At 42.2% G+C, this 57,671-nt stretch carries 45 protein-coding genes (1 of these 45 running past the window's edge); 18 read left to right on the top strand and 27 right to left on the bottom strand.

Features of this window, described 5'->3' with window-relative positions; genetic code table 11:
- Positions 1-119: 119 nt before the first annotated feature.
- The gene (locus RMY27_RS20795; protein WP_322666348.1) at positions 120-695 is read right to left on the bottom strand and encodes a TIGR04376 family protein; all 576 of its coding nucleotides are present in this window, start codon (positions 693-695) and stop codon (positions 120-122) included.
- 176 nt (positions 696-871) lie between these two features.
- Here RMY27_RS20795 and RMY27_RS20800 point away from each other — a divergent pair, with 176 nt between their 5' ends.
- Entirely contained in the window at positions 872-2,377 is a 1,506-nt protein-coding gene (locus RMY27_RS20800; RefSeq protein WP_322666350.1) for a DUF3131 domain-containing protein, read from the top strand.
- Positions 2,378-2,614: 237 nt separating this feature from the next.
- Here RMY27_RS20800 and RMY27_RS20805 read toward each other — a convergent pair whose 3' ends face one another.
- A complete protein-coding gene (locus tag RMY27_RS20805) occupies positions 2,615-5,068 on the bottom strand; it encodes an ATP-dependent Clp protease ATP-binding subunit (protein ID WP_322666464.1) in 2,454 nt (817 codons plus the stop codon).
- A gap of 307 nt (positions 5,069-5,375) precedes the next feature.
- Between RMY27_RS20805 and RMY27_RS20810 the strand changes: the two genes are divergently transcribed.
- A complete protein-coding gene (locus RMY27_RS20810) occupies positions 5,376-5,672 on the top strand; it encodes a DUF3288 family protein (protein WP_322666353.1) in 297 nt (98 codons plus the stop codon).
- A 39-nt stretch (positions 5,673-5,711) separates the two neighbouring features.
- Positions 5,712-5,870 (top strand): hypothetical protein, encoded by a 159-nt coding sequence (locus RMY27_RS20815; protein ID WP_322666355.1) that lies wholly within the window; start codon positions 5,712-5,714, stop codon positions 5,868-5,870.
- 96 nt (positions 5,871-5,966) lie between these two features.
- On the opposite strand, the gene RMY27_RS20820 is transcribed toward RMY27_RS20815, so the two are convergent.
- Together RMY27_RS20820 and RMY27_RS20825 are read right to left on the bottom strand one after the other, a co-directional pair.
- Positions 5,967-6,092: a hypothetical protein gene (locus RMY27_RS20820; protein WP_322666357.1), complete on the bottom strand. Its 126-nt coding sequence runs from the start codon at positions 6,090-6,092 to the stop codon at positions 5,967-5,969.
- Entirely contained in the window at positions 6,073-6,930 is an 858-nt protein-coding gene (locus RMY27_RS20825) for a neutral zinc metallopeptidase (protein WP_322666359.1), read from the bottom strand. Before RMY27_RS20825 ends, RMY27_RS20820 begins: the two co-directional genes overlap by 20 nt.
- Before the next feature lie 721 nt (positions 6,931-7,651).
- Here RMY27_RS20825 and RMY27_RS20830 point away from each other — a divergent pair.
- A complete protein-coding gene (locus tag RMY27_RS20830; RefSeq protein ID WP_322666361.1) occupies positions 7,652-8,614 on the top strand; it encodes a general stress protein in 963 nt (320 codons plus the stop codon).
- Positions 8,615-8,867: 253 nt separating this feature from the next.
- Here the strand turns inward: RMY27_RS20830 and RMY27_RS20835 are convergent, their stop codons facing one another.
- A complete protein-coding gene (locus RMY27_RS20835; RefSeq protein WP_322666363.1) occupies positions 8,868-10,382 on the bottom strand; it encodes an MlaD family protein in 1,515 nt (504 codons plus the stop codon).
- 94 nt (positions 10,383-10,476) lie between these two features.
- Entirely contained in the window at positions 10,477-11,259 is a 783-nt protein-coding gene (locus tag RMY27_RS20840) for an ABC transporter ATP-binding protein (RefSeq protein WP_322666365.1), read from the bottom strand.
- 676 nt (positions 11,260-11,935) lie between these two features.
- Between RMY27_RS20840 and RMY27_RS20845 the strand changes: the two genes are divergently transcribed.
- Positions 11,936-12,979 (top strand): low specificity L-threonine aldolase, encoded by a 1,044-nt coding sequence (locus tag RMY27_RS20845; protein ID WP_322666367.1) that lies wholly within the window; start codon positions 11,936-11,938, stop codon positions 12,977-12,979.
- 375 nt (positions 12,980-13,354) lie between these two features.
- Here the strand turns inward: RMY27_RS20845 and RMY27_RS20850 are convergent, their stop codons facing one another.
- The gene (locus RMY27_RS20850) at positions 13,355-13,795 is read right to left on the bottom strand and encodes a thermonuclease family protein (RefSeq protein WP_322666369.1); all 441 of its coding nucleotides are present in this window, start codon (positions 13,793-13,795) and stop codon (positions 13,355-13,357) included.
- A 327-nt stretch (positions 13,796-14,122) separates the two neighbouring features.
- On the opposite strand from RMY27_RS20850, the gene RMY27_RS20855 reads away from it, so the two are divergent.
- Positions 14,123-16,579, top strand: a complete 2,457-nt coding sequence (locus RMY27_RS20855; protein ID WP_322666465.1) for a single-stranded-DNA-specific exonuclease RecJ — start codon at positions 14,123-14,125, stop codon at positions 16,577-16,579.
- A 155-nt stretch (positions 16,580-16,734) separates the two neighbouring features.
- On the opposite strand, the gene RMY27_RS20860 is transcribed toward RMY27_RS20855, so the two are convergent.
- The 8 genes from RMY27_RS20860 to RMY27_RS20895 all read right to left on the bottom strand — a co-directional run bounded on the left by RMY27_RS20860 (position 16,735) and on the right by RMY27_RS20895 (position 25,680).
- Positions 16,735-18,081 carry an NAD(P)/FAD-dependent oxidoreductase gene (locus RMY27_RS20860; RefSeq protein WP_322666371.1) on the bottom strand — a complete coding sequence of 449 codons (1,347 nt, stop codon included), beginning with the start codon at positions 18,079-18,081 and terminating at the stop codon, positions 16,735-16,737.
- Positions 18,082-18,331: 250 nt separating this feature from the next.
- The gene (locus RMY27_RS20865) at positions 18,332-19,120 is read right to left on the bottom strand and encodes an SDR family oxidoreductase (protein ID WP_322666373.1); all 789 of its coding nucleotides are present in this window, start codon (positions 19,118-19,120) and stop codon (positions 18,332-18,334) included.
- Positions 19,121-19,138: 18 nt separating this feature from the next.
- Positions 19,139-19,960, bottom strand: coding sequence for an NADPH-dependent oxidoreductase (locus tag RMY27_RS20870; RefSeq protein ID WP_322666375.1), 822 nt, complete (start codon positions 19,958-19,960; stop codon positions 19,139-19,141).
- Between the two features lie 101 nt (positions 19,961-20,061).
- Positions 20,062-21,180: a sulfonate ABC transporter substrate-binding protein gene (locus tag RMY27_RS20875; RefSeq protein WP_322666376.1), complete on the bottom strand. Its 1,119-nt coding sequence runs from the start codon at positions 21,178-21,180 to the stop codon at positions 20,062-20,064.
- Positions 21,181-21,450: 270 nt separating this feature from the next.
- Entirely contained in the window at positions 21,451-22,212 is a 762-nt protein-coding gene (locus tag RMY27_RS20880; protein ID WP_322666378.1) for a class II aldolase/adducin family protein, read from the bottom strand.
- Positions 22,196-22,870: a hypothetical protein gene (locus tag RMY27_RS20885; protein ID WP_322666380.1), complete on the bottom strand. Its 675-nt coding sequence runs from the start codon at positions 22,868-22,870 to the stop codon at positions 22,196-22,198. Before RMY27_RS20885 ends, RMY27_RS20880 begins: the two co-directional genes overlap by 17 nt.
- Positions 22,871-22,962: 92 nt before the next feature.
- Entirely contained in the window at positions 22,963-23,169 is a 207-nt protein-coding gene (locus tag RMY27_RS20890; RefSeq protein ID WP_322666382.1) for an RRXRR domain-containing protein, read from the bottom strand.
- A gap of 561 nt (positions 23,170-23,730) precedes the next feature.
- Positions 23,731-25,680: an RluA family pseudouridine synthase gene (locus tag RMY27_RS20895; protein ID WP_322666384.1), complete on the bottom strand. Its 1,950-nt coding sequence runs from the start codon at positions 25,678-25,680 to the stop codon at positions 23,731-23,733.
- A 706-nt stretch (positions 25,681-26,386) separates the two neighbouring features.
- Between RMY27_RS20895 and RMY27_RS20900 the strand changes: the two genes are divergently transcribed.
- The 11 genes from RMY27_RS20900 to RMY27_RS20950 all read left to right on the top strand — a co-directional run bounded on the left by RMY27_RS20900 (position 26,387) and on the right by RMY27_RS20950 (position 42,349).
- Complete coding sequence (locus RMY27_RS20900) at positions 26,387-28,240, top strand: response regulator (RefSeq protein WP_322666386.1); 1,854 nt, start codon at positions 26,387-26,389, stop codon at positions 28,238-28,240.
- Positions 28,237-31,113, top strand: coding sequence for a PAS domain-containing protein (locus tag RMY27_RS20905; protein WP_322666387.1), 2,877 nt, complete (start codon positions 28,237-28,239; stop codon positions 31,111-31,113). Before RMY27_RS20900 ends, RMY27_RS20905 begins: the two co-directional genes overlap by 4 nt.
- 136 nt (positions 31,114-31,249) lie before the next feature.
- On the top strand, positions 31,250-31,627 hold the full coding sequence (locus RMY27_RS20910; protein ID WP_322666389.1) for a response regulator: 378 nt from the start codon (positions 31,250-31,252) through the stop codon (positions 31,625-31,627).
- A 118-nt stretch (positions 31,628-31,745) separates the two neighbouring features.
- The gene (locus RMY27_RS20915) at positions 31,746-32,153 is read left to right on the top strand and encodes a response regulator (RefSeq protein WP_322666390.1); all 408 of its coding nucleotides are present in this window, start codon (positions 31,746-31,748) and stop codon (positions 32,151-32,153) included.
- A 567-nt stretch (positions 32,154-32,720) separates the two neighbouring features.
- The gene (locus RMY27_RS20920; RefSeq protein WP_322666392.1) at positions 32,721-36,437 is read left to right on the top strand and encodes a diguanylate cyclase domain-containing protein; all 3,717 of its coding nucleotides are present in this window, start codon (positions 32,721-32,723) and stop codon (positions 36,435-36,437) included.
- 398 nt (positions 36,438-36,835) lie between these two features.
- Positions 36,836-37,024, top strand: coding sequence for a hypothetical protein (locus tag RMY27_RS20925; protein WP_322666395.1), 189 nt, complete (start codon positions 36,836-36,838; stop codon positions 37,022-37,024).
- Between the two features lie 454 nt (positions 37,025-37,478).
- Positions 37,479-38,201: a carbonic anhydrase gene (locus RMY27_RS20930; protein WP_322666397.1), complete on the top strand. Its 723-nt coding sequence runs from the start codon at positions 37,479-37,481 to the stop codon at positions 38,199-38,201.
- 467 nt (positions 38,202-38,668) lie between these two features.
- Entirely contained in the window at positions 38,669-40,177 is a 1,509-nt protein-coding gene (locus RMY27_RS20935) for a UbiD family decarboxylase (RefSeq protein WP_322666399.1), read from the top strand.
- 144 nt (positions 40,178-40,321) lie between these two features.
- Positions 40,322-40,861 (top strand): SH3 domain-containing protein, encoded by a 540-nt coding sequence (locus tag RMY27_RS20940; RefSeq protein WP_322666467.1) that lies wholly within the window; start codon positions 40,322-40,324, stop codon positions 40,859-40,861.
- Between the two features lie 163 nt (positions 40,862-41,024).
- Complete coding sequence (locus RMY27_RS20945) at positions 41,025-41,399, top strand: IS1595 family transposase (RefSeq protein WP_322666401.1); 375 nt, start codon at positions 41,025-41,027, stop codon at positions 41,397-41,399.
- A 143-nt stretch (positions 41,400-41,542) separates the two neighbouring features.
- Complete coding sequence (locus tag RMY27_RS20950; protein WP_322666402.1) at positions 41,543-42,349, top strand: hypothetical protein; 807 nt, start codon at positions 41,543-41,545, stop codon at positions 42,347-42,349.
- A 57-nt stretch (positions 42,350-42,406) separates the two neighbouring features.
- Here RMY27_RS20950 and RMY27_RS20955 read toward each other — a convergent pair whose 3' ends face one another.
- Both RMY27_RS20955 and RMY27_RS20960 read right to left on the bottom strand, forming a co-directional pair.
- Positions 42,407-42,706, bottom strand: a complete 300-nt coding sequence (locus tag RMY27_RS20955) for a hypothetical protein (RefSeq protein WP_322666404.1) — start codon at positions 42,704-42,706, stop codon at positions 42,407-42,409.
- A 434-nt stretch (positions 42,707-43,140) separates the two neighbouring features.
- Entirely contained in the window at positions 43,141-43,593 is a 453-nt protein-coding gene (locus RMY27_RS20960) for an endonuclease domain-containing protein (RefSeq protein WP_322666406.1), read from the bottom strand.
- Between the two features lie 214 nt (positions 43,594-43,807).
- On the opposite strand from RMY27_RS20960, the gene RMY27_RS20965 reads away from it, so the two are divergent.
- Positions 43,808-45,427: a tetratricopeptide repeat protein gene (locus RMY27_RS20965; protein WP_322666408.1), complete on the top strand. Its 1,620-nt coding sequence runs from the start codon at positions 43,808-43,810 to the stop codon at positions 45,425-45,427.
- A 154-nt stretch (positions 45,428-45,581) separates the two neighbouring features.
- Here RMY27_RS20965 and RMY27_RS20970 read toward each other — a convergent pair whose 3' ends face one another.
- From RMY27_RS20970 to RMY27_RS21015, 10 genes are all read right to left on the bottom strand, one after another.
- Positions 45,582-46,088 (bottom strand): hypothetical protein, encoded by a 507-nt coding sequence (locus RMY27_RS20970; RefSeq protein ID WP_322666410.1) that lies wholly within the window; start codon positions 46,086-46,088, stop codon positions 45,582-45,584.
- An 85-nt stretch (positions 46,089-46,173) separates the two neighbouring features.
- Positions 46,174-47,880, bottom strand: coding sequence for a multicopper oxidase family protein (locus RMY27_RS20975; protein WP_322666412.1), 1,707 nt, complete (start codon positions 47,878-47,880; stop codon positions 46,174-46,176).
- Positions 47,881-48,087: 207 nt separating this feature from the next.
- Positions 48,088-49,227 carry a bifunctional chorismate mutase/prephenate dehydrogenase gene (gene tyrA / locus RMY27_RS20980; RefSeq protein ID WP_322666414.1) on the bottom strand — a complete coding sequence of 380 codons (1,140 nt, stop codon included), beginning with the start codon at positions 49,225-49,227 and terminating at the stop codon, positions 48,088-48,090.
- A gap of 68 nt (positions 49,228-49,295) precedes the next feature.
- Positions 49,296-49,688: a chorismate mutase gene (gene aroH / locus RMY27_RS20985; protein WP_322666469.1), complete on the bottom strand. Its 393-nt coding sequence runs from the start codon at positions 49,686-49,688 to the stop codon at positions 49,296-49,298.
- Between the two features lie 58 nt (positions 49,689-49,746).
- Positions 49,747-50,364, bottom strand: a complete 618-nt coding sequence (locus tag RMY27_RS20990; RefSeq protein ID WP_322666416.1) for a PEP-CTERM sorting domain-containing protein — start codon at positions 50,362-50,364, stop codon at positions 49,747-49,749.
- Between the two features lie 223 nt (positions 50,365-50,587).
- Positions 50,588-51,247, bottom strand: a complete 660-nt coding sequence (locus RMY27_RS20995; RefSeq protein ID WP_322666418.1) for a PEP-CTERM sorting domain-containing protein — start codon at positions 51,245-51,247, stop codon at positions 50,588-50,590.
- 186 nt (positions 51,248-51,433) lie between these two features.
- Complete coding sequence (locus RMY27_RS21000; protein WP_322666421.1) at positions 51,434-52,579, bottom strand: 3-oxoacyl-ACP synthase III family protein; 1,146 nt, start codon at positions 52,577-52,579, stop codon at positions 51,434-51,436.
- 281 nt (positions 52,580-52,860) lie between these two features.
- On the bottom strand, positions 52,861-54,717 hold the full coding sequence (locus RMY27_RS21005) for a ScyA-related TPP-binding enzyme (RefSeq protein WP_322666423.1): 1,857 nt from the start codon (positions 54,715-54,717) through the stop codon (positions 52,861-52,863).
- 60 nt (positions 54,718-54,777) lie between these two features.
- Positions 54,778-56,298, bottom strand: a complete 1,521-nt coding sequence (locus RMY27_RS21010) for a long-chain fatty acid--CoA ligase (RefSeq protein WP_322666425.1) — start codon at positions 56,296-56,298, stop codon at positions 54,778-54,780.
- A gap of 47 nt (positions 56,299-56,345) precedes the next feature.
- On the bottom strand, positions 56,346-57,671 hold the 3' portion of the coding sequence (locus RMY27_RS21015; RefSeq protein WP_322666427.1) for a cytochrome P450. The gene runs 111 nt beyond the window's last position; 1,326 of the gene's 1,437 nt are visible here — the last part of the coding sequence; its start codon lies beyond the right edge, outside the window; it ends in the stop codon at positions 56,346-56,348.

The raw sequence follows: 57,671 nt of genomic DNA on the forward strand, positions 1-57,671 counted from the left end.
CATTTGTTACTTTAGCGATCGCATTTGTTACTTTAGCGATCGCATTTGTTACTTTTGCATTCACATTTGTTACTTTTGCGTTCGCATTTGTTACTTCGGCGTATTTTAGCCAATAGGCGCTACTTCTGCATATTCCGCTTCATTTGTTCTAATTCATCCTGAGTTTCCCAGCTACGGAACTTCTCTTCTAAGTCATCAAACCCACTAGAAAAAGTGCTAGTTTGATTCGACCAGCCAATGGTTTCCGAACGCTGCTGGGTTTGCGCTTTCGCACGGGCTGTCTGTGCTTCGGCGGCTTTAGCTTGCACTTCTTGTCGCCGTTGCTGAATTTTTTTCAGTAATTCTTGAGATTGGTTGATGCGTTCTTTCAACCCTTGCATGTGTCCCCAGCGCTGATTTCCTTCGCGCAACAGGGCTGCTTCTCGCTCACCCGCCGCCGCCGCCAAATCCTCTCTATTGGCGTTTTTGGCTTTTTGAATGCGGATATGCCAACGCTGAATTTCTTGAGCAGTGGAGAGAATTTCTTCTTGCGATCGCTTCTCTTGTAATTTTAAATCTGCGATTAACTTTAATGTGTCTTCTTCTTGCTCACGCAGCTGTTCTAGCAGCGCCTCTAACTCCAAATGTGGATTGTTACGCAAGAATTCTTCTAAACGGTTTTCTAGAAACCGACTCAAATCATCAAATAATCCCACTGCTAGAACTCCAGAGATCGGGTGCGTGACTATTTTATTGTAGTGGGCGGAATGTAAATTTTAATCTTTCCCATTAGGTAAACTTCTGGCTGTTAGTTAGATTTCAAAGTTGGGAAGAATGTATTTGGTGAAACTACGCAAATAACCCTGACTTACAACATAAGGCTTTAATCAGTATGAGTTCTGACTTTCAACCACCACCTAAGAGCTTGTCCATACTAGCTACTGTAGGAGGAGTCGTTACCGCTGCGATCGCGATCGCACTTTTAAATGGTTGGTCTAAGCAACTTTCTAACACTTCTATAAAAAAACCAGAAATCTCAACATCCCCAACTGCTTCTCAACCACAGAAAACCCAACCCCCTGTCTCTATTGCAAATCAAGCTGAAATAATTGCCAGCCTTGATGCTAAATCCGTAGTTTTGCCAGGTCAACCGATTCCTAAGAATCAATTAACAGTAGCCATAATTCCATACGTTGCCCCTGGAGTTGGAAAACTGACCCCAGAAGAAATGACAACGGCCCGTCAAGCTTGGTCATACTTCCAGCGCAACTGGAACGATGAAACTGGCTTGATCAATTCCGTTGATGGCTTTGCCTCAATAAGTATGTGGGATCAGACAGCAGCGATCGCAGCCTTAGTTAGTGCTAAAGAACTCAATATTGTGCCTGCGGCTGAATTTGAAGCCAAAATGAGCAAAATGTTGAATACACTGGCGTCAATGCCTTTGTATAAAGGAGAACTACCGAACAAAGTTTACAATGCGAAAACTCTCCTACCTGTTAATTATGGTCAACTAGATAAACGGGAAGAAATTGGCTGGTCAGCCATTGATTTAGGAAGAATGGCAATTTGGCTAAAGATTGTCGGTGCAAAGTATCCAGAAATGCGATCGCAAACAGCAGCAGTTTGGAAACATTGGCAAGTCAAGCGTTTGACCACAAATGGTCAAATGTATGGTACTGCTGTCATCAAAGGCAAAGAACAATACAACCAAGAAGGTCGCTTGGGCTATGAAAATTATGCTGCTTATGGTCTGAAGCTTTGGGGCTTGGATGTTAAAAAAGCTTTAGATTATCAGTCCCATACTGCCTTTGTCGATCTTTACGGACAGGGAATTCCTTACGACAAACGGGACTATAAAAACTCTGAAGCCAATAACTACGTTCTTAGCGAACCCTATATCTTGGATGGCATCGAAACTGGGTTTCAAGCTTTGCCTAAAGCTTATGCCGATCGCATTTTAGCTGCCCAAGCCGCGCGTTATGAAGCGACAAAACAATTAACTGCCGTCACTGAAGATAACTTAGATCGCCCGCCATACTTTGTTTACAGCACCCTATTTGTCAACGGACAACCTTGGGCAACCATCGCGGATACTAGAGAACAGCACAACAATTTGCGATTCCTCAGTGCGAAAGCTGCGATCGGCTGGCATGTGCTTTATAACACTGCTTATACCCGTCAGTTATTTGATTTCGTTCAAGGCAATCTTAAGTCTCAAGATGGCTGGTACAACGGCTTTTATGAGTCTCTGCGTCAGCCGAATAAAACTCTCACTGCTAACAATAATGGTGTAATTCTGGAAAGCTTACTGTATAAGCAAGTTGGGCAGCCACTTACTGTTTGGGCAGGAGTCAGGAGCCATAAGTCAACCGAGAAGACTATAAAAAGACCGTAAGTTATTTCATGTCCGTGATAATATCCCTCCTCAATCCTCCCCTTGCTACAGTGGATAGATGGGTATTGCCCACTCAAAATAAATCGCAGAAAAAAACCCCTAGCATTTCTACTAGGGGTGAGAAATAATACCATTTCACTTGATGTTTGTCTGAGATGACCCTGTTTGTGCCTCTGCTCTACGCAAGAGGCTGGAGTGTTTCTCAAATATTACAGTAAAAAGCGATCGGGTATAAAATTAGCCAACATTTGCCAAGAGCAATTCTCGTTTTTCTGATTTTTGTACTCTCACTTGAGAGTCATCATCAACATCGATAAGGGCTGTGTCTCCATCTGTAATTTCACCAGACAGCATTGCTTCGGCGAGAGAATCTTCTAGGAGGCGCATAATTGCCCGGCGTAATGGTCTAGCGCCATAGCTGGGGTTATAACCCTCTTGTACCACAAGCTCTTTGAAGCGATCGCTAACTTCTAGGATAATTCCCTTTTCTGTCAAGCGGCTAGCAACATCGCGAAGCATAATTTCGGCGATTTGCTTAACTTCATCCTTGGAAAGCTGGGTGAAGACGATAATCTCATCAAGACGGTTAAGGAACTCAGGACGGAAGTAAGCTTTCAATTCCTCATTTACCAAGGTGCGGATGCGGTTATAACTAGCATCGGCTTGAGTGTCGAAGTCAAAGCCTAAACCACTACCGCCTTTTTCAATCACCTTGGAACCGATGTTAGAAGTCAAAATGATCAGCGTATTCTTGAAGTCCACTTTCCGACCTTTAGCATCGGTAAGATGACCGTCATCCAAGAGTTGCAGCAGCATATTGAATACATCGGGGTGTGCTTTTTCGATTTCGTCGAATAGCAGCACTGTGTAAGGTTTACGCCGCACGGCTTCTGTAAGCTGTCCGCCTTCGTCGTATCCTACATAACCAGGAGGCGAACCAATTAGCTTGGCAACGGTATGACTTTCCATGTATTCGGACATATCTAGCCGAATCATCGAGTCTTCCGCACCGAAGAAGTAGGAAGCTAGTGCTTTCGCCAATTCTGTTTTCCCAACGCCAGTCGGGCCAGAGAAGATAAAGCTCGCAATGGGACGATTGGGATTTTTCAAGCCGACGCGGGCACGACGGATACCGCGAGATACAGCTGTAACTGCTTGCTCTTGTCCAATGAGCCGCTGATGCAGAGTATCTTCTAGGTGTAAAAGCAACTCTGACTCAGATTCAGTCAGCTTATTAACTGGTACGCCAGTCCAAGAGGCAACGATTTGAGCAATGTCTTCTTCGTCAACTACAGTCGAGTTGACAGGTTGATCGTTTGATGTAAACGTTGCTTGCAGTTGTTCTGCGAGTTTTAACTCTTGGTCGCGCAGTTGTGTAGCTTTGTCAAAATCTTGGACTCTGACTGCTGCTTCTTTTTCTTTGGTGACGCCAGCGAGTTCACGCTTAAGTTCTTTATTGGGAGAACTTTGGGAGTTCCGCAAACGAACGCGAGAACCAGCTTCATCAATCAAGTCTATTGCCTTATCTGGCAAGAAGCGATCGCTAATATAGCGGTCTGATAATTCTGCGGCTGCGACAAGTGCTGAATCCAAAATTGTGACTTTGTGGTGCTGTTCGTAAGCACCGCGCAAGCCGTAGAGAATTTGTACGGTTTCCTCTACCGATGGTTCTCCAACCTGAATCGGTTGGAAACGACGCTCTAGGGCGGCATCGCGCTCAATATGCTTCCGATACTCATCAAGGGTAGTTGCGCCGATGCACTGGAGTTCTCCTCGTGCTAAGGCAGGTTTAAGGATGTTGGCTGCATCCAAGCCACCTTCTGTACCACCAGCGCCAACCAAGGTGTGAATTTCATCAATCACCAGGATGATATTGCCGACAGTGCGAACTTCTTCCACAACTTTTTTGATGCGTTCTTCAAAATCGCCACGGAAGCGAGTTCCAGCTACCAATGACCCCATATCAAGGCTGATAACTTGCTTGTCTTGTAAGCTTTCAGGAACATCCTGATTGATAATCCGTTGAGCTAGACCTTCTGCGATCGCAGTTTTGCCAACTCCTGGTTCTCCAATCAAGACTGGGTTATTCTTGGTGCGGCGACCGAGAATTTGGATCGCTCGCTCAATTTCCTTCTGGCGACCAACTACGGGGTCGAGTCTGCCTTCTTGGGCTAATTTGGTCAAATTTCTGCCAAACTCTTCCATTGTTAGCGGTTGGGTGCGCTTTTGATTACCACTACCAGCAAAAGCCGGTGCATTTTCACCCAAACGGCGAACTATGGCACTACGGACACTCTTAAAGTCAACCCCTAGATTTTGCAGTACTTTGGCGGCGACACCTTCACCAGCCTCGGTTAATCCTAAGAGTAAGTGTTCAGTGTTGATGTAATTCTGTCCCAAACTATGAGCTTCTTTAAACGATTGCTCGAAGAGGCTTTTTACTTTAGGAGTAAAAGGAATTTCTGGTGGTACAAAGCCAGAACCCCTACCAATAATTTTTTCTACCTCGCGACGTGCATCTTTGAGGGTAACGCCTAATTCAGCTAGCACTTTAGCAGCAACCCCAGTTCCTTCTCCCATCAAACCCAGGAGAATTTGTTCTGTTCCTACAAAGTTGTGTCCCAGGCGACGGGCTTCCTCCTGAGCTAACATAATTACTCTAATGGCTTCGGAAGTGAAGTGTTCAAACATAATGGGTTCTTGCTCCCTCGCTGCTTGGACTTTGGGTGAGATAAAGTTCACCCTCATCTAAAGTTTTTTGTATTTTCTTAAGAACAATGTAACTTTATTTAAAGTTAAGTGGCAGTGGTGAGAGCCGTAAGACATCAGGTGTACTTGCCGTCTACCAGGAGTCCTGAGTGGAGTACGGGGAAAATCAGAAGTTCTAAAGTTGACAGTTAAGGTTTCGGTATTTGACAATTTTCTTCTGTCTGTTCTGTTTTCCACTGTCAGCTAAACTTAAAACTTAGGACTTAGCACTCTCAACTCAGGACTGACAATGACTGAAGCAACGGCCGGTAAAGACCAACAACATCCACTTTATAACCGCGATCGCCCCCTTATTGATATTTTACTCTCTCAAGAGGCAACAGACTATAACTTAGCAGAATTGGCTAGACTGCGAATGCGCTATCAAGGGTTTCCAGGAGCGAGAGACATCCAAAAAGACCTAGATAAAGTCTTGCAACAGTGGGGTTTGACCGAAGCCGAGCTTTTTGAGAAAACTCGTCAAATTCACGATTCGGGTGGAATTTACAAAAGCCGTGGCAAGAAAGATGAACAGGATTGGAATTAGTTATTATTTTCCACTCCTAACTCCTGACTCAGCCTTGGAATGATGTTGGCAAAGCCCGCCGTAGGCATCGCTAATTCTGTGCCTTTGCCTAATTCAGATGTCAGTGTGAATTGTACACCATGTTTTTCTATAATCGACCGGGAAATGGCTAATCATCAGCAAGTATTTTTACTCACTGGTTTTGTGGTAAAGAAATAGCCAAATAGTTTTTGGAATATTAAAATAAACCTTGATTGCGATCGCTACCTCGTTTCCAAAACCAGATGAGTTTAGACAAGTCTTCTTGGAAATAGTCTAAATCGATTGTGGCGATCGCTTCTTCAATTTCTCCTCCTGCGATCGGGAAAGGTTTGCCAATAAAGCTTGATATCTGCCAGAGAATCGTAAAACTTGAAATATGTTAGGAATTTGTATTGGCAAAAGTATTACATTTCTGAGGATCGCCCGTTTGGATACCTTGTTTAAACCAACGAACCCTTTGAGCGGAACTACCATGTGTAAAAGATTCTGGCACAGCATAGCCTTTAGCTTGTTTTTGCAAGCGGTCATCTCCAATACTGCTAGCTGCGTTCAATGCTTCTTCAATATCACCTGTCTCTAGAATTTGCCGTGAGCGTTGAGCATGATTTGCCCAAACGCCTGCAAAACAATCTGCTTGTAATTCTAATCGCACAGAAAGCTGATTTGCTTGCGTCTGATTCACTTGATTCTGCAAGGTTTGAACTTGCTGCGAAATCCCCAGTAAATTTTGGACATGATGTCCAATTTCATGAGCAATCACGTATGCTTGAGCAAAATCTCCCGGTGCCTGATATCGAGTCTTCAAATCACGGTAAAAACTCAAGTCAATATACACCTTTTGATCGCGCGGACAATAAAACGGCCCAACTGCTGAACGTGCAAGTCCACAAGCAGACTCCACTGCTCCTGAGTAAAGAACTAACTTTGGTTCTACATAAGTTTCTCCGTCTTGCCGAAACTGCTCACTCCATGTATCTTCTGTATCAGCCAGTACAACAGATACGAAATCCGCCATTTGATCTTGAGTTTGAGATCCTGTTGTTTGAGGTGACTCAGCTATTGGGCTATCACTTGGTGGGGAATCTTGTTGCCAAAGGGCACTAGGATCGCCACCCAATAGTAAAACCAGTAGCGATATGAGTGCTGCTCCTACACCTCCACCCACGACAGGAGCGGAAATCTTCATCCCACGCCGATCTTCAACATTTGTACTCCGACGACCTATTTGCCAACGCATAATTACTGTTTACCAAACTCATAAAAAAATCCGGCTTGAACTAGGTAGGATGAAATCTACACAAGCCTTTTAGCTATACAAATAAATATTACTTATTCTATGTATCGATCTCTTCTGCCTACGGACAAACTATAAATAAAGGACAGTCAGCCTTTAGAAAGGTTTTGTTAAACAGGTTGTTCATCAAATCACACAGAATTCCCAAACTCCTTAATAGAGAAAACCACAGTAAGGACAGAAGCGAAATTTCAAAGACGTAATTTGCACTCCATGACCAAGCTCTGAGGATTTAGGATATCAACACAAGAGAATTTCATGATGTCTGCGTTGGACATACACATTTAGTTGAGGCTGTCCCGTGTCACTCAATACGGTTCGGTTAAAGGTGAAAGGGGAAAGGGTAAAGGTTTTTAATACATCCTTTCCCCTTTACCCGCAAACCCATTCCCCAGACCACAAGGAAAGTGAAAAATGCTTATCCAAACTGTATTGCCGTGTCACTCACTAATAATAATTCCGCATCAGTTAGGGATCTTTCCGACTTAGTGAATTCACTTTTTGACTTGCACCGTTGAGGGTGTTATTGCCTACCTCATGAGCGAAGAATGTATTTTATTACTAAGGATAGTTTTGAGTTGAACCAACTCGTATTTAATATAACAAGTACTGAAGGATCAACTTTGTCAGTGATTAATCTTTCCCCTGCGACCAAGGAGTAATAATGGTTTTAATTCAATATCAACGTGCTGTAGGCGTATTTACTCATCGAAGAGATGCAGAGCAGGCAATACATGAGTTGAGAGATTCTGGCTTGGCGATGGAGAAAGTATCTATACTTGTGCAAAATTCAGATCGCAATCATGAGATTGCCGATAATAAAGTTAAAGAGGACACTGGTGATAAAGCTGACGAAGGTGCAACAGTAGGAGGGCTTTCAGGGGGCGCTGTTGGTGGGTTAACTGGTTTATTAGTGGGTCTTGGAACTTTAGCAATCCCTGGAGTTGGCCCAATAATGCTGGCTGGGGCAGCGGCAACTGCTTTGGTTACAACCCTTGTTGGCGCAAGTATTGGTGCTGCCACTGGGACTTTTGCTGGTGCATTAGTTGGTTGGGGAATGTCGTCAGAGCAAGCTAGAGCATATAACGAGCGAGTAGAGGAGGGACACTATTTAATAATCGTGGATTGTACATCTTTTGAAATTGCTAAAGTACAAGAAATACTACAGCGTTGGGGTATTGAAGAGTTTGGTATTTACGAGCATCTCAACAGTGAATATGAAACTACAAATTCTCCGACCACAACGACTTCTAATACTGCCATTCCTAATAAAAGTGGGATGATGTCTAAGTATAGTGTTAGTTGCTTTAATAGCATCGCTAATGCTGAAGCGGCAATTAAGGATATGTGTGTCGCAGGTTTTTCAGTAAATCAGATTTCCTTAATTTGCAAAGACTTTTCTCAATTCCTTGGGTCCACAGGCATTAATTTAAGTGAACGCTTTGACGCTATGAGGTTAGGAATAGCAGATGAGTGGGCACGCTTTTACAATGAGCAAATAGAGCAAGGAAATTACATACTTATCGTTAGTGGCACAGATGGTGAGCAAGATATAGCTAGGTCTATTCTGTGTAACTATGGGGTTCAAGAGTCTCAAATTTATGACCCAATGTTAATTCGTTCTTAAAAGCGGGTGCTGTCATGAATGGGAGCAAACTTATTTGAGTTTTGGAAGATACAGCAGAATTCAGGAGTAAAAAACGCTTTATATCTGGTTAACAGACTTACCTTGTGTAGCTCACTTTCCTTGCAATCTGCTGTATCAAAAAGCAATGGGTTTTGCAGCCTGAAAACTTTACTATGCAGAGAATCGACACCTTTCAAGGTTATAGCAAGTGGTGTCGATGAGCTTCAATATATTCACCTGACAGCAAAATATCTTACTTAAAATTCTCAACAGTTTTGCTTTGCTCAGGGTCAGCAGTGAGCGAAGTTGAAGGGTCAACCTGTATTGCCTCTTTCTCCGTCTCCAGTTCTTCCCGTTGCTTGCCATACTCCCGCAGCTGCTTCAAAAGGTTTTCTTGGGATGAGTTCGGGATAGACGGACTAGGACTTGGTTCAAGGTCGGTATCGGTACTTGCAAAATTAGCCGCTGAAGGATTATTTTCGTAGACTGGTAGCGACTTGTCATTAAACATAGCCTCTTGGGTTGGTGCTGGGGTAGGAATTAGATTCTTTGGTTTGCTGACAGCAGCTTTTACCGAATCTAGAGTAGTAGCAACCTGCACTTGTTGCTGCATCTGTTGTGTAGAAGATACTAAACCACTTAAACCATTCACCAATTGCCGCAAATTTTTACGGAAATTAGGATCGCCTGTCAATTCATCTAAATCAGATGTAATTTTTTGGGTATTTTCAAAGGTTACTCGTGCTGAATCTAAAGTTTGTTGCAGCAACACCGCATTCTTTGGATCGTTTAAGGTTTTAGAAGCATCACGTAAATTAGCTGAGGCTTGGGCTGCATTTGCTGAAAGCGTTTCTAAATTGTTGAGTAATTCTCCTTGAGTCAATCGATTGACAGATGGTGATAAGCTACTGACTGTAACACGCAATTGGTTGCTGGTTTCGGTGATATTGTTCAACGCACCAACCAGGGTCGAACGATTTGTTGTCAACAAATTATCCAGGTTGTTCAGCAATCGATTTGCTTGAGTTGCAGTTGCACCGAATTTATTTACTGTTTGATTTGCAGATGCATTAAGTTGGTTTGTCGCCCGTTGCACTGAATTAGCCGTTGCGGAAAATGTATTAAGTTGTAGTTGTAAGCTTTTGGTCAAACCTTGTAAATCTTGACTTAGCTCACTAAAACTGGATGCTGCGCCTGTGGTAGTTTCTAGAACTCTATTGACATTTCTATAAAATTTTGGGTCATTGTATACAGCAGCTAGCTCAGTTGAACTGCGAATTAGTGCATCAACACTGATACCAACCTGACCTTTTAACCGAGAGCCATTACAGACGATGAGGCTGGGATCACAACTTTTATCTAAAGGTTTAGCAATCACAACCCCAGCAGGCAAGCTTGCTTTTGGTGTGATGTCGATAATACTTTCGCTAATTAATCCGCTTTGATTAGCTTCCACTACGACATTACGGGGGATAATCAGGCCAGTTTGGGCAATTTCAATTTCTACATCAATGGCATTTGGCCCTGGTCGAACCTGGGAAATAGTTCCTACCTTAACGCCACGATAGCGAACTGCTGCTCCCTTTTGCATTCCGCCAGCGTTGGCAAATTCTACAATAATTTTGTATGAACGGCCAGCAGCAGTGAATCTATTTAACCACAGAAAGAGTAATCCAAATACCCCTAGTCCTAGCAGGAGTAATAACCCCACAGAACCTTCTCTAAATGTTCGCCCAGACGCGAAGCGACTTGTCATAAGACCTCGCATTTTTTTGCCTCCACCAACAACCAATAACCAATTAGGAGTTAAAAGTTAGGAGTTAGTAGTTAAATTTAACTTTTTACTCCTGGCTTTTAAGTTTCTAGCCGGCGACTTTAATCGGGCCTTGAACACTTCCACTGATAAATTGTCTGATCAAGGGATCTTCTGTGTTGTATATTTCACTAACTGTACCTTGCCACTGCACTTTACCTTCATAGAGAAATATAAGTCTATCAGATGTACGGCGGATAGTGCTGTCTTGGTGGGTAACAACAGCATAAGTACTACAAACTCCATGTAAACATTGCAAGTGGCGGATTAAATCTTCGATGACTGTCGAGGCAATGGGATCGAGTCCAGCTGTTGGTTCGTCGTATAATAGAACTTCTGGCCCTTCATTGGGATTATCGGGGTTAGACATAATCGCACGGGCAAAACTTACCCGTTTGCGCATTCCCCCGGAAAGTTCGGCTGGGTAGAGGTCGCCTATTTCTGGCAAACCTACCATCTCCAATTTTTCGTTTACCAAATCTCGGATGCGCGATCGCCGCAGCTTTGAATTTTGATAAAGTAAAAATCCCACATTTTCCTCCACTGTCAGCGAATCAAATAGGGCCGCCTGCTGAAACACCATACCAATGCCAACCTGCTGGCCGCCATCTTCAATCAAACCGTCTCGCCGCACTCCTTGCACATAAATTTCTCCTTCATCCGGACTAAGTAACCCCGCTATTACTCGTAAGATAGTTGATTTCCCAGTCCCTGATGGCCCAATAATACCCAGTGCTTCTCCCCGGTAAATGGTCAAGTCTACATTATCTAGAACTTTATGGCTACCAAAGGACTTAGAAACACCTTTTAGTTCAATCAATGGTTCAGTCATTAGTTATTTAGTCACTTGTACTGAGCGACTCGTGCCGAGCGGAGCCGAGGTAAGCCGAAGTATTCGTCATCGATCGTTGGTCATTAGTCAGTAGAAAATAAACAAATGACTACTGAAAACTAACAAAGGACAAATATGCCCAATAGTGATTTGATGGTGATTGGTAGGACATTGTATAGTGTATTATAAGTAGATAATTAGCATTCTGATTAGCAAACTTTATTTTTTTAGCATAATATTTAGTTACTGACGATGTTTATCGTCTCAAAATACCCTCAATGCAAGGCTGAGGAGAACACCGTAGTAATTAAACATCTCAGTGATGTAAAAATAACATTTCAGTTTTCTGTAGACATCAGCAAAGTTATTTATATATTATTAATATTCTACTTAACTTTATAACGATTCAGGTTGATACAAAATAGAAAAATCAAATTTAAGTTGTGAAAACCAAAAAGTTTAGACTTGCTATTTTTATATAAGTCACAAACCTGGTTTTTCATTAATTATGAATTATGGTTATAAAAAATTAGCTTCCTGCTATTCAAAGTTGTTGTAATTAGCAGAATTATTAAATAATTGGAAAAATTAATAGTATTACTCGCCAATGGATTTGGCAAAGTCAAAAATTATTTATTAAAATTATAATAATTAGTTAAAAATTAAAATAAAAATTATGAGTAGCCAATTAGAACAGTTTGCAAGTGATAATTCTTCTGGTATTTGTCCTGAAGCATTGGAATATATGATTAGGGCAAATCAAGGTAGTGTTCCAGCTTATGGAAATGATGAATGGACTCAAAAAGCAACAGATTATTTTCGGGATCTCTTTGAAATTGATTGTGAAGTATTTTTTACCTTTAACGGTACAGCCGCAAATTCTTTATCTTTAGCTGCTCTTTGCCAGTCATATCATAGCGTCATTTGTCATGAGACATCTCACATAGAAACAGATGAATGTGGCGCACCGGAATTTGCATCTAATGGCTCTAAATTGTTACTTGCTCACGGTAAGAATGGCAAATTAACATCAGAGTCTATAGAGTCACTTGTCACCAAACGTACTGACATTCATTATCCCAAACCTAAAGTTATTAGCATTACACAATCAACTGAATTAGGGACTTTATATTCTATTGAAGAACTTTTAAGTATTAAAGAAGTTGCAAACAAATATAACTTAAAACTTCACATGGATGGCGCTCGTTTTGCCAATGCAGTTGCCGCTATGAATAAAAGTCCTGCTGAAATTACTTGGAAAACTGGAGTGGATGTGTTGTGTTTTTGTGGTACCAAGAATGGAATGGCATTAGGTGAAGCCATTCTCTTCTTCAATAAAGCGCTAGCAGAAGATTTTGATTATCGATGCAAGCAAGCAGGCCAGCTAGCTTCAAAAATGCGATTTATTTCGGCTCCTTGGTTGGGTTTATTGGAAACTGGTGCTTGGCTAAAAAATGCTAGACATGCTAATCAATGTGCTGAATACTTAGAAAATCAACTATTAAACATAGAAGGTGTTGACTTGATGTTTCCTAGAGAAGCCAACGCCGTATTTGTAAAATTACCTGAAGAAGTCATTCACAGCTTAAAAGCCAAGAACTGGCAGTTTTATACATTTATTGGTGTGGGAGGAGTACGTTTTATGTGTTCTTGGAACACTACTCAATCAAGGATTGATGAGTTGATTGGTGATATTAAAAATGCAACAAGAAATGGGTAAAAGGGGTAGGTGTGGCCCCCTCTGGGGATAAGGGGCGGGGGTAAAGGGGAAAGGGATAGAATTAATTTTCCCCTTACCCTTTAACGTTTCCCCAATATGTTGCAAAATTTACTTTTAAAATATGTCTTATAAGTAATCAAGCGGACATGATATTACTTATTGATAAACATTAAATATGGAAAATTTCAAACAATGAAATAAGTACAGTCATCCTAAAATTTAATACGATTCAGTTAAGGGTCATTGGTGTAAATAATTGGTCTTTCAAGACGCGAATTATCGCGTCTTTACATGAGGGTTTTATTGCTCATTTTCAACTGTATTATCCTAAAATTGCAAATTGTTTCAGTTGATTATAACTGATAGTGTTAGCGCTTACTTGGTATATAACTTCAACTGCAATTTTGATTGTTGCCACAAGCCTAAATGCTTATTCTTAGCATTAGCTTCTGCAATTAAAAATTGGGTTTTGCTCTCATAGCAATTTTGTAAAGATTCTTGGTCAACGACGGCATTACCTGACTCTACGAGAAGAAGATTTACTGACCGATTATCTACAAACACTTCACCTGCTGGACGACCACTTTTAAGTTGTTCTGTGCTTCTAATCACAACAGGAGTTTGAAGTGGTAATAGCTGTTTTAGCCTTTGTGTTGCTGCTAAACCATAGCGCTTGTCAGTTGCCTCTGGTGCATTAATACACGCTAACTTGACTATAGTTGTTTGTCCTGCATTATCTTTAACCAAAATAGTGTTCCCGTCTGTAACACCAACTACTGTACCTAGCACCAACATTAGTTGCAGTAATTCCATCATTTTATATATAATATTTTATGCACAAATAGAATTTTATGTTTGTGCTTAGGTTACTAGTGTGATTTAGCTCACAAGTTGCAAATAAAAATAAAACTAAAAGCAAAATTAATAAATATTATTATTGCGAAAACCTGACGTTTATATCAATCAAAACTTCATTTAATGACTACAGGTAATTGAACACTCACAGTAGTTCCGGTCAATAGTTTAGAAGAAATTAACAGTTTCCCATTATGATCATTGACTCTTTTAAAAGTCAACTTTACAGATTTACAAATTATCATTGTATTTGAAGAGTTTTCACTTCTAAATCCTAACTTTGTTTGTATGCCAGAACAACAGCAGTGGACTATAACAGCAACTGAACAACCACCAGAGTGGTTTATCCAAGCAGTGAAACAGTATACACCTGCATCAAGTGGACTGTATGCAGCGCAGTTGTTGTGGCAACGGGGTATTAAAGATCGTCAACAATTAACAGCTTTTATCAACTATAAAGTTTATCAACCAGCAAGTCCCTTTGAGTTTGGGCAAGAAATGCATCTGGCGATCGCACGCTTGCAACAAGCATATAATACTAAAGAAAAAATTGCAATTTGGGGAGATTTCGATGCTGATGGCATTACCTCTACATCGGTACTTTGGGATGGATTGGGGCAGTTTTTTGCTCAAAATACTCAGTTAGTTTATTACATTCCCAATCGCCTGAAAGAATCCCACGGACTTAATAATCAAGGGATTGATAACTTAGCAAAACAAGGTTGCAAATTAATAGTTACTTGCGATACAGGTAGCACAAATGTTGAAGAAATTATCTATGCTAAACAGTTAGGTATAGATGTAATAGTTACAGACCATCACACCTTACCAGCCGAACGCCCACCTGTTGCAGCAATTATCAATCCCCGCTATTTTCCAAAAGAACATCAGTTATTTAATCTGTCTGGGGTGGCGGTAGCTTATAAGTTGGTGGAAGCGCTATATCAAAGTCTGCCCAATGTTGCTAAATATCCGTTAGAGGATTTATTAGATTTAGTTGCAGTTGGATTAATTGCTGACTTAGTGCAATTAAGTGGAGATTGCCGCTACTTGGCACAGATGGGAATTCAACGACTGCAAGAAGATTTTAAACAGCCAGCAGCAGCACGGCGGCGGCCAGGGGTAGGGCGATTATTAGAATTGTGCCAGAAAAGTGGCGATCGCCCCACAGATATTTCTTTTGGTTTGGGGCCGAGAATTAACGCCGTTAGTCGCATTCAAGGTGATGCCAGTTTTTGCGTGGAATTATTAACTAGTCGGGATGTCAAACGTTGTAACGAACTAGCCGAAGTTACAGAACTCGCCAACGCCCGCCGCAAATCTTTACAAAAAGATGTGCAGGCACAAGTGGCGCAAAAACTTACTCAATTAGACTTATCAACCACCAGCGTCATTGTCTTAGAAGATGCCCAATGGCCTGCGGGTGTATTGGGCTTAGTTGCTGGACAGATAGCACAAGAAACAGGACGCCCGACGGTTTTGTTGAGTACGGAAGGAGCAGGGGAGCAGGGGAGTAGAAGCGCAGGGGAGCAGGGGAGCAGAGGCGCAGGGGAGCAGGGGAGTAGGGGAGCAGAGGCGCAGGGGAGCAGGGGAGCAGAGGAGCAGGGGAGCAATTCTTCTTTGCTTGCAAGGGGTTCCGCTCGTTCGGTGAATTCTGTCGATTTATACCAATTGGTGAAAGAGCAAGCACATTTGTTACATCGCTTTGGGGGACATCCCTTTGCAGCAGGTTTGAGTTTGTTGGTGGAGAATATTCCTTTATTTACAGCGGCGATTAATCAGCAGTTGCGGCAATCTTTAGGTAGTACAACTCTAACGCCAAACGTGCAAGCAGACTTGACAGTAACGGTAGCCGACTTGGGAAAAGAGTTATTTTTGGAACTGAAACTGTTAGAACCTTGTGGAATGGGTAATCCTGTTCCGAAATTGCTAATTCAAAACTGCTGGTTTGAAAATTCTTGGCATCGCAATCAGCAGGATTGGCAAGGGAAAAAGGTACAGTACATTAAAGCTGAGTTTGATATTCGGGATGATTCTAGCAGAAGTGCTTTTCCTGGCTTATGGTGGGGACACTACAAAGATGAATTGCCCATAGGAAGGTGTGATTGCATAGCAGAACTAGACTACAACACCTTCAAAAAACGTTATGAAATCAGATTGATTGCCGTGCGTTCTTCTGCTAACTCAGCACTCAACACTCAGCTATCGCTAACACCCTTCATCCTAGACTTACGGAATCAGGAACACTCAGCAACTCAACATTCAGGACTAATTATTGAAGATTGTCCCACGAATTGGGATGATTTACGTATGTGGTTGCGGCGATGTTTGGCGAGTAGCCGCTCTACGTCTGGGCTTGAGAATCAGCAACAATTAGCGATCGCTTGGTCTAAACCTAACCATCAACCACCCAATCAAATTTGGCTGACTCTTGTCGGAATTGCCAAATATCTTAGTCGCACAAATCAACTAGTTACCCGCGGACAACTTTTAGAGAAAATCGGCATTAGCGACCAAACCTTACTTGTCGGAATCAAAGCTTTAAAATACTTAGGGTTCACAGTTCAACGACAAGACCGTTCTTTACAATTTACCTGGAATCCAAACGATAGTGCCGAAAACCTGGCTGACGAAGCAGTTGCACGATTTTTAGCTGCTGTTCGAGAAGAACAATTTCAGCAACAGTATTTTGCGGAAGTGCCTTTATCTACGATTGTGGCGATCGCCAGCTACGACAGTAAATAATTTAAAGGGTTCACAGCGTTTGCTACACAGCCTCTTTCCCCCTGCTCCCCGGTCACTGAGCGTAGCCGAAGTGCTGCCCCCCTGCCCCCCTGCGGTCTAAATGATAAGTCTTTACCAGAACACGATATGAGTACTCTCGGTTGCGATACCTGAAGTTACAGAGGTGTCCCAGAAGGCTGTTGCACCCTCTTGTTAACAGTTTTTCCTTCTACAAAACCATCTCGACCTGTAATTAATCTAGAACGACGATTACGAGTGATATAATTCCATCCCCACTGAATTGCTACTACTACTTTAGTGTCAAACTCGATTAAGAAGTAGATGTGAACTACTAGCCAAAAGAGCCAAGCAATGAAACCTTTGAGTTTGACTAAGCCTAAATCTACAACAGCTAGATTTTGCCCAATCATCGCTAAAGTACCCACGTCATTGTAACGAAACTCTGGCAAAGTCTCACCTTTAAGCCTACGTTTAATGAGTTTAGCTACATACTCTCCTTGTTGTTTGGCTACAGGTGCAACACCAGGTAAAGGTTTACCATTTTGATGGGAAAAGTTGCCTAAATCTCCCACTACAAAAATGTTGTCATAACCCTTGATAGACAAGTCCGGTTCTACAATCACACGTCCGTCGCGATCGCACTCTACACCTGTACTTTTTGCTAGGGCTTTCCCCATAGGCGAACCTTGAACACCTGCTGCCCACAAGATAGTTTTTGAGGTAATTTCTGTCAATTCATCGCCTTGCTTGAAAGTAACGATGTTACCTTCGATATTTGTCACTCTGGTGTTGGTATAGACAGCCACACCCAACTTTTGCAAAGATTCTGCTGCTACTTTCGATAATTCTGGTGAAATGTGTGGGAGGATGCGATCGCCACCTTGCAATAGTAAAATTCTCGCTTCTGAGGTATTGATGCTGCGGAAATCTTCTGTGAGAGTTTGGTATGCTAATTCTGCGATCGCGCCGGATAATTCTACACCAGTGGGCCCACCCCCGACAATCACAAAAGTCAACAAAGCACGGCGTTTTTCTGGATCGGTTTCTTTTTCTGCCGCTTCAAATGCCGAAAATATCTGGCGACGCATTTCTATGGCATCTTCAACAGTTTTCAAGCCAGGAGCAAATTCTTTCCAATTATCTTTACCAAAATAGGAATGGTTAACACCTGTAGCGACAATCAATGTGTCATAAGGTACTACTTCATCACCCAGAATAACTTGTTGCGCTTTTGGATCGATATCATTTACCTCTCCCAACAACACTTTTGTATTCTTGCTTTTGCTGAATACAGATCGCAATGGTGCAGAAATATCAGCAGGTGATAGCGTACCTGTGGCAACTTGATATAAAAGCGGCTGAAATAGGTGAAAGTTACGTTTATCAATGAGAGTAACATTTACATTTGCTTTCTTCAAAGCTTTTGCTGTATACAGTCCACCAAAGCCGCCACCAACGATAACAACCCGATGTGGTGCATTCTTTTCAAGTGAGACTTCCATAAGAAATATTTCCTTGTGTTAAGAAGTTGTAACTATTCTTAACAAAGATGTAACAGCTTTATGATGATGGTTGCTGTCTATTTAGAACAATTAAAGAAATGATGAAAGTAGTCAAAGTTAGTTTTTATATCAAGTCCGGCTAATTTAGTTATGATTCCCACAGTCATCGCACCCCACCCCCAACCCCTCCCCGCAAGCGGGGAGGGGAGACAAAGCATAGCTTTGGCGGGGGTGGGGTTGATCGAGCCGCTCAAAATGTGCTTTGAATAATTCCGCCATCTACTTGCAGCATGACTCCGTTCACAAATGAGGCTGCTGGTGAACTCAGAAATACCGCAACATTGGCAAACTCTTCTGGTGTGCCCATACGACCCAAAGGGACTGTCCCATTGATTCTAGCAATTTCTGCTTCTTTCGTTTCACCACTTTTAGCAATGCGGGCATCGATTAATTCTTCTACCCGTTCTGTATATGTCCAGCCTGGTAGAATACTGTTGACGCGAATTTTATCGCTACCCAGTTCTTGGCTGAGAGTTTTCGTTAAACCAATCACTGCTAATCGAATGGAATTAGATAAAACCAGATTTTGGACTAGTTGTTTAGTTGAGGTTGAGGTGATGGTCAGAATTGCTGGTGCAGTAGATTGGCGTAAGTGAGGTAAGGCGTACTTTACCAAGCGTACCGCACTCAGCAAAGTCAAGTCGATCGAAGTTTCCCAAGTTGCCAAATCAATATCGTCAAAAGTGCCAGCAGGTGGGCCTCCGGCGTTGGTAACAAGGATATCCAACCCGCCAAATTTTTCCACTGTGGCGTTAATTACCCGTTCAATATCTTCTTGACTGGTAACGTCCGCACGCAGAGATAGCACTTCTGTACCTGTTTCGCTTGCAATCTGGGCAGCAGTTTTGTCAATTAACTCACTGCGGGCGCAGATGGCAACTTTTGCACCCTCACGGGCAAATTGCCTCGCTGTAGCTTTGCCCAAACCTTTACTAGCAGCTGTTACTAAGGCGACTTTGCCACGGAGTTGCAAATCCATAATCTTGATTCTTCTTGTTTACAGTAATTTGAAGCCAAGGTTATTAAGAGCTTCACGCAAGCGATCGCGTCCTCTCAATGATTCTACAGTGGCGATGCGTTGGGCTGAGTGTTCTGACCAATCGCCAGCAACATTCATCTTTTGTTCAGTATAGAATTCTTTGATGATGTCGTTGTAGTGAGCGATCGCTTCTTCTTGTTCTGCCAATTTATAGGTTTCATGATGCAGCACAGCTGACTGGGGCAACCTTGGCTTAATCGCTGCTTCAACTTCAGGATTTGGATAGCCCACACACAGCCCAAATACAGCATACACAGAGGAGGGCAAATTCAATATCTGTGCTACCTCTTGTGGGCGATTCCTGATTCCGCCAATATATACTGTTCCTAAACCAAGTGACTCAGCTGCAACTGCGGCATTTTGCGCCGCCAACGTTGCATCAATTGTTGCCATCACAAACATTTCCAAATATTCCAGCGCATCATGAGATATGCCGCGACTGTCAGCAACATGACTTAGACGCGCCAAATCTGCTAACCAAACCAAGAATAAAGGAACCTGCTTAATATGTGCTTGGTTTCCCGCTAGCTTGGATAACTCCTCTTTGCGCTGTTGATCTTCGACTGCTACCACACTCCAGGTTTGCAAATTTGAGGAAGTAGATGCAGATTGGGCGGCTGCAATTAGTAATTCCAGAGTTCCTGGTGGTAAAGGATCGGCTAGATAGGACCGAATTGAACGGTGAGATAGTAGTGCTGTTAGCGAATCATTCCATGCAATTTCGGGGTTGAAGGGAATTTCACCGTAGCGCGATCGCAGTAGTTCTGTAGGATTAGTCATAATCAATTCCAAGATTTACATTTTCAAATTTGCTACTAATACCAATTTCATCTGTAGGTGCATACATCTCTATGCCCCTACAGCCGATTCATTGTACTAGTTTAAGTTTTTGGTGAGAAAGCAGCATATTCTTCTTTTGTCAACATTGCATCCTTCACATTTATTTCTTTGGGAATTAACTTCAATTTGTAATATGTATCTGCAACACCTTGTTGTAGATTTATCAAATTGTCGTCAATTGGTACAATCCCAAAAGTCCGCCTGTTAGTTGCTTTTTTCATCGTTTCCAAGTCAATTCCTAACACAGGTGCGAGAGTTTTTGCTACCTCTTCTCGATTCTGTTTAGACCATTCTTCGAGATTTTTAATTTCCTCCACTATTGCCTTGACAGTTTGGGGATTTTCAGTGACAAATTTGCGACTCATCAAATAATATCCTCCCTGTTTATTAATTCCTGTGCCATCAATCAGAACTCTAGCTTTAGTTGCCTCTTCAGCCGCAGCATAGAAAGGATCCCAAATTACCCAAGCATCCACGCTCCCTTTCACAAATGCAGCACGAGCATCAGCCGGAGCCAAATATTTAGGTTCAATATCTGTATATTTTAATCCGGCTTTTTCTAAAGCTTGGACTAACAATAAATGGGCACTAGATCCTTTTTGAAAGGCAACTCTTTTACCCTTCAAGTCAGTAACTTTTTGAATTTGCGAATTTTGAGGAACAAGAATTGCTGAACCAGCCGGACTAGCAGCAGTACCAACAACATAAGTTAGTGATGCTCCCGCTGCTTGGGCAAAGATTGGCGGTGATTCTCCCACAGGGCCAATGTCAATACTACCTACATTCATCGCTTCTAGTAGTTGTGGGCCTGCTTGAAATTCAGTCCACTTTACAGTTATTCCTTCTGGCGCTAAACGCTTTTCTAAAACACCCTTAGTTCTTAGCAAAATGGTCGATTTTTGATAACCAAATCTGACTACTGTTGCTTTACTGGAAGTAGAATTACCCTGAGATGTGGCATTGGGATTAGGGGCATTAACAGTCGGTGTCGATGAACAAGCAGCAAATAGCAGGCTTAGAGAAAGACCTGTAACAAAAGCCCCCACTGTTGGCAAAGGAGAAGAAAAGAATAATTTATGTTGGTTGTTAAAGGGGATATTCCTGAATTTTATCAACGATATCCACTTGGCAATAAAACGGCGAAAGATTTGGTTAATCATCAAAATGATTTCTCTGAGCTATAACAATACTATAAACTTATGGGTTTACCGGAGTATATAAATAAATTTAGGTTCAATTGACAATAAATAACTGGGAGGCGGAGTCGGAGCTACTCCGCTCAGTTTAGTTACCTTGCTCTTAAGTAAGCTACAGTCGGGGTTTAAATCTCCTTATGTAACTCTTTTCTCTACGAGATGCGGCGCGAATAATTTTGAATTTTGAATTTTGAATTTTGAATTGTTAATATCCCAGTGCCAAAAAACACAGCACTAATTGAGCAAATCAGGTTCTTCGCGCACAATCCGATCATAAAGCGGCTGGAAACTGAACCACCCACTTACATGTGACCCCACTTGAGTTTGTGTTAAACGGGCTGTTTCGTGTTTGATAGTAGTGGGTCTACCCGCAGCTTCTGCCAACAGTTGGCCTTGGCACGATCGCTCTAAGCTAATGTACCAAAAGGCAGCTTCATCGACTGTATGTCCCACAGTTAAAATACTATGGTTACGTAGGATTATGGCTTTCTTTGGCCCCAAGGCTTGCGCCAATCGCTGACCTTCAGAAGTTTCTAAAACAACACCTGTAAAATCGTCAAACAGGGCATGGTCTTCGTAAAAAGCACAAGAATCTTGAGTCAAGGGGTCAAGGAGACGCCCTAAACTAGACCAGGCTTTACCATAAAGTGAATGGGCGTGAGCCGCGGCGATGACATCAGGCCGAGCTTCATGAATCTGAGAATGGATGGCGAAAGCAGCTTGGTTTACATCAGCATCGCCTTTAACGACTTCACCATCTTTGTTAACTAGAATCAGGTCAGAAACTCGGATATGACCGAAGTATGCCCCGAATGGATTGACCCAGAAATGATCTGTAAACTCAGGATCGCGAGCCGTAATATGGCCTGCGATTCCCTCACTAAAGCCAAACTTACCAAACAAGCGAAAGGCGGCGGCGAGACGTTGCTTGCGGTGCAGGCGTTCGTCTTCAACTCGCTCGAATACAGGGGGTTTTGGTCTAATATAATTGGCCATGTGCTTTTTCCTCCTCTTGTTTACAGGGAGCGTTGGAATATCCAGAGCGAAAGGATTTGACGCTGTGAGATGCTGGGATGAACTGGTGACGCAAGACGCAACCAGTATCATTACCCAAGGTATGAATCGATACAGATGCGCTCTGGGATGTGGTTTTGACGGCGTGGATATCACCATCTGGTGGTAAGAGGCGGTAGATATCCCCTGGTTGAAGCAATCGCACTTCAGTTACTTGTAATTGTGCGTGTCCTTCTACATCACTGCTATCTATACGGCGATAGACTGTTTCTTCTTGATCGCCCTTGTATAAACCAATCAATCCCCAGGCTAAATGATCGTGGACGGGAGTCGTTGAACCTGGGGGAATTACCAAACTGAATACCGACAGTGAACGGTCTTTAGCGCGATAAAGCAGCCACTGACCTATACCGCCACCCATCTGGCTTTCAGGATTAATTTGGGCAAACTTTTCCGGTAGCCATTCCTGTTGAGCAAGCAGTTCTTGAAAATGGGGTTCTAGTTTGGCGAGAGTTTGTGTGCGATCATCAACAGTGCTAGCGCTAATTTCCCGCACTGTTGCGACAAAGGATCGTAGTTCCTGGCTCTCAATAAACCATTGGTCTTCTGGTAACGGTTCTAAAATAGTGTGGTTCGTCATCTATATTCCTCTGTTGAGGAGGCGACTAAGATTAACTAATTCGTAATTCGTAATACTTCGGCTACGCTCAGTACAAGTTCGTAATTCGTAATTTAATTACGATTTATTTTAATACCAGGATGAATCTTGAAGCCAAGTTGCTCAAGTTTTAGATGAGAAAGGGACTCCTTCAGAATGATAGTAAAAGGATATCGCTGAAAAACAGTAGCTTTACCTTGTGACAATAGCAGCCTAGCATGGCTGATGCGTACTGGATATAACGGTTGTTTGTTGGCATCAAGAATGAATACTTTAGTCATACAATTTTAAATTTTAGATTTGCGATCGCCAGATTGGGAATTGGGGACTGGACACAAGAGGCAGAGGTGGGGAGGTGTATAAGGGAAAACTTACTGCAACTTCTCCTCGGTTACAGAGCGTAGCCTCTCATAAAGAAGTGCTACTCTCCTGCTCCTTTTATAAAAGAGAAGACAAGAATGAGAGTTTAGAAGTCAACTCCAGCACTCTCGTCTTTATCTCTCATTTAGGGATTTCCAAGAAAAAAATCATCCAATTTTGTGGGGTATCCCAGAATCATTTGTAGTTGGATATTTTTATTAAGAAGCCTCTTAGTAGTTATATTAATTTTTGTAAGTACTATAAGTCGGTCGGATAACCGTTGAATTAACTACAAGCAGAAAATTATCACATACAAATTTAAAAAGCAATAGGCTAGCTGTTAGGGGAGACAAAGCGTAGCTTTGGCGCGGTGGGTGCAATGACTGTGGGAATCATAACTAATTACCCGGACTTAATATAAAACGGGTAACAGACTTAGCTTCTGTACCTCACCGACTTGAAATCTGCTGTAATATGACTCGTCAGAAGGGCGTAATTGCTTGTAAATGCAAGGTTTTTTCTAACTGCGGATGCTTGAAGCGAAGCTCTCTGGCGTGCAGATGTAACCGACTGGTAACTGCACAACATCCATAAAGGCGATCGCCTAAAATAGTTATCCCAAGTCCTCGCGCATCAGCTGCATGAACCCTTAACTGATGAGTGCGTCCTGTTAGTGGCGTAAATTCTACGCGGGTGTAGTCTCCTTCTCTCGCTATTACTTGGAAGTGTGTCAAGCTGGGTTTACCGTGCTGCCAATCAACTTTTTGCTCAGGGCGATTTTCAGGATCTCCCCATAATGGCAGTTCAATTTTACCTTGCTCAATTGTCAAAACACCGGAAAGTATGGCTTCATAAACCTTGTGAACCTGGCGTAGCTGAAACTGCTGGCTGAGTTGCCGATGGGTTTGGCGATCGCGTGCTAACAACAAAATCCCGGAAGTTTCTTGATCTAGGCGATGCACAGATATAAGCGCCATACCATCAGGTAACAAATGACGTAAGCGACTCAAAACACTATCTTGGCGATCGCGATAACGACCGGGTACCGAAAGTAATCCAGCAGGTTTGTTGACAGCAATCAGCCATTCATCTTCATAAATAATCGGTAAAGTTACCTCTGTGTACACATATCTTGGTAATGAAGCGCCAACCCCGGATTTACCCCCCTTAATCCCCCCTTGCAAAGGGGAGAGATTAAAGATCCGGTTCCCTCCCCTTTGCAAGGGGAGGGTTAGGGTGGGGTAAAAGTGATGCAAAAACCCAGATGAGTAAGCTATTTCAGACTTGTGTGTACACTGTAGCCCTTGCAAAGGGGGGAAATATCCGGTTCCCGGTTCTCCCCCAAGGCATCGGGGAGTTAGAGGGGGTGAGAAGGACTTGTGTATACACGGTAGCCTATTAGAAGAGAGGCTTCTTTTTTCCCTAGCAGAGAGGGAAGGTTTCAAGCCTGAGAGCAAAAACCCCATCAATGGCTGACATCGCTCGGCACAGGCTCCATAAAACTCTCCCGGAATTTTATCCTGATTTACGGAAGACGCACCCCACCAAAATTCTGCCATTGCTAGGGGTTTGAGATTATGTGTTGCCGCATAATGCAGCAGCTTTGGGGCACAACAGTCTCCTGTGCCAGTGGGCGAACCTCCTGGCATCAATTCTTGCAATGATTGCGATCGCCCGGAAAAATTAGTCAGGCTGTAGCTAGCGTGCATTTGAGCTTGCAATTGACGGGAAAGTTCTTTGCGCCGTTGTTTCAGTTCGCTGATTCGTGCATCCGTTGCTGCAATTACCTGTTGTAGGGGCTGTAATACAGCATTTTGCTGGCGTTTAAGCTGTCGTCGCTCAATTCCCTGCTGACGACTCTCTTCGTCAAGTTGTTCAAGGGCAATAGTAAGCGCTTCGGGAGTGAGTGTATTGCAGATTTGCTGACGTTTTTCTTGTCGTTGATGTTTGCAATAGCGATGGCGATCGCTCATTGCTTGTAACTGCTGCTCAAAGTCATTAAACAGGATTTTATACTGCTGGCGTTCGGTTAGTTGCTTCAAGGTAATAATTTCTTGCTTAATCGCTTCCAACTGTGCCAAAGTACGGTTTTCCTCGAAAGCAACTTCATCTCGTCCCGGAATTGGCGGCACCCAGCCCTCAACCACACTGCAACTATTCAAAAGACCAGAAAAAGCTTTTAGTACCCGTTGTTCGCCATTAGGCAGTTCAACCAATAGGATTCCATACATCTTCCCTTCACGAGAATAACAGTCATTCTTGGCAAGATATTGCATTAGTCCGTGGGCGATCGCTTCGGACATTGAAGTGCGGGGTAATTTTAGGCGATCGCCACTTTGCGGACAGCGCCCTTCGTACCAATAGCTACAAGATGAGTTGGCGATCGCAAAATCGCAGTCGATGAAATCTGAAAGTGCGTGCAGAACTACCATACAAAGTATGATTGCAAATCTAGCTGATCAATATATGAAGTCTATTAGACTTTTTGGCATTGTGGGGTAAAGGGTAAGGGGTAAAGGGTAAAGGTATGGAATTTTCCCTTCTCCCCACCGCAAAGCAAAAGTTCCTTTTGCAAGATGTCTATTGTGTTGAGTGCTTTTGGCAATTTGGCATCCAAAGTTTTTCTGTTGCAGTTTTAATTTATATATCAACAGGGTTACAGGGACATTGAGAAAATTCTACAAGGGATCAACTCCCGTCTCAAAATCCCACCCAATGGCCAGTTGTTGACGTTCACGCTCTCCGAACCACCTTAAGGTGGATGCAGCACAAACGTCACCGCTTCACCACAACTGGCTAGAAATCAAACAGAAAATATATAGTACTAATGCACTGACACAGATATAAGTCGAAATATGTCAAACTGCAAAATCTATCTAAATTAACGTGAGTTCGACAGACCTCTCCCGGACAGCCTCCCTCTCCTTTAAGGATAACGAGTAAGGAGGGTTTTTGTTCCCCTCTCCTGGTAGGAGAGGGGCGGGGGGAGAGGTCAAAATAGCACCCGTCGAACTCACATTAAATTAACTTGTTGTATTGTTTGTAACAATATATTAAAATTACATAAAAGTTTGACCGCGCAGAGGGTGTGCCCTGCGATCGCGAAGGTGTCATAAGCATCTTCTTTTGATACAACTTATGAAAATTTTGTTGGTAGAGGATGACGTATTACTGAGTACAGCACTCTTCGAGTTGTTGAGTGCAAATCATTATACTATCGACATTGCAAGCAATGGAGAAGCGGGATTAGAACTAGCGCTATCGACTGAATATGAGTTGATTTTGCTGGACTGGCTAATTCCGAAACTGGATGGGATTACCTTGTGTCGGCAACTGCGAAAGCAAGGCTACCATAAATCTATTCTGTTGTTAACCGGGAAAAATTCTAATGCAGATATTGTGGCGGGGTTAGATGCCGGAGCAGATGATTACGTCATCAAACCCTTTGACCCAGAAGCATTACTAGCCAGAATTCGCTCTTTATTACGACGCAATGGCGCGATCTCATCATCTACCTTAACCTGGGGAAATCTCTCTTTAGATCCAAGTGCCGGCAGAGTAACTTGTAATCAGCAGGAAATTCTCCTCACAGCCACAGAATACAAACTGCTGGAGTTATTTTTGCAAAACCCAGACCGGATCTTTAGTCGTGCAGTGATTCTAGATCGGCTTTGGGGATTTGGGGATGCACCGACTGAAAATGCAGTTACGACTCATATTAAAGACTTGCGCAAGAAACTGAAAACAGCAGGTATAGCAGAAGAATTTCTAGAAACGGTATATGGCATGGGCTATCGCGTCAAGCCTGCACCTAATCGCTCAATCTTTGTTGGGGAAAAGAATCAAGATGGAAAGAAAAAACCCGGCCTCAAAGATATGACTTCTGTAAATCGCGTGCTGGAGCGATTTCGTAATTCCTTTGTTGGACAGGTTGCAGTGCTGGAGCAAGCAAAAACTGCACTCTTGGCAGGAAATTTAAATGAAGATTTACAGCAGAATGCATTGCGTGAAGCCCATAAGCTAGCAGGCTCAATGGGGTCGTTCGGTTATCCAGAGGGTTCCCGGCTTGCACGGAAAATAGAACATTTGCTGCTTGAAGATTCCTCGCTATCTCCAGAGCAAATCTCTAATTTCTCGCAACTGGTAACAGCATTACAGCAAGAGTTAACCAAGCCTGCTGTCATTTTTGCTGCTCCAAGCGTCCCGATGAAGCAAACTCATCGGCTGTTAGTAATCGATAATGATCCTATGCTGACAAAGCAGTTGCAAGCAGAAGCCGATTTATGGGGAATCAGGATGAAGGTTGCACCAAACTTAGCAACCGCCCGATCGCTTTTTTCCTTAAAAACTCCTGACGCAGTTTTACTGGATTTGAGTTTTACAACAGCAGAGGAAGACGGATTAATATTATTGAGCGAGATAGTAGAGCGATCGCCAAATATCCCAGTAATTGTTTTTACAGGACGAGATACTCTAGCAGATCGGCTGAGAGTATCGCGTTTAGGAGCTAGACAATTTTTGCATAAACCGGCGACAACCGAGGAGATTTTTCAGGCGATCGCTCGTGTCTTACCTCAACCTCAAACTTCCGAAGCCAAAGTTTTAATCGTAGACGATGACCCTGTAATACTGGCTGGATTATCGGCGTTATTAACTCCTTGGGGGCTGGAAGTAATCACCCTCTCCCAATCACAACAATTTTGGAAGGTACTGATTGCAACATCTCCTGATTTGGTGGTGCTAGATTTAGAAATGCCGATAGTGAACGGATTAGAGTTGTGCAAAGTCGTGCGCCAAGATACCCAGTGGGGAGATTTACCGATTTTAGTAGTTACAGCCCATACCGAAGCAGAATTTCTTCAGCAAGCTTTTGCTGCCGGAGCCGATGATTTTATCAGCAAGCCAGTGCTAGGGCCAGAACTTGTGACACGGGTACTGAGCCGCATTCAAAGAACGCGTTGGCGCTCTCAGGCAGGGAAAAGTAAAGCATGATGAGAAATTATCAGCAATTATTGAAGTACGGTGTGGCTATTGGTTCAGCTGCGATCGCCCTGCTGCTGTCACTCTGGCTAGAACCGCTGCTTTCCCGAACCATTGGTGCTTTTTTCTATATAGCTATTATTGTAAGTACTTGGTATGGTGGCTTTCGACCAGGGATCGTTACACTTGTCCTTTCGACACTGGCAATTGATTATTTATTGATGCCTCCGCGATACCAAATCTGGATCGATCAACCAGAAAAATTATTGCGGCTAAGTATCTTTTTACTGGTTGCCTTGGTGATTAACCTAATCACTAGCAATCTTCAGCACAGCAGACAAAAGATTAAACAACTTAGCCAAAGATTGGCTCAGGAAAATGCCGAGCAACTGCGGATGGCTCTATCGGCGGCGCACATGGGAATGTGGGACTGGAATATTGTCACAGGAGAAATCAAGTGGTCGCCAGAACATGAACAGTTATTCGGCTTGGCTGTTGGTAGTTTTGATGGTAAATATGAAACCTTTGATGCCCATTTACATCCTAAAGATCGCCCTTCTCTGAACCAAGTAGTACAACAAGCACTGCAAAGTCACAGCACTTACCACCATGAGTATCGGATTATTTGGGCAGATGGTAGCATCCACTGGATTGAGGGGCGGGGAAACACATTTTATAACCGAGCGGGTCAGCCTGTCCGGATGGCGGGAACTGTCATAGACATTGACGAGCGCAAACAAGCACAAGAAACGCTGCAACAGCAATTTGAGCAACAGCGCTTAGTCATGGAAATGACCCAGCGTATCCGGCGATCGCTGAATTTACAAGATATCTTGCAAACTACTGTCGATGAAGTGCGGCAATTTCTGGAGTGCGATCGCGTTACTATCTTCCAATTTTATCCAGGTTGGGGTGGAACGATTGTTATTGAGTCTGTAGCACCGGAATGGATGGCTCTTTTACCACTCCAAATTCATGACCCTTGCATTGGTAAAGAGAACGTCGAACCGTTTAAACAAGGCTTAGTCACTGCGAAAACTGATATTTATACTGCTGGAATTAGTCCCTGTCACGTTGAATTTTTAGAAAGTCTCCAAGTGAGGGCAAATCTGGTCGTTCCTGTTTCCGTAGGAGATGAATTGTGGGGATTACTGGCGGCTCATCAATGTGCGGCTCCTCGTGAGTGGCAATCTTCAGAAATCACTCTGTTGCAGCAGTTAGGAGCGCAGGTAAGCATTGCTATCCAGCAAGCAGATTTGTTCAAACAATTACAGACAGAACTAACAGAGCGCAAACAGGCAGAAATTGACCTACAACAACTGAATACCGAACTTGAGCAACGAGTGCAAGAACGCACTGCACAACTGACAGAGACGAATGATCGCCTGCGAAAAACAGTGATAGAGCAGCAAAAAACTCAACTCACACTTTTAGAACAAGCGCAAATGCTGGAGCTTCAGGCTGTAATCACCCGAAATATGGGGGAAGGCATTTGCTTAGTGAGAATCGATAATGGAGTCATTGTTTATGCCAATCCGAAATTTGAGCAAATGTTTGGCTACGACTGTGGTGAACTCAACGGTCAACACGTTTCGATTATCAACTATGTCACCAAATCAGTAACTAATGAAAATGTAAATCAAGCCACTCTGTCTACCGTCTTACAAAATACAGAAGCCACCTATGAAGCCCAGAATCTTAAAAAAGATGGTACGCCATTTTGGTGTAGTGTGACGGCTTCTGTATTCAGGCATCCCGACTACGGCGACGTTCTGGTTGCAGTTCACCAAGATATCACTGAGCGCAAAGGCATCGAAGAAGCTTTACGCGAGAGCGAAGAAAAGTTTCGTCAGCTGGCAGAAAACATCCAAGCAATGTTTTGGATCAAAGATATTCGCAATCAACAAGTTCTATATGTGAGCAATGCTTATGAAACCATCTGGCAAAGAAGTTGTGAAGACTTGTATCACAACTCTTTAAATTGGTTAGATGCAATTCACCCAGAGGATCGCCAGCGCGTCGAAATTGAATTCATTGAAAAGTTCAGAACAGGGCAATATGATAACAAATATCGGATTATTCGCCCTGATGGTTCAATCCGTTGGATTCGCGATCGCGCATTTCCGATCAAAAATGAACTAGGCGAGTTAGTTCGGATTGCTGGTATTGCCGAAGATATCACTGAACTAGAACAGATTAATCTGATCAAGAGTGAGTTTATTGGCATTGTGAGTCATGAACTCCGCACTCCCTTAACTGCAATTCGTGCAGCACTAGGCTTACTACAAACTGGTATCTACGACAAAAAACCAGACAAATTCAAGCGCATGATTGAGATTGCAGCCATCGATAGCGATCGCTTAGTGCGTCTTGTTAACGATATTCTCGATTTGGAACGCTTAGAATCGGATCGAGCTGTTTTAGAAAAAACCACCTGCAATGCGGCTGATTTAATTCAACAAGCAGTAGCCGTAGTGCAAGCGATCGCCAATCAGCAAAATATTACCTTTAAAATCCACCCTACCAATGCTCAAGTTTGGGCGGCTCCTGATGCCATTGTGCAAACACTCACCAATTTGTTAGGTAATGCGATTAAATTCTCGCCTGCCGATTCTACTATTACTCTCAGTGTCCAACAGCAAACAGACTACGTATTATTCCAAATAACGGATCGAGGCCGAGGTATTCCAGCAGATAAGTTAGAAGCAATCTTTGGAAGATTTCAGCAAGTAGATGCCTCTGATTCTCGCACCAAAGGCGGCACAGGCTTGGGATTGGCAATCTGTCGTAGTATTATTGATCGGCACGGTGGGCAAATCTGGGCTGAAAGTACTCTTGGTGTTGGCAGCACGTTTTTCTTCACTCTACCATTGCCGATAAATTAGGCAGGGGAGCAGGGGAGCAGAGGAGCAGAGGAGCAGGGGAGCAGGGGAGCAGGGGAGAATAATAAAATAACTAATGACCAATGACAAATGACAAATGACAAATGACCAATGACAAATGACAAATGACAAATGACAAATGACAAAAAAATTGTTAATTGTAGATGATGAAGAACGAATCCGCGAATTAGTGCAAGCTTGTTTAGAAGACTTGGGAGAATGGGACACTCTGACAGCTGCATCAGGGTCAGAAGGATTAAAAATCGCCCAGACGGAACCTATTGATGCCATTCTACTTGATGTTTCTATGCCTGACATGGACGGATTTGCAGTCTACGAAAAACTTCAGGCGAATTCAGGAACCGAAGCTATACCAGTGATTTTGTTAACAGCGAAAGTCCAAGGGAGCGATCGCGCCCGTTTTGCCCAGATGGGAATTGCTGGGATTATCACCAAACCTTTTGAACCCACCTCTATTTGCAACGAAGTTAGTGAAATTCTGGGGTGGGACGATTAATAGTTAAGTTTGGTAACAAAATCTATATCTTTATTAGTTTTTTATTTTTGTAATGTATTTTTCTTGATTACAGATAAAAGTGTTTTTATCTGTAACTAAGAAAGGTATATGAAATAAAATGAACATGCTAGAGGAGGTAAATATAATCGGCAAAACGATATTGCTCATTGATGATGAACTGCATGTTCGTGAGATAGTAAAATTTTGCCTCCAAGATTTAGCTGGTTGGAATGTGGTGACAGCAGATTCTCCATTAGAAGGATTGCAGAATGCAGTACACCATACTCCTGATGCGATTGTATTAGATATCTCAATCCGCGATCTGGCTAGTTTTGAGTTTATGAATAAACTAAGAAATCATCCAGAAACTCAAGCTATTCCTGTAGTGTTGCTCAGTGCAAAAGCGCGATGGTTGGATTCGCAAATTTTGCGACAGTATCAAGTCGCAGGTGTAATACTCAAACCCTTTAATCCAGTTACCCTCCCGGCTCAGGTTGCTCAATTGCTGGGTTGGGATTTTACTTGACTAAAAGATTAAAGAAGAATGGGTAAAACATCCGTAAGAATTCAGAATTCAAAATTCAGAATCCATAATCCAGAATTAAGAAGATTTTGATACCTAAACTTAATAAGTTTAATAAAATCAAGAAGTTATTACACGCTTGATTTTACAAATATTCTGGCTCCTGACTCCTGACTTCTGAATTCTTACAAACATCCAATATATAGCAGGATTTGCAATTACTTAGAGTAAAAAAAATTCTTAGGGATGCACAGTTAGCTGTGCATCCCTAGCATGTATCTCATGCAAATGAAAATTTTTATAAATTGAAGTATAAATATCAAGGTTTAGCCTTTGAGCAGTTGGTTTGATTTTGAAGTTATTACCAACTATAGTAATCCTAAATCATTCCTAAGAAAAAAAATCGCTAAAATACTTATAGATACTTACTTTCTGCCTATAGATTTTCTCACGTTTCAATTCGGATTGCTATATCAAGTTTAAGCTTAACGTTTTAGGGAATTTGGCATAAAATTAAATACTAGAGAAAAATTTTACATCTAGCTAAGTGCATATACATAGATTATTGCTATGCTCTTCAATCGTCTATCGGGTTCTGAAATTGATTTAAAGCAAATCCTTGATCGAATTAGGATGCTGGTCGATCAAATTCATCAGTCACTTGAAGTGAGTGAAATTCTCAAGATTATTGTCAGCGAAGTTAGAACAACTTTAGAAAGCGATCGCGCCATTATCTATCGTTTTTTGCCGGATGGAGATGGAGTAATCGCAGAAGAGTCTGTAAGTAATGGATGGAAACCGATTCTAGGGCAATTAATTTACGATCCTTGCTTCAATGCGACATGGGTAGAGCGATATCGAGATGGAAGCGTTGGTATTGTTGAAGATATTCATACTACAACCCTTGACCCTTGCTACAAAAAACTCTTAACAGACTTACAGATTCGAGCTAATTTAGTAGTACCAATTTTAGTCAATAATCAAGAAGTTGATGGAGTTTCTAGTACATATCCTCATTTATGGGGCTTAGTAATTGCTCACCAGTGCAGTGGCTCGCGTCAATGGAGTTCTTTAGAAATTGAGTATTTCCAACTTATAGCCGCAGAGTTAGGAATCGCTCTTGGGGAAGCAGAACGCCATCAGCAAAGGGCTACATCCTGCCAAAAACTAACGCTGAAACTCAATCAAAACCTGAAAAATTTGACAGTTCAGCCAAAGTTGAAGTCAATTAAAAGAACTCTGTATCAGAATTTTAGAGGTTCCATTATCACAAGAACAGCATTGCCAAAGAATATATCAGTTGCAGACTTGATTGCATTTGACCGATTACAAACTCCAGTTTGGATTTATGATATTCAAAACTTGCAGATGTGGTGGGCGAATCAATCCGCTCTGCATATTTGGAATGCTCAAAGTCGAGAAGAATTGCTCAATCGCAACTTCAGTGATGTTTCCCAGTCTACTCACACTCGAATGCAAAGCTATTTGCAAGAATTTCAGCAAGGGAAAACCATCACTGAAAACTGGACATTTTACCCAGAAGGAAAACCTGTTTCTCTGCGCTGCATCTTTTCTGGAATTCAAATTGAAGAAGGGCGAATGGCGATGCTGGTTGAAGGATCAACAGAAGTTATCAATCAGATCGATCGAGAAACACTTAGATCGATTGAAGCCCTACGTCACACCACAGCGATCGTCTCCCTTTACACGATGGATGGTGTACCTTTGATGCAAAATCCGGCAGCCCTTCGCTGTTATCGGGATACCCTGCACCCTAACTCGTCAACTGAGAATATTTTCCTGAGTCACTTTGTTGACAAGAGTGTTGGACAACAAGCTATAGAGGCGATTAATTTCGGTGAGGTGTTCAGCATAGAGGCTCAGGTGTCCACCGCTGAGGGGATTCAATGGCATGGGATGGATATACGATCTACGCGAGATCCAGTAACGGGTAACTCCATCATCCTCGTCAACGAAAAGAATATTACCAAGCAGCAAGCTGCACTACAAGAACACCAGCGTGCAGAATCAGAATTGCGCTGGCGGGAAGCTTTGCTGCGTTCTATGACTGAAACTTCTTTGCTGGGATTTTTTGTTGTCGACAATCGTACCGATGAAATCCTCTATTTCAATCACCACTTCTGTAAAATTTGGGGCATCGAACATCTAGAAGACCAAATGCGTTTGGGTGCTTTAAAAAATAATGACATAATTCCTGATTGTATATCTTCAATTGTCGATGTATCGGCATTTGTCGAATCCTATAAACCGTTGCAGTCTGAAGAAAATCGTTGCACGATTGAGGATGAGATTTTATTTGTCGATGGGCGAACGATTCGCCGCTTTTCCAGTCAAATTCGGGATACTCAGGATCAATACTTTGGGCGGTTATACATTTTTGAAGACATCACCCCTCGTAAACAAATCGAAGCCGCACTCAAAACCAGTGAAGAAAGATGGCAGTATGCCTTGGAAGGAAATGGCGACGCAGTTTGGGATTTGAATGCTGAAACTAACGAAGTCTTTTTTTCCCGACGATGGAAAGAAATGTTAGGGTTTGCAGAGCATGAAATTGGAAATACCCTCAGTGAATGGGAACAACGGGTTCACTCTGATGATAAAGCGAGGGTTTACGAAGAGATTAGCAAGCATTTGTCTGGTGAAACCCAACAATATGTCAGTGAATATCGGATTAAGTGCAAGGATGGAACCTACAAGTGGATTCTAGATCGGGGTCAAGTTTCGAGTCGCGCCAAGAATGGTTTTCCCCTACGGATGCTAGGAACTCATACTGATATTACTGAACGTAAGCGTATGGAAGAAGCGCTGCGAGAAAGCGAACAACGCTATCGTTCCGTAATTACAGCAATGGCAGAAGGTATTGTCCTACAGCAATCCGATGGACGCATTACCACCTGTAATGACAGTGCCGAAAGAATTTTAGGGTTAAGAGCCGATCAAATGATGGGGCGAACTTCCATCGCTTTGCTATGGCAAGCTATTCATGAAGATGGTACTTCTTTTCCAGGTGAAACTCACCCTGCCATTGTCACCTTACGCACCGGACAACCCCAATTTAACGTGATTATGGGAGTTCATAAACCTGATGGCAGTTTGACTTGGATTTCAATCAATTCTCAGCCACTGTTTGAATCCGATGAATCAAAACCATCTGCGGTGGTGACATCATTTACAGATATCACAGACCGCAAACAGGCACAAATTGCCCTGCAACAGCAAACAGAACGGGAACGGATGGTCTATGCGATCGCTCAACATATCCGTAGGTCTTTGGACTTGGATGAAATCTTAAACACAACTGTTGCTGAAGTCCGACATTTTCTGCAAACCGATCGCGTCATCATCTATCGCTTTAACCGTGATTGGAGTGGCGTGATTGTCACGGAGTCTATAGCAGCAGGTTGGCAATCGATTTTGAATATGAAAATTACAGACAGCTATTTTGTCAAAATACAGGGACAGTCTTATCAAGAAAGTACGCTCAGAGTTACTCCAGACATCTACACCGCCGGCTTTGCCCCTTGTCATGTAGAGTTATTGGAAAAGTTGCAAGTTAGAGCCAAGCTAGTTGTACCAATTTTACAGGGCGATCGCCTTTGGGGTCTTTTGGTTGCTCATCATTGCAGCGCCCCGCGTCAGTGGCAACCTTGGGCAAGCGAACTGCTTCAGCAATTGGCAACACAGGTAGCGATCGCTATTCAGCAATCAGAACTTTATCAACAATTGCAGCGTGCCAATCAGCAGCTTGAAAATATGGTAATGGTGGATGAATTAACTCAAATCGCCAATCGCCGATGTTTTGATATTAAACTTAATTCTGCCTGGCAATATCTTTTACGAGAACAAGGTTTTGTCTCACTACTTTTATGCGACATTGATTATTTTAAACAATATAACGATACTTATGGTCATGCGACCGGAGATGATTGTTTGCGCTTTATTGCCCAAGCTTTCAAACAAAGTGTTAAACGTTCTAGAGATTTAGCTGCTCGTTATGGTGGAGAAGAGTTTGTTGTCATCTTGCCTAACACTGCTAGTGATGGGGCTTTTCACGTTGCCCAAGAAATTCATAAAGCTATAGAACAGCTAAATATTCCCCACGCGGCATCGCCTGTGAGGCACCGCGTCACCTTGAGTATCGGAATTGCCACAGTGATTCCGACATCTAATATGGTTCCTTTAGATTTGATTGAAGCAGCAGATCAAGCCCTTTATCAAGCCAAAGCAAACGGGCGTAATCGTTCTTGTATAAATAGACTGTCTTAGAGGATGTTTGAAAAGTCATGATTGATGTATCAAATATTTTTTTACCCCTCCCTAACCCTCCCCTTAGAAAGGGGAGGGAACTAGATTTTCCGGTTTCCCCCCTTTATAAGGGGGGATTAAGGGGGGTAAAAATGTGATAAAAATCACAGCCAAACACTTTTAAAACAACCTCTTAGAGAGTGAGCGATACTGCGGTTCTTGCCACCTTACGTTAATCAAGTAATTGTTAATATTTTCTAAAGTTTTTTAACTGCTTTCATTTCTTTATTAGTTCTTTATTTTCTGTTTATAAATTAAAGCTATTGGTAGTGAAGCCAAGAGCGAACTACTCCTTTGTGTTTAACTTTTTTTAATAAAACAACAATACTATGACAAACTGCCCTTGCTGCTCCAACCAAATGCTTCGTCACATTCGTTTACAAGAAACCTACTGGTTCTGCCGTCACTGCTGGCAAGAGATGCCTAACCTGAGTTTAGATAAAAGTACTTTAAATTTGACTATAAAAAATACATCATTAGTCAGAGAACCAATTTCAGTCAACCACAAACTTTTGAAAATGAACGTCAGAACAGAGCTTTGTGCCTAAGTGAATCAGGAAGCAAAAACAAGACTAGCTACGCCTATGCTTTTAGCTCGACTTTATCCAAAATTAAGAACTCGCTTTCTTTATCCGGCAAAAACCCTAGTTTTTTGGCAAATACTTTTTCAACGTCACAAATTATATATGAAATTAAAAAAGTAAAAATATTGCCATACTAAGGTTTCAGCTTAAGCAATCGCGTTGCGAAAAACATGGATAAAGTCGAGTTTAGAGGTTGTTTAAAACGCCACTTGCTTTAAGTCGAGAAACTGCAAGGGCGAAGTAGCTCTCCAGCTTATACAGTTTAAGATTTTTGGCGCTAGCTGAACTGTATTGGATTTTAACCACTCTCAACCATGCGAATATTAAATAACTCTTAAACCGTGTAATCAGGTACTCTTGCATCTTACTTAAGCCTGATATCTTCTTGGGAACAGCTTTGTTCTTGTCAGGTAGATTGATGAGTCGAATTAATGGATTTGTCGGGCGACGTAATTTCTTGAAATTCGCCAGTGTTGTAGGTATTGCAGCTACTACTTTTGGCGATAGCTTTTGGAATACAGAGCAAACTGCTGTTGCTGATATTCAGCCAGTTAACCCTAATTCAATCAGTCCAAATGAAGCCATCAGACGCTTGCTTGATGGTAATCAAAGATTTATCCATCAAAAACGTCAATATCCCGATCAATCACTAGAACATCTGCGATTAGTTGCGAAAGCTCAGTATCCTTTTGCGGTCATATTGGGCTGTGCAGATTCTAGAGTACCTGCGGAAATTGTATTCGATCAAGGACTTGGAGATTTATTTGTTGTACGAGTTGCGGGTAATGTTGTCAGTGACACGGTTATAGGTAGTCTGGAATACTCTACAGCAGTATTGGGTTCGCAGTTGATTATGGTTTTGGGTCATAAAAGATGTGGTGCAGTAGCAGAAGCAATCAAAAACGAACCACTTCCTGGCAGAATTGGTTTGATTATTGAGGGCATCAAACCATCTGTAGAAAGGATAAAGTTCCGAACTGGTGATAATATGCAAGATGCAGTTATAGCCAACATTCAGTATCAGACTGAAAAATTGCAGGAAAGCTCAACTATTTTAGCTAAATTGCTCAGTGAAGGTAAACTAAAAATTGTTGGTGCTTGTTACGATATTGACACTGGTAAAGTCAACATTATTACTTGAATATCTCACACTTTTTAGAGCTAGGTAATAAGTCAACGCTAATGCAAACTCACAAAAATTAAGAAAAATCTAAAAGCAAGGTACAGCCTAAGCTTCTAAAAAATAATCCCGGCAGAGGCTATATAACAAGGCCGACTGCCAGGAAGGTATAGTATATTCTGGCCATGTTTGATTGGGTTAGCGCTTATTTGTAAAAAATAATTGCGTATCCCTAGATACAATAACTAAATACTTTGGAAAACACAGTTAAGAAAAGTTACTAAATAGGTTAATTTCTAATTAAAACCGACAATTTTCCGAATGGGGAGATGAGGGAGTAAGGCAAGCAGGGGGCAAGGGAAGAATAAAAAATTACCTATTTCCTCTCTGCTACCTGTTCCCTGCCCCTCTGCCTCTTTCCAATCCCCAATGCCCCATAATATAAGAAAGCGCTTCACACTTCTTAAATAATCAGCTTTATTAGAACAATGGCGAGAGACTTGCGGGGATTCATTAAAATTTTGGAAGAAAGAGGACAATTACGGCGAATTTCAGCTTTAGTTGACCCAGACTTGGAAATTGCTGAGATTTCCAACCGAATGCTGCAAAAAGGTGGCCCAGGGTTGTTGTTTGAAAACGTCAAAGGCGCTTCCTTCCCGGTGGCGGTGAATTTGATGGGAACTGTGGAAAGGATTTGCTGGGCGATGAATATGCAGCATCCAGAGGAGTTGGAAACTCTGGGTAAAAAACTAAGTATGCTGCAACAGCCAAAACCGCCAAAGAAGATTTCCCAGGCAGTAGATTTTGGGAAAGTGCTGTTTGATGTGGTGAAGGCGAAACCAGGACGAGACTTTTTCCCCGCTTGTCAGCAAGTTGTGCTTCAAGGTAATGATTTAGATTTAAATAAGTTGCCTTTGATACGTCCTTATATTGGTGATGCTGGCAAGATTATCACGCTGGGATTAGTAATTACCAAGGATTGTGAGACGGGTACTCCAAATGTAGGTGTGTATCGTTTACAACTACAATCTAAAAATACGATGACGGTTCACTGGTTATCGGTGCGGGGTGGGGCGAGGCATTTGCGAAAAGCGGCCGAACGTGGGAAAAAATTAGAAGTTGCGATCGCACTTGGTGTCGATCCTCTAATTATTATGGCAGCAGCTACACCCATCCCTGTAGATTTATCAGAATGGCTGTTTGCAGGACTTTACGGCGGTTCTGGTGTGCAGTTGGCGAAATGTAAAACTGTAGATTTGGAAGTTCCCGCAGATTCCGAATTTGTCTTGGAAGGAACGATTACACCAGGAGAAGTTTTACCAGATGGGCCTTTTGGCGACCACATGGGTTATTACGGCGGCGTGGAAGATTCGCCGTTGGTACGCTTTGAGTGTATGACGCACCGGAAAAATCCGATTTACTTAACAACATTTAGCGGTCGTCCACCCAAAGAAGAAGCGATGATGGCGATCGCACTAAATCGCATCTATACGCCTATTCTGCGGCAACAAGTATCAGAAATTGTCGATTTCTTCCTGCCAATGGAAGCTTTGAGTTACAAAGCGGCGATTATTTCCATAGATAAGGCATATCCAGGACAAGCGCGACGGGCGGCTTTAGCGTTTTGGAGTGCTTTACCACAATTTACGTACACCAAATTTGTAATTGTGGTGGATAAAGACATAAATATTCGCGATCCGCGTCAAGTTGTCTGGGCGATTAGTTCTAAAGTTGACCCAGTGCGGGATGTGTTTATTTTGCCAAATACACCTTTTGATACCTTGGATTTTGCTAGTGAAAAGATTGGCTTAGGTGGACGGATGGGAATTGATGCGACTACAAAGATTCCGCCGGAAACAAATCATGAATGGGGTTCGCCTTTAGAATCCGACCCAGATGTGGCGGCGATGGTTGAGAGACGATGGGCAGAGTATGGTTTGGCAGAGTTGCAGTTAGGAGAAGTAGACCCAAATTTGTTTGGCTATGATATGAAGTAACCTGTTATAGATCAATACAGTTTAGATAGAGCAACAAAACCCTAATGTAGAGACGCGATTTATCGCGTCTTGAAGTTTATGTAGATTTGGAGATATCAATAAGACTCCAGCCTTGGGTACTGATGCCAGAAACTTAAAGAAATGATGACAAAAAAAGTGAAAAATCCAGCATCAAAGTTAGCGATCGGATTGGCATTCAGTTGTATTAGTGTGATACTCAATACTGGTATAGCTAGTGAAATAAGTTTAGCGAAATCAAGTGATTCTCAAAAGTGCGATATTTTTGCCTACGTCACCGATACAGATTCCCAAGGGTTAAATGTACGGAGTGGTGCAAGTACAAATAACGTCATTATAGGGCAAATACCCATTAAGGAAACAGTTCAAATTATTGGTGCTGCTGGAAATTGGGTGCAGATTACTAATGCTAGCAATGGTTTTCAAGGAACTGGATGGGTATTCGTGCCAAAGTTAGGCTTAACAACGCGAGGCTACGGTACTAACGGCGTGGATTTCTATGCTAGTAGCAGTCAAAAAAGCCAAAAACTGAGAAGAATTCCTGCTAATACGCCCGTCAAATTGTTAGGCTGTCAGGGAGATTGGGCACAGGTAGAATATCAAGGTGTTAAGGGTTGGTTGACAAGGGAAGAACAATGTGGTGCAGCCCTTACTAGTTGTTCTTAGAACCCTACCATAATCTGCAAGTAAAGAGTAGGGTATTTCATCCGAAAAAATAAAAATTGCGATCGCAATATTACCTTGGTTTTTCCTTAACGATTGATACATATTGCTAGAAAATTAAAGAGTAATTTTTGACATGGTTATTCTCAGAGTTCTGAGAATAACCATGTCACGAAATCAGGAAGAATGCCTTGCCCTACTTGAGCAAATTCGCTGGGGTGGAAAGCCAAAGTGTCCATATTGCGAATCTACTAATTCCCGGAAATTGAAGAATGAATGCAGATACCAGTGTAACGAGTGTTTTACTTCATATAGCGTTACAGTTGGTACTATGTTCCACAAAACTCATGTAGAATTACATAAATGGTTTTTAGCGATTCACCTTGTACTGAATTCACCAGGGGGTATCAGTGTACGTCAGCTTGCTAAGGAAGTTGGAGTTAACAAAAACACAGCTTGCTACATGATTGAGCGTATCCGTCAAGCAATGACTGAGGAACCGGAACTGCTACAAAAGCTCATTGCTCTCAAAGTTAACTAGGTTTATAGCTTCATGAATTACCAAACTCATAAAAACCTTATATAGTAAGCCTAGCTATTGTAGATTGGTTAGTCAATCATATCTTAAGGGCAAACTATCGATATTTCCTGACCTATCTAAATAAATTTACAAGGAGTGCCTCAATGACTTGGAAAGAGAAAAAAGTGGCTTCATTTTTAGCTGGCTTCTATACCATTGCGGTTTTTCTTGGTGGTTTCAAGTTTGATGAAATTACCAACTTTATTAACCCACCATCTGCTACTCCAACAGCCCCTAGTTCATCCAGACCAAGTTTGATAAATATTTTATTTGCTCTTTTATTCTCTGGTGGAGGAATGTTTGCATTCTTCGAGGCTGTCATTAATGCAGAGTCAGAGACTAGAGCAAATAAAAATTCAAGCGAGTTTCAGAAAAAAATAGCAGCTGAACTAAAAAACATAAAAACAAGATTGGAAAAGTCAAATAATATTCCGTTCTCTGAGCGTCAAAGAATTGTCAATGATATTGATAAAATAACTAAAGAGACAATTGAAAAATTTAACAAAAAAAAGGATGCCACAAGAGAAATTGTAAAATGGATAGACAAGATAGAACGTAAACGCTTACCTAATGGAGAGATTCGAGACTTACATAATGGGGTGCTTCTAGCAGACAAAGGAAGTTCCAAAGCAATCTCTGAGTGTAAAATACCCGAAGGCAAATACCAGGAAGATTTCAAAATTGATATTCGTAAATGTATGAATTGGTTACGAGATAATCTTGAAGCTTATGAAGACTTAGATGTTACGCAAGAACAACTTGCTTCACTACGTTCAATAATACCCCATGTTGGGGGTATTAAGCCTTATCAAGTCGCATTCAAACTTATTGAAGACGATCTGGAATCTAAGTCTGGCAATACAGGTGTCACAACAGACCTTGTGAGGTTTATAATCGGAAAACTATCATGATTTTAATCTTCCTGAATAATTGGATAAGCATTGCTTTGACCATTGATTAAGATTGTATTATATCGAAGTATGTGGTTGAAAAAGTGACTTGATATTATCGAAAAGACTTTTGTTTTGTTTTGTAGATATAGGAGTCTTAGATTCAGAAGTGTAAGGAAGTCCTTGGTATCTATCAAGATTTGGACTTTGTTGGGATTTATTGGCATTTTGTTCAATTTCAAAAGTTATCTCTTCGATCAAAGCTTCAAATGCTTTTACAAGCTCTCCAGTATCTGTTGATGAGAGAGAATCTTTAATCATTTGTAGTGCCTCTTTAAGTGTTGATAAAAATTCTAAATTATAGTTTGTGTTGGGCATTTGAGGTACTGGAGTTTTAGTTATTCAAGTTTAGAGAGATATCTGTGACTATGCAGTATATAAGATGTGTATGGTAGTAACTAATTTTTATTTTTATTTCATTTAAATATTATGTGTTTGCTTTGAGAAAGTCTCGACCTTTAACTAGGACACCACTTTGTTTGTATTTCTTAATTACATTCAAGGGAAGATATGCTAATAAGTTTAATTAGCAGTGCGATCAGACCTCCTCAGCAAAAGCGATCACACGCCCGTTATCAAATTCAACTTACAGCCAAGATTCGCAAAATAACTCCCTCACTTGTCTCATCCGCTCAAAATCGCTGTCTTGTGAGACGATGGTCAAATGATGACGCAAAGCGATCGCATACACACCCAAAAACCACATAATTAGCCCCCTCCTCGCTTGCGGGGAGGGGGTTGGGGGTGGGGTTCTATCTCTGCAACCAAGCACCAATATCCTGCAACACCCCCTCCATCCTCTCCAGAACATCCTCATTTCTAAATCGCACAACCTGCAACCCCAAACTCTCCAAAAATTCTTGACGTATCGCATCTTCCTGTTGGATGTAGTCATGAATTTCTCCATCCACTTCCACCACTAACCGCGCTTCATTACAGTAAAAATCGACGATAAAACGGTCAATTGTTTGCTGACGGCGGAACTTGAAACCCAAAAGTTGCTTGTGTCTTAATTTCTCCCAAAGTAGCTTTTCTGCTGGAGTTGGTTCACACCGCATTTGTCGCGCTAATGGTTTAAGCTTTTTCCAAAGTTCGTGTGGGGTTTGCCAAGGGTATCCCGGAACCCCACCCCCTAACCCCCTCCCCGCAAGCGAGGAGGGGGGACTGGCGTCGGTGAAAAGCTTGGGGTTTTGATTTTGGGCCATTTGCGATCTTGGTGGTTAGCTAATTAATATTTCATGTATTATTCCCAGCGATCGCACTGTCCCAACTCCTCAAATTTTAATGTATTAAGTTAAATTAAGAATTATTGCAAAATAGTAAACAATTTTTGGGAATATCACCCAAGCTAATTAAAAGGTTTACGCCGAATGGATATTTTAATAGAATAATCTCATCAAAAGATTCGCAGAAATATAAATGGACTGGATTACACTACTGCGATCGCTACAGTCTGATTTTATTAAAAGGTTAGCATCTGGTTGTCTGCTTCATTGTGAAACAGAAGGTCAATATAGTGAATTAACTATAATTTCTGGAGAGAGGTTAAAGGCACTACGGGAATTTTGCTGGCAGATGGCTGAAAAATATAAGCGTGTTTTACCAGTGCGTGATGTTTTTCTTAGCTATCTCAAAGGTAAGTTAGGTGAGGAAGTTGTCAAGGAACGTTTAGCTGATTTTATTACCGAAGTCGATTATGAAAAGCGATTTGGCGGCGATGGTAATATAGATTTTACCTTGACTTCTGACCCATCTATTGGTATTGAAGTTAAATCTCGTCATGGTCGCATTGACAGAGTTAGATGGTCAATTAGTTCTGAAGAAGTTGAAAAAAATGCAGTTGTAGTTTGCATTTTGATTCAAGAAGATGTCAGTGAAGCACAATCTGAGTATCACCTTTTTTTGGCTGGCTTTCTCCCAACCCGGATGATTAAGTTGAAGACTGGTAAAATTTCTTTTGGGATAGAACAATTACTATATGGTGGTGGTTTATGGTGCTATCTAGAACAGTTACAATCTTCTATCAATAATTCTTCTCGGCAACAACCACCAATTTACAAATATGTCCCGAAACAGGATATATCATTTAAGCCAACTATTAATCAGGTGTTCAAATCTCCTTTTAAACCTGAATATAGTGATGAAGATTTAAATATACTTTATATAAAAAGGGGCGATGAAAATTTCGAGAAAGGAGAATATACAAATGCTATTGATAATTACACTCAAGCCTTAAAAGTTAACAATAATGATATTAATTTATATTATAAACGAGGTTTAGCCCACTATCAAATAGGAGATTATGAAGCTGCGATCGCAGATTATTCTCAGGCAATCCAGATGAATATTCATGATGCTAAATCTTACAATAAAAGAGGTTTAGCTCTCTATCAACTGGGGCGATTAGAGGAAGCAATTAATGATTATACTCAAGCTATTAGAATTAATCCTAATGTTGCCGTAACCTATAAAAATCGTGCTGAAGCTCGTTCTCATGTTGGAGATAACCAAGGAGCAATTGAGGATTATACTCAGGCTATTAAAATTAACCCTCATTATGCTGATGCTTATAAAAACCGTGGGATTACTCGTTATTTATTAGGCTCTCAGCCAGGATTTCCTCAAGCAATCAAGATTAATCCTCAAGATGCCATAGCTTATAAAAAACGTGGGAATGCTCGTTCAGATTTAGGAGATTTTGAGGGCGCAATTGAAGATTATACTCAGGCAATCCAGATTAATCCTAAGTATGCCGATGCTTACTATAACCGTGGGAATGCTCGTTCAGATTTAGGAGATTTTGAGGGCGCAATTGAAGACTATACCCAGGCAATCCAGATTAATCCTAGTTATGCTGATGCTTATTATAATCGTGGGAATATTCGTTTAGAAATTTCAGATAAACAGGGAGCAATTGAAGATTTTCAAAAAGCGGCAGATATCTATCGTCAAGAAGGTAAACTAGAAGCACTCAAAGACACACGAGAAATAATATTAGATTTAGAAATAGAAGAATCAGTAGATATTTTAAACTTCTAGATAAATATTATATTAAGTAGCTTCCAAAGTTTGTATAGCATCTGGGTGATTTTAGTTTATTTAGTTAATATTATTGCTGATGACTTGTATCTACCATTTGACTTGAATCAGCAATACCCGAATTCGGATTATCGAGTTTTGCAAATGAGCGAACCTACCGTTTATTTTTTTTTATAGCCACTAAAACAGCTATACTTAGTATAGCTAAAATTAGGGAAGACTCAGGGATAGGTGTTATAGAAAAAGAAGTGAGGGGATAACCTGTATAATAACCTTGCTCCCCTATTTCTAAGTAGTCATAAGTGTAAAACACATTATATGACGCTCCTCCTACGGTGTAAGCAAATCCGAATTCATCCAATTTCGGAGTTTCAGCGAATAAGAGATTGTCATTGTCAAGAAATGAGCCTGGAGATAATAAAGACTCTATTGGGTTGCCATTTCTTGTGCCAGTAATATCTACAATTTCATAACTATTTGTCGCTGAATCGTAGGGGTTAGTTGTTAATTTTCCTGCGACTGTAACAATGTCATTTGGATCAAGCACACTCGTACCAGAGTAGGAAAAATTAAAAATTGCCGCTGAAACAGGAGCCATCATATTTGTTAAAATGCAGACCGTACTAGTGATAGTAACTGCGAGCTTTCTATCAAAATTCATTCCATTTTCCCTTTTATTTCAAAACACGATTAACAAGGATTTTGCATCACTACTTATTTGTGTAACTAATAACTGCTGGTAAAGGCTACGGCAGCACGTCAAAGGGTAGCATCATGTCGTTATCTTCGTGATTAAGCATGTGGCAGTGCCACACGAAGCGTCCAGTAAATGAATTGCCAAAAGGTAAGTTCGCTGTGGCTTTAGCACCGAAGGGAACTATCAGACGAACAACCTCAAACGGGTTGACTACCACAGTATCCTTCCAGCCAGCTTCGTTCGCTGCTGGTGGTTTTGCTAAACCTTTTAAATAGGGAGTAGGGTCGAGTGGTGGATAATCATAAGGCACTGTATCTCCACCAGGTGCATGGTGCATAAGTACTTTACGCGGCCCAGTAGCTCTGTATGCTGCCGAGTATGCAGTATCATTAATCGATTGGCGGTTGAGGATTTGAAATGGCACTAGATGTAGGTGCATTGTGTGGGCGAATGGCTGTAGATTGATGAAGTTCCACTGCTCTACTGTGTCTACTTGTGGTTGCTCCCTCAATTCTGGGTGGTTGGCTGCTTCATGCCAGTAAACCGCGTTGAGCATCATCGCTAACACCTGAAAGTTAGAGTTCAAAATATCTGTTAGAACCAGGTTGCGCTGTTTTACTGGTTTGGTAGCAATCTTTGTTATCAATGGATTCTTTACTCGCAACCGTGTGGAAATAGCTTTAGGAACAGCAGCGCCGCGATTCACCGTAAACTGCATGATTTCTGGCATTCTAAAGTAACCCTGGTCAATGACCGTAGCCAAACCCTTGGGATACGGTGCCGCAGCGTCATTTTGTAATACAATCTTATCTCCTGGCAGACTTGTAGAAAAATCGATTAGCACATCAGCTCGTTCACCAGGTCCCAGCAGTAACTTAAGCAAATATACTGGAGCGTTCAAGAATCCTCCGTCACAGCCAATTTGAATTAGTTGCTGATTTGACGACAGCTTAAGTCTGAAGAATCGGGAGTTTGAAGCGTTGACAATGCGAAAGCGGTACAAAGTTCGGTCAACATTGAGGTTTGGCCAAGCCTTGCCGTTGACGACAGCAACATCACCGTAAAACTCATGATCCCATTTTGCTGGAAAGGACATCGAACCATCGGAATTGAACGAATGATCTTGTAGTATCAAGGGCACTTCATAGGGCGCTCCAGCAGGGATACCAAGAGGGCCATTACCACCTATAGGATCGTCCTCATCCCGAATCAGATACATCCCAGCCAGCCCGGCTTGGAGGTTCAAGGCAGTCATGCCAAGGGAATGGTCATGATACCAGAGTGTCCCGGCTTCTTGATTGTTGTTGTAGTTGTACACATTGCTTTGTCCGGGCAGGTACGTATCTTCTGGATAACCATCGCTGTCAGGTTCGGTATTGCTGCCGTGTAAGTGTATGACTGTTCGTGGGTTAGTTATGTCCGACGTATTGACACCATGTAAGCTTGTATCAACTGACCCAGCTAATGGATGAGTACCGAGTTTGTTGAATGCCCGAATCCTAACGGGCGTTCCCCTTGTTACCTCGAAAGTGGGGCCAAGATAAGACAATCCGCCGTAACCCCAGGTGGTAAAAGACCCTAAGCTGTTGTGGAACGAGTGTTTACCTGGTGCAATATCTAAGGTACTAGGTGGTGAAATCGGGTATGAAATGGGCAGCGACTCGGTAAATTTTGAGAGTCGAGGCGAGGCTGCATAGGTTCTCTTTGCTTTGAGTACTTCGGGAAGCAGAACTCCTACTCCTAAACCTGCGCTCATCGTTAAAAATTGCTTTCTAGTTAACATTTTTGGTTGTGTTGTAAAAATTAGCGTTGAATCTAAAAAGCCTTGGACTTATGCAAGAACTTTCTGAAACTCTTTTAGGCTTATGATGCTATGGGTTGATTAGTGATGGCTACACCCGCCGTACCCTTCTCCTGTCGGAGACGCTACGCGAACGGGAAGCAAGCTACGCGTAGCGTCTGTCTACGACACGCTGCGCGAACGCAGAGAAGGTATTGCACTTTGTTTACTAACAAAATATGGTTGTTTTTGTTCAATTTCCCTAGCTGCTAAGAGTGTACTCAGGGTGTTAATCATCTGAGTACTTTCCTCTACAGCCGAGTTCATTTCTTCTCCCAAAATGCTATGGGTTTTTTTGAACTCCCGAATCAGGCTATCTCGATCGTTCTGAATAACTAATTGCGCCAACCGATCATAAGTGGCTGCTAGTCGTTTAATGGCTTCACGTCGCTCTGATGTAGCAAGCATAATATCTGCTATCAGAGGTGCAGACTGAGCGAACAAGCGGCCAACTATGTCAATTTCTAGACGGAAAATTGGGCTAGAAAAATCTAAGCTTCGACGGATGTCAATCTCTTCTTCTGCTAGAAAAACCCCAAGGCTCAAGGTTTTAAAGTTACGGATTGCTTGAACAGCAACCATCATTTGGTCGTGTTCTTCTGGTGTAGATACAATCAGTTCACCACCATCATTTTCAATCAAGTCCAAAAGCCATTGGAAGGCATCGTCTCCACGGCCAGAACAGACTACAACTTTTTGAGACAAGAACGATTTGATACCTGGGCCAAACATTGGATGCAAGCTCATTACAGGCCCACTATGCTCCTCAAGCATAGTCTGTAATATTGGAGTTTTAATACTAGCAATATCAGCTAAAGCAGTAGTTGGAGAAAGGCATTTACTAAGTTTATAAATAACCTCTATTGTATGTTCAATCGGAACGCAGATTAAAACTAAATCTGCTTTTTGTAGCAGCGATTCTGCTTGTTCCCAATCACCCCGATCGAGAATACTGACGTAGTGACCGATGGCTGATAACTTCTGCTGGAAGAAGTGCCCCATCATTCCCCGTCCGCCAACTAGAGTAACCCGTCGTGGCTTAGTGTTAGCTGGAGGCGAAAATCTACTAGCAACGGCAGAGGTACAATCTGTAACCAAGTTTTTCCAGATTGACTCTGGAACACCAGCCTGCACCAAGGAAAATGCAAAATTAGTAATTTGTTCCTCTAAAGCAATCGATTGTGATTCAGCCAAAACGGCAATTCTTTTACCTAGTAAATCAATGAGTTGTTGGTCAATTTTTTTCAGCTTTTCTGGAAGCATAAGACTTTTCAAATATATGATTAATTTGTTTGCCGCATCAAAGAGCGATGTCTAAGGGCGGGCTACGCCTAACTAAATATCGCTAAATCTGGGCGTAATTGTGCAGCACCGCGCAAATAGATCGGGCGTAATGCATTCTGAGGTATAGGGGTATTGAAGTGAATTAGGACTCGAATACAGCATTTAAGGCTACTGTTTACCTGCATTTGCTGCACATCCAACAGAGGAACTTGCTCCCACCCCGAACGACGACGCGCCACCGCCGCGGGAAATATTGCATCTAAGTCAGGAGTGGCGGAAAAAGTGACACTAACGATTTCGGCAGGATCTAGCGGATTGTTGACTTCTAAGACATTCAATAACTCATCCACAGCTTCGGCGATCGCTTGTGCTGAGTTTTGGCTAACTGTAGTTGCACCTCGGAGTCCTCGCACCCGCCATTCTCCGAGTGCCGCTGACATATTAGTTTGTTGATATGTATGTGTAAGAAATGTAAGCTGATCCATATTGATTTGACCCTTAAGTACTTAATTTTTGTCTACGACGGAAGATAAACCAAGCGCCTACTCCCAACAATGCAGGTAACAATGCAGGTTCTGGAACCTTCTCAATTCGGGTTTGGACAGTTCCTGTATACAGCAAGTTACCTATTGAATTAGGAAAGTCCACATTTGGATAGACATCAAGGATTGCAGTACTTGGGACTGTTGTTCGTATAGCGGTAGATCCTTCAAATGAACCCTTTGGGTAATGAAAATAGTTCACCAAAGCAAACTCAGACGCTGGCTGTCGTTGAGGAGCGCGTACCTCCCAAAGAAAATCGTCGGTTTCAGGTGCTGTAATACCATCTTCAAGACGGGGTAAAAAAACAATCGGATTACCAACAGTTCCTTGGAAAACTCCCTTCTCGCCTAAGTCAAATTTATAATCATATCCACCTTCAAAATATGTGGTAGCGTTCGGTGAATTCGGAGTTCCTATACTAGTGTCGTCGTAAGTAAAGTAACCGTTCACTCCCTCACCCTCGAAGCTGAATTTATATAATGCTTGAGCAGAATCTACGTTTAATGTTACTGACACGAGTAATGCTGCTGCGCTTGAAATAGCAGAAAGCGATAACTTATTTAATAGAACCATTTTTATTACCTTTCTAAAAGACTGATTGCTAAATTAGTTCCTGAAACTAACCAAAAAAGTCTTATGGTGGAAACTGTTAGCGTTAATAAGTTTCCGCCATTTCATAAATTCGGTTTTAGAAAAGCTCACATATTAAGAGCTGAATATACCCCTGAAACTGATGGCACCAAACCGAACAAACTAACAGAAAAAGGCCTAAATCTACTCGGATGACTTGGTGTAATTAATCCTGTGCAGATAATAATTGTCGGCGCTGACGACGGAAGATAAACCAAGCACCTGCTCCCAGTAATGCATACACTGATGCAGGTTCAGGAATTTGCTCGATTTTTGTTTTCACAGTTCCTTCAAAGGTGTAGTCTCCCGTCGCATTAGGAAAGTCCCAGTATGGGTAAACTCTGAGCCTAGCGGTATCAGGTACGCTCGTTCGTAAAGCAACAGAATCTGAAAAGGTTCCCTCCGGGTAACTAAAGCGAATTGATAAACCGTATTGCTGCCCACGAGCAGCCGGAGGAACGTAAAGAATAAAGTCATCAGCGCCACCATCGTACCCCAAATTACCGGCACGCCCAAGATAAACAATATTTCTGGCCTCATCATGTATATCTTGCTGCGATCCTTTTGTTCCCTGAGCCAGAATATTCCCTGCATTAACAAAATACTTTTCTACTGAGCCATCATACTCAGCAAGAGGAAAGTTCGGCCCAAGAGGTTCTATCTTATTAGCTGAATCATCATAAATGAAGTAACCATTTGCTCCTTCACTCTCGAAAGTAAATTTAAAAAGAGCAGCTTCGGCTGGATTTATGCCAACCATTTCTAAAACTAAAAATGCTGCGACGCTGATAGCAGAAGCCATCGAGAATTTATTCAACAAAGCCATTTTAGTTATCTCGCAATATAGCTATACTTGAATACTAGGAATTTCATTGTTTGGTAAGCGATGCCTACGGCGGGCTACGCCTACGCGGTTCAAAAAATACCATCTGTATGTACATAATCCTGATATTGTGAGGGGAATAGCAATACAGTTTTATGCACAATCTCAGATTGATATACGGCTACAATCCTAGTGACGGAGCAGAATTCTATCCTCTTGTTGAGAAAGGCTGACTGAGGGAGCAGGAGCAGGGCCTAGCGCAACATCGCCCCAACGCATCACACAACCACCAGCATTAGATGACGAACCCATTGTATATACGAGAACTAGATCGTTTTCACGAATTTTACCTGCGTGGGCGGCGTGATAGAGATTAGCAACGGGAAAGGTTGGCCCAATGTTGGCATATAGAGGATTGATATTGATTGTAAGCTCTGGCTCAATACCTAGAGCGCGGATGCAAACTCGTGAATACCAAGCACTGGGTGTATTAAAAACAAAAAAGTTGATTTGATCTAAGGTGAGTCCAGCATCAGCGATCGCACCGTGGCAACATAGACGAATAAACTTCACTGTTGTCTCGTTAAACATTTTGCTTGCACCCTTGCCGCCTCGAATGAACATTTTGACGTTGCCATGTTCATCGGTGGTGAATTCATTATAGAAAGCACCGCAGGTAGCAGAGGTATTGGCAATTTTCGTACCGAGAATACCTTGGTTTGGTTTCAACTTGCCAACTACAAAGGCTCCAGCACCATCGCCTGATAAAAACGCCAGAGTATCATTTTCGTCGGTATAGCGTGAATATGTAGTTGAAACAACCACTAACACATTGCGATACTGTCCTGTTTGCACCAAAGAACAGGCTGTCTGAAGCGAAACTAAGGCTGAAGTGCAAGTTGATTCCACATTCCACGCCGCACCTTGTAGTCCCAGTTTTCCAGCGAGAAAGGCAGCATTTCCAGGTGTGATTTGCTCTGGAAACAGTGAAGTAACGAGCATCAAATCGATGTCTTCAGGAGATAGCTTTGCAGCTTCGAGGGCATCGAGAGCGGCACGATACTCTAATGAAAGTGAAGTCTCATCGGGAGCTAACACCCTTCGTTCCACAGTACCACGGAAGGGGTCTGACATATACGGTGTTACCTCTTGTGACCAGATATCGTCGTTATTATCGACTGTGGCATTATCGGGTACAAACAGTTTAGCCAGGGTTTTTTGTTCAGCCTTAGCAACCATCTCTGGAAAATTCTCTCTGTAGTAATTGTTTGTACGGGTAATGCTAGGAAAGTTAACTGATACTGCACGAATACCTACTGGTTCTAATATTGCCATGACAAGTCTCCTTTTAATTTTGTTTTTGGTGTTACACGATGAAAGTGGAAAATACTGTTACTCTTTTGGATTTAGTATTGTGAAAAAGTACATCAGATAAGCATTTCAGATTTCCAATCTGTAGGTTGGGTTTTGCAAAGCCTCAATCCAACCTACGAAATATTGATTCTTAACCGAGCAATATTGTGATGACACCCTGCCTCGTTCCCAGCGCTTTGCGATCGTTTTCATAAAAAGCTGTAGGGAATTGGTACTAATGACCAATGACAAATGACCAATGACTAATGACCAATAACCGTTTTAGCTTCTATGGCTCCTTGTTTAATCAGACTCTGAATGCGACCTCCGATAGGTGCGGGTCGGGTTGGGTCAATCTTCACATCAATAATGAATGGAGCAGTAGATAAAAGTGCTTTTTGTAGCGCGACTTCTAAATCAGATTCCGTATTAACACAGATGCCATCGGCTCCCATTGCTCTAGCGATCGCAGCAAAATTAGTACTTGGTATTTCCGTATCTATCGGGACGTTACCACTTAACCCCTGCAATGCCATTCCTTGGGCGCACATATTGTAGCGTCCATCGTTGAGTACAATCCAGACAGATGGAATCTCGAATTTCACGGCTGTGCTGACTTCGTTGTTCATCAGCATTGCTCCGTCCCCAACAATCGCAACGGCTTTACCTTTTCGCCCTAATGCCGTACCAACTACCCCAGTGGCAGCATGACCCATAGACCCAAAACCAGTACTAATGCGGTAACGATTTGGTTGGTTAAATCGCAGTAAATTAGTTGCCCAAGCAAAAGAGTTACCCGCTTCAGCTAAGATTGAGGCATCACTGCCCTCAATAATCAGTCGTTGAATTGCATCCATCAAAGCTTCGGGTCGCACTAAGCCATTTGGGCGCTGAGTATTTGTGTAGGCTTCAGGACGCGGTAGTGAGGAAGTGGGAAACCAATTAAGACGCTCTGGAAAGTGTTTTAATAAAGCTTTGAGGAATGCTTTGATTTCCGAGTGAACAGCGAGAGTCTCTACTGATGGATAAGCCACTCCTGGCACTTGCGGGTCGATATCAACATGGACGAACCCATTAACAGGAATCATTGCCGGACTCCAGAATGAAGTCGGCTCACCAAGGCGCGTTCCCAACACTAGTATGCGCTGCGGTTGTTGTTCCTGCATATATTTCAGGACAGATAAATGCCCACTAAAGCCTGTGACACCGATAAACTGGGGATGATGTTCTGGAAAAACGCCTTTGGCGCGAGGTGATGTCATGACCGCCGCCCCAGTTTTTTCTGCCAACTGGCGGATTTCCTCTGCGGCGTGTCGCGCACCGAAGCCAACCCAGATAGCAAAGGATTCTGCTGATAACAACTTTACACATTCAGCGATCGCTTCTTCACTCGCAGTTGGTACAGATTGAGAAAACGCTGGCTGAAGTAACTGTACTTTTAATGGTGTCGTCTGTATTGGGGTGGGAACACTAATATGGGCTACAAAGCTGCCTGGTTGTGCTAAACCTTGGGCAAGTCTGCGAGAAATTTCTGGTAGTTGATCTCCAGACTCTAATATGGTTGCGTAATTGAATAGTGGGCCTGAAGTAAAAATTCCTGAGAAAGGCATTGTGTGGGCGCTGGTTTCTTGACAAGCTCCCCGACCGCGATTTCCAGTTGAGGTTGCAGCCGACAAGAAAATTACCTTTGCTCCTTCGCCTCGTGCAGCAAAAAGCCCAGTCAGAGCATTAGTGATACCAGGGCCTGTAGTAGTGAATACCACGACGGGGCGATCGCTGGCAAAATAAGCCTCGGTAGCGGCAAAAGCTGCACCTGATTCATGGCGAAAGTGAAGCAATTCGATGCTACTACGGTTTAATGTTGCCCATAATGGCCCAATACCGCCTCCTGAAACACCAAATGCATAGTTAACTCCCAAATTTTCCAGAATCTTAACTAGAGCCTCTGCAACCGTAGGATTTAATTCTGACTCTGGAAATTTTTCATTCAGCGATGCAGGAGAAAAAATAGAAGAGCCAGTTGAAGTTTCAAATGAAATTTGATTAGATGAAGGGTTAATTTTTGTTCCCAAAGCTTGAGGAGAATTAGCTTTTTTGTTGATATATTTAGTATTCACCATTGCCAATGATTCCTGTTTATTGATTTTTTAGCTTTATTGATGACTTAGCTCAAGCTAAATTTAGTTATTAACAGCAACTAATTGAGAGCTTGATTGCTGGCGTAAAACTCGTTTTAGAACTTTACCTGTTGGGTTCTTTGGCAGGGAATCTACAAAATTAATAGCAGAAGGAAGTTTGTATTTTGCCATTCTTTCCGAGCAAAATTTTAGGATTTGTTCTTCACTAATTATCTTACCCTGCTTCAAGATAATATTTGCTTTAACTATCTCACCTTTGATAGCATCCTTAACGCCATATACAGCTACCTCGGCAACAGATGAATGTTGATAAATCACATTTTCAACTTCAGTCGGATATACCTTAAATCCAGACACATTAATCATGTCTTTCATCCGGTCAACGATGTAGAAAAAACCGTCTTCATCTATCCTACCAATGTCGCCAGTATGGAACCAGCCATTTTTAATTACTTCCGCAGTCTCAAATGGGCGATTCCAATAACCAAGCATGACGTTAGGCCCTCGAATTACTATCTGACCCAATTCACCAAGCTCTACCTGATTACCATTATCGTCAATAACTTTCATTTCTACATTCTCAATTGGAGCGCCAATGGAACCGAGTTTGTATTTCAAATCGTGATTATAAGACGCACATGGTGATGTTTCAGTTAAGCCATATCCTTCATTAATTACTTTCCCATACTTATCCCGCCAAGTTTGTGCAACTTCAATTGGCATTGGTGCGGCGGCTGAAAAGTAGTAACGAACACTATTGAGGTTGTAACCAGATAAATTACTATTTAGAAGATTAATAAATACCGTTGGTACTCCGAAAAACATTGTTACTTGATGAGTAGCGATCGCGTTGAGTATTTGCTCAAGATCAAATCGACGTTTCAGGATAATTGTGGCACACACGTTTAATGCTGCATTGAGAATAGCATTTTGACCAAAGCAATGAAATAACGGTAGATAAAGTAGTAATCGGTCATCTGATTGCATTCCACAACAACGGTTTTGGGAATACATATTAGAAATTATGTTGCCGTGAGAAAGGGTCGCTCCTTTAGGAAAACCTGTTGTTCCCGACGTATAGACAATGCTAGCAGGAGTATGGCGATCTATTTCAATAGCATCTGCATTACCAGAAGCACTTTCCATCAGTTTTGCTAAAGTAATTCCCTTTTTGGCGCTACCCTCTGCAATCAAAATGTGTTGCAGTTCAGGTAAATCTGCCTCTGGTACATTTTCAACGAGTGACTCTGTGGTAATGATTGCCTTAGCAGCACAATCGTTGAGAATATAACTAACTTCATTGCTTTTCAGCATGACGTTGACTGAGACAACAACCGCACCAATTTTGAGAATGCCAAGATAAGAAATGATAAATTCTGGAATATTTGGCAAAAACAAAACTACGCGATCGCCTTTTTTAATTCCTAATCCATTTAAACTGTTAGCTAGACGATTTGCTAGTTGGTTAAGCTGTTTGTAAGTAAAAGATTTCTCTTCAAATATCAGCGCGATTTTATCAGGATATAGTTGATAACCCCGCTCGATATGATGGGCAATATTCATGGCTAAAAAGACTCACTTAACTTCATTACCTTTGTCTACTTCGACAGTCATTGCTCAGAAGAATTCAGTGTTAATAATGTCTTTTGAGTATTTAGCTGACTGACGCTATCAAGTTCCATTCGTGGCTGCAATGTCATCAGGATGCCTTTGCGTGTTTGCAGAGTTAGCAATGGCTGCGGCTCAACTGGATGTTCAGGCAGTAGATTGAGGCGGAAACGTTGACACACCATTGCCACAATCAACTGAATTTCTGTGAATGCAAAGATGTCACCTAAGCATTGACGTTGGCCGCCGCCGAAAGGAAAGTATGCATAACGGGGACGATCAACAGAGCGTTCTGGTGTGAATCGTTCAGGATCAAAGCCTTCAGGATTATCCCAAAAAGTAGGGAGGCGGTGCGTGACAAAGGGACTGAACAAAAGCATCGAGCCAGCTGGAATATGATAGCCGCCAATCAAATCATCGCCCAAGTTGTTGCGGGCATAAACCCACGCACCCGGATAAAGTCGCATTGCCTCTTGGACAACCATTTTGGTATATTTCAGGTATGGCAAATCCTCGAAGGTAGGGGTTCTGCCAGCCAATACCGTAGCCAGTTCTGCCTGCAACTCGCGTTCCACGGTGGGATATTTGGAAAGCAAGTACCAAATCCAACCAAGTGTTACAGCTGAAGTCTCAAATCCAGCCGAGAAGAGTCCAACTATCTGGTCATGTAATTGCTGGTCACTCAATCCCTCGCCAGACTCATCCTGAGTATTCATGAACATTGAAAGTATGTCATGAGCGGTATGATTGCTTTGTTTGCGTTGTTGGATGATGTTGTTGGCAACTGTGCGGAGGGTGTTAATTGCTTGTTTAAACTGGCGGTTTTTTGGCGTGGGGAAGCTAATAGGTGGCTTGATGATAGCCCATAAGCGATCGCTAAGGAACTTGTAGATAGTATTCCAAGCCTGAATTAGTTCGCTGGTGTCACTATCAGCGTCGATACTCAAAGTCGTCTTCAGCAGAATCTTCTGTGTCAGCACGAGCATTTCCGCAGAGATATCGAGAGTTGCACCGGGTGGAATTTTTTGCCAGCGTTCTACCATCTCGGCGGTAAGCTGGGTCATGTCATTGACCATCGCGGCGATTTGCTGGCGGTGAAAAGATGGTTGCATGAGGCGACGCTGGGAACGCCATGAGTCACCCTCGCTAATTACCAAGCCTTCACCAATTACTAGTTTTATGTCCTGGAAATTTTCACCTTTTGTATAGTTCTGAGGATTTTCTTGCAGAACATATTTTATAGAATCGGGATCGGCAATCAAGTAAAGTTGTTGCGGGCCGATTGACCCCAGATGGACAACGCCACCATACTCACGCGCTGCATTGGT

Source organism: Nostoc sp. DedQUE09 (assembly GCF_034530915.1).
GTDB lineage: Bacteria > Cyanobacteriota > Cyanobacteriia > Cyanobacteriales > Nostocaceae > Nostoc.

Bases quoted from the DNA above. Each gene is read 5' to 3' on its own strand.
- RMY27_RS20930 (WP_322666397.1), top strand. From the start codon at position 37,479: ATGAGTCGAATTAATGGATTTGTCGGGCGACGTAATTTCTTGAAATTC.
- RMY27_RS20935 (WP_322666399.1), top strand. From the start codon at position 38,669: ATGGCGAGAGACTTGCGGGGATTCATTAAAATTTTGGAAGAAAGAGGA.
- RMY27_RS20865 (WP_322666373.1), bottom strand. From the start codon at position 19,120: ATGGATTTGCAACTCCGTGGCAAAGTCGCCTTAGTAACAGCTGCTAGT.
- RMY27_RS21005 (WP_322666423.1), bottom strand. From the start codon at position 54,717: ATGGTGAATACTAAATATATCAACAAAAAAGCTAATTCTCCTCAAGCT.
- RMY27_RS20990 (WP_322666416.1), bottom strand. From the start codon at position 50,364: ATGGTTCTATTAAATAAGTTATCGCTTTCTGCTATTTCAAGCGCAGCA.
- RMY27_RS20895 (WP_322666384.1), bottom strand. From the start codon at position 25,680: ATGGTAGTTCTGCACGCACTTTCAGATTTCATCGACTGCGATTTTGCG.
- RMY27_RS20870 (WP_322666375.1), bottom strand. From the start codon at position 19,960: ATGACTAATCCTACAGAACTACTGCGATCGCGCTACGGTGAAATTCCC.
- RMY27_RS20855 (WP_322666465.1), top strand. From the start codon at position 14,123: ATGCCAGAACAACAGCAGTGGACTATAACAGCAACTGAACAACCACCA.
- RMY27_RS20955 (WP_322666404.1), bottom strand. From the start codon at position 42,706: ATGCCCAACACAAACTATAATTTAGAATTTTTATCAACACTTAAAGAG.
- RMY27_RS20840 (WP_322666365.1), bottom strand. From the start codon at position 11,259: ATGACTGAACCATTGATTGAACTAAAAGGTGTTTCTAAGTCCTTTGGT.
- RMY27_RS20850 (WP_322666369.1), bottom strand. From the start codon at position 13,795: ATGATGGAATTACTGCAACTAATGTTGGTGCTAGGTACAGTAGTTGGT.
- RMY27_RS20875 (WP_322666376.1), bottom strand. From the start codon at position 21,180: ATGATTAACCAAATCTTTCGCCGTTTTATTGCCAAGTGGATATCGTTG.
- RMY27_RS20915 (WP_322666390.1), top strand. From the start codon at position 31,746: ATGAACATGCTAGAGGAGGTAAATATAATCGGCAAAACGATATTGCTC.
- RMY27_RS20925 (WP_322666395.1), top strand. From the start codon at position 36,836: ATGCTTCGTCACATTCGTTTACAAGAAACCTACTGGTTCTGCCGTCAC.
- RMY27_RS20815 (WP_322666355.1), top strand. From the start codon at position 5,712: ATGATGTTGGCAAAGCCCGCCGTAGGCATCGCTAATTCTGTGCCTTTG.
- RMY27_RS20800 (WP_322666350.1), top strand. From the start codon at position 872: ATGAGTTCTGACTTTCAACCACCACCTAAGAGCTTGTCCATACTAGCT.
- RMY27_RS20945 (WP_322666401.1), top strand. From the start codon at position 41,025: ATGTCACGAAATCAGGAAGAATGCCTTGCCCTACTTGAGCAAATTCGC.
- RMY27_RS20995 (WP_322666418.1), bottom strand. From the start codon at position 51,247: ATGGCTTTGTTGAATAAATTCTCGATGGCTTCTGCTATCAGCGTCGCA.
- aroH (WP_322666469.1), bottom strand. From the start codon at position 49,688: ATGTCAGCGGCACTCGGAGAATGGCGGGTGCGAGGACTCCGAGGTGCA.
- RMY27_RS21000 (WP_322666421.1), bottom strand. From the start codon at position 52,579: ATGGCAATATTAGAACCAGTAGGTATTCGTGCAGTATCAGTTAACTTT.
- RMY27_RS20960 (WP_322666406.1), bottom strand. From the start codon at position 43,593: ATGGCCCAAAATCAAAACCCCAAGCTTTTCACCGACGCCAGTCCCCCC.
- RMY27_RS20810 (WP_322666353.1), top strand. From the start codon at position 5,376: ATGACTGAAGCAACGGCCGGTAAAGACCAACAACATCCACTTTATAAC.
- RMY27_RS20880 (WP_322666378.1), bottom strand. From the start codon at position 22,212: ATGGCCAATTATATTAGACCAAAACCCCCTGTATTCGAGCGAGTTGAA.
- RMY27_RS20940 (WP_322666467.1), top strand. From the start codon at position 40,322: ATGACAAAAAAAGTGAAAAATCCAGCATCAAAGTTAGCGATCGGATTG.
- RMY27_RS20910 (WP_322666389.1), top strand. From the start codon at position 31,250: ATGACAAAAAAATTGTTAATTGTAGATGATGAAGAACGAATCCGCGAA.
- RMY27_RS20835 (WP_322666363.1), bottom strand. From the start codon at position 10,382: ATGCGAGGTCTTATGACAAGTCGCTTCGCGTCTGGGCGAACATTTAGA.
- RMY27_RS20805 (WP_322666464.1), bottom strand. From the start codon at position 5,068: ATGTTTGAACACTTCACTTCCGAAGCCATTAGAGTAATTATGTTAGCT.
- RMY27_RS20900 (WP_322666386.1), top strand. From the start codon at position 26,387: ATGAAAATTTTGTTGGTAGAGGATGACGTATTACTGAGTACAGCACTC.
- RMY27_RS20975 (WP_322666412.1), bottom strand. From the start codon at position 47,880: ATGAGCGCAGGTTTAGGAGTAGGAGTTCTGCTTCCCGAAGTACTCAAA.
- RMY27_RS20860 (WP_322666371.1), bottom strand. From the start codon at position 18,081: ATGGAAGTCTCACTTGAAAAGAATGCACCACATCGGGTTGTTATCGTT.
- RMY27_RS20830 (WP_322666361.1), top strand. From the start codon at position 7,652: ATGGTTTTAATTCAATATCAACGTGCTGTAGGCGTATTTACTCATCGA.
- RMY27_RS20965 (WP_322666408.1), top strand. From the start codon at position 43,808: ATGGACTGGATTACACTACTGCGATCGCTACAGTCTGATTTTATTAAA.
- RMY27_RS20905 (WP_322666387.1), top strand. From the start codon at position 28,237: ATGATGAGAAATTATCAGCAATTATTGAAGTACGGTGTGGCTATTGGT.
- RMY27_RS21010 (WP_322666425.1), bottom strand. From the start codon at position 56,298: ATGAATATTGCCCATCATATCGAGCGGGGTTATCAACTATATCCTGAT.
- RMY27_RS20890 (WP_322666382.1), bottom strand. From the start codon at position 23,169: ATGACTAAAGTATTCATTCTTGATGCCAACAAACAACCGTTATATCCA.
- RMY27_RS20845 (WP_322666367.1), top strand. From the start codon at position 11,936: ATGAGTAGCCAATTAGAACAGTTTGCAAGTGATAATTCTTCTGGTATT.
- tyrA (WP_322666414.1), bottom strand. From the start codon at position 49,227: ATGCTTCCAGAAAAGCTGAAAAAAATTGACCAACAACTCATTGATTTA.
- RMY27_RS20920 (WP_322666392.1), top strand. From the start codon at position 32,721: ATGCTCTTCAATCGTCTATCGGGTTCTGAAATTGATTTAAAGCAAATC.
- RMY27_RS20885 (WP_322666380.1), bottom strand. From the start codon at position 22,870: ATGACGAACCACACTATTTTAGAACCGTTACCAGAAGACCAATGGTTT.
- RMY27_RS20825 (WP_322666359.1), bottom strand. From the start codon at position 6,930: ATGCGTTGGCAAATAGGTCGTCGGAGTACAAATGTTGAAGATCGGCGT.
- RMY27_RS20970 (WP_322666410.1), bottom strand. From the start codon at position 46,088: ATGAATTTTGATAGAAAGCTCGCAGTTACTATCACTAGTACGGTCTGC.
- RMY27_RS20950 (WP_322666402.1), top strand. From the start codon at position 41,543: ATGACTTGGAAAGAGAAAAAAGTGGCTTCATTTTTAGCTGGCTTCTAT.